Annotated in this window: 55 protein-coding genes (2 of these 55 cut by a window edge); 26 read left to right on the top strand and 29 right to left on the bottom strand. The window is 71.5% G+C overall.

Annotated elements, in window-relative coordinates:
• Together FDA94_RS40285 and FDA94_RS02425 are read left to right on the top strand one after the other, a co-directional pair.
• Positions 1-34, top strand: partial view of a glycosyl hydrolase gene (locus FDA94_RS40285; protein ID WP_137245338.1) — the final stretch only. The gene continues 3,329 nt to the left of window position 1, outside the view; 34 of the gene's 3,363 nt are visible here — the last part of the coding sequence; its start codon lies off the left edge, out of view; the stop codon is at positions 32-34.
• Positions 35-242: 208 nt separating this feature from the next.
• Positions 243-791: a superoxide dismutase family protein gene (locus tag FDA94_RS02425; protein ID WP_170990746.1), complete on the top strand. Its 549-nt coding sequence runs from the start codon at positions 243-245 to the stop codon at positions 789-791.
• On the opposite strand, the gene FDA94_RS02420 is transcribed toward FDA94_RS02425, so the two are convergent.
• The 6 genes from FDA94_RS02420 to FDA94_RS40985 all read right to left on the bottom strand — a co-directional run bounded on the left by FDA94_RS02420 (position 788) and on the right by FDA94_RS40985 (position 3,953).
• Complete coding sequence (locus FDA94_RS02420) at positions 788-1,369, bottom strand: GNAT family N-acetyltransferase (RefSeq protein WP_212735133.1); 582 nt, start codon at positions 1,367-1,369, stop codon at positions 788-790. The genes FDA94_RS02425 and FDA94_RS02420 overlap by 4 nt on opposite strands.
• 10 nt (positions 1,370-1,379) lie before the next feature.
• Positions 1,380-1,688: an ArsR/SmtB family transcription factor gene (locus FDA94_RS02415; RefSeq protein WP_137245336.1), complete on the bottom strand. Its 309-nt coding sequence runs from the start codon at positions 1,686-1,688 to the stop codon at positions 1,380-1,382.
• A 2-nt stretch (positions 1,689-1,690) separates the two neighbouring features.
• Positions 1,691-2,107, bottom strand: a complete 417-nt coding sequence (locus tag FDA94_RS02410) for an arsenate reductase ArsC (RefSeq protein ID WP_137245335.1) — start codon at positions 2,105-2,107, stop codon at positions 1,691-1,693.
• On the bottom strand, positions 2,104-2,793 hold the full coding sequence (locus tag FDA94_RS02405) for an aquaporin (protein WP_212735132.1): 690 nt from the start codon (positions 2,791-2,793) through the stop codon (positions 2,104-2,106). Before FDA94_RS02405 ends, FDA94_RS02410 begins: the two co-directional genes overlap by 4 nt.
• Positions 2,790-3,134, bottom strand: a complete 345-nt coding sequence (locus FDA94_RS02400; protein WP_137245333.1) for an ArsR/SmtB family transcription factor — start codon at positions 3,132-3,134, stop codon at positions 2,790-2,792. The genes FDA94_RS02405 and FDA94_RS02400 overlap by 4 nt, the downstream gene beginning before the upstream one ends.
• Positions 3,135-3,287: 153 nt before the next feature.
• Positions 3,288-3,953, bottom strand: a complete 666-nt coding sequence (locus FDA94_RS40985; protein WP_281286519.1) for a collagen-like domain-containing protein — start codon at positions 3,951-3,953, stop codon at positions 3,288-3,290.
• Between the two features lie 298 nt (positions 3,954-4,251).
• On the opposite strand from FDA94_RS40985, the gene FDA94_RS02390 reads away from it, so the two are divergent.
• The 3 genes from FDA94_RS02390 (at position 4,252) to FDA94_RS02380 (ending at position 7,016) form a co-directional block, all read left to right on the top strand.
• Positions 4,252-4,890, top strand: a complete 639-nt coding sequence (locus FDA94_RS02390; RefSeq protein ID WP_137245331.1) for a helix-turn-helix transcriptional regulator — start codon at positions 4,252-4,254, stop codon at positions 4,888-4,890.
• Positions 4,887-6,020 (top strand): aminotransferase class I/II-fold pyridoxal phosphate-dependent enzyme, encoded by a 1,134-nt coding sequence (locus tag FDA94_RS02385; protein ID WP_137245330.1) that lies wholly within the window; start codon positions 4,887-4,889, stop codon positions 6,018-6,020. Before FDA94_RS02390 ends, FDA94_RS02385 begins: the two co-directional genes overlap by 4 nt.
• A gap of 63 nt (positions 6,021-6,083) precedes the next feature.
• Entirely contained in the window at positions 6,084-7,016 is a 933-nt protein-coding gene (locus FDA94_RS02380) for an AraC family transcriptional regulator (protein ID WP_137245329.1), read from the top strand.
• 60 nt (positions 7,017-7,076) lie between these two features.
• On the opposite strand, the gene FDA94_RS02375 is transcribed toward FDA94_RS02380, so the two are convergent.
• Positions 7,077-8,132 carry a LacI family DNA-binding transcriptional regulator gene (locus tag FDA94_RS02375; RefSeq protein WP_137245328.1) on the bottom strand — a complete coding sequence of 352 codons (1,056 nt, stop codon included), beginning with the start codon at positions 8,130-8,132 and terminating at the stop codon, positions 7,077-7,079.
• A gap of 164 nt (positions 8,133-8,296) precedes the next feature.
• On the opposite strand from FDA94_RS02375, the gene FDA94_RS02370 reads away from it, so the two are divergent.
• On the top strand, positions 8,297-10,576 hold the full coding sequence (locus FDA94_RS02370; protein WP_212735131.1) for a glycoside hydrolase family 9 protein: 2,280 nt from the start codon (positions 8,297-8,299) through the stop codon (positions 10,574-10,576).
• A gap of 106 nt (positions 10,577-10,682) precedes the next feature.
• Here FDA94_RS02370 and FDA94_RS02365 read toward each other — a convergent pair whose 3' ends face one another.
• The 4 genes from FDA94_RS02365 to FDA94_RS02350 form a co-directional block, all read right to left on the bottom strand.
• Entirely contained in the window at positions 10,683-10,988 is a 306-nt protein-coding gene (locus tag FDA94_RS02365; protein WP_137245327.1) for a hypothetical protein, read from the bottom strand.
• 129 nt (positions 10,989-11,117) lie between these two features.
• Complete coding sequence (locus tag FDA94_RS02360; protein WP_137245326.1) at positions 11,118-12,029, bottom strand: alpha/beta fold hydrolase; 912 nt, start codon at positions 12,027-12,029, stop codon at positions 11,118-11,120.
• A 549-nt stretch (positions 12,030-12,578) separates the two neighbouring features.
• Complete coding sequence (locus FDA94_RS02355; RefSeq protein ID WP_212735130.1) at positions 12,579-14,033, bottom strand: RICIN domain-containing protein; 1,455 nt, start codon at positions 14,031-14,033, stop codon at positions 12,579-12,581.
• Between the two features lie 393 nt (positions 14,034-14,426).
• Complete coding sequence (locus tag FDA94_RS02350; RefSeq protein WP_137245325.1) at positions 14,427-15,356, bottom strand: AraC family transcriptional regulator; 930 nt, start codon at positions 15,354-15,356, stop codon at positions 14,427-14,429.
• Positions 15,357-15,470: 114 nt separating this feature from the next.
• On the opposite strand from FDA94_RS02350, the gene FDA94_RS02345 reads away from it, so the two are divergent.
• The 3 genes from FDA94_RS02345 (at position 15,471) to FDA94_RS02335 (ending at position 18,614) form a co-directional block, all read left to right on the top strand.
• Complete coding sequence (locus tag FDA94_RS02345; protein ID WP_137245324.1) at positions 15,471-16,022, top strand: NADPH-dependent FMN reductase; 552 nt, start codon at positions 15,471-15,473, stop codon at positions 16,020-16,022.
• 126 nt (positions 16,023-16,148) lie between these two features.
• Entirely contained in the window at positions 16,149-17,756 is a 1,608-nt protein-coding gene (locus FDA94_RS02340; protein ID WP_212735129.1) for a carboxylesterase/lipase family protein, read from the top strand.
• 144 nt (positions 17,757-17,900) lie between these two features.
• Positions 17,901-18,614, top strand: a complete 714-nt coding sequence (locus tag FDA94_RS02335; RefSeq protein ID WP_137245323.1) for a calcium-binding protein — start codon at positions 17,901-17,903, stop codon at positions 18,612-18,614.
• A gap of 435 nt (positions 18,615-19,049) precedes the next feature.
• Here the strand turns inward: FDA94_RS02335 and FDA94_RS02330 are convergent, their stop codons facing one another.
• Positions 19,050-19,418: a VOC family protein gene (locus FDA94_RS02330; protein ID WP_137245322.1), complete on the bottom strand. Its 369-nt coding sequence runs from the start codon at positions 19,416-19,418 to the stop codon at positions 19,050-19,052.
• 62 nt (positions 19,419-19,480) lie between these two features.
• On the opposite strand from FDA94_RS02330, the gene FDA94_RS02325 reads away from it, so the two are divergent.
• On the top strand, positions 19,481-19,939 hold the full coding sequence (locus FDA94_RS02325) for a MarR family winged helix-turn-helix transcriptional regulator (RefSeq protein WP_137245321.1): 459 nt from the start codon (positions 19,481-19,483) through the stop codon (positions 19,937-19,939).
• Between the two features lie 257 nt (positions 19,940-20,196).
• Here FDA94_RS02325 and FDA94_RS40275 read toward each other — a convergent pair whose 3' ends face one another.
• Positions 20,197-20,550 carry a winged helix-turn-helix transcriptional regulator gene (locus tag FDA94_RS40275; protein ID WP_246059466.1) on the bottom strand — a complete coding sequence of 118 codons (354 nt, stop codon included), beginning with the start codon at positions 20,548-20,550 and terminating at the stop codon, positions 20,197-20,199.
• Between the two features lie 218 nt (positions 20,551-20,768).
• Here FDA94_RS40275 and FDA94_RS02315 point away from each other — a divergent pair, with 218 nt between their 5' ends.
• Both FDA94_RS02315 and FDA94_RS02310 read left to right on the top strand, forming a co-directional pair.
• The gene (locus tag FDA94_RS02315) at positions 20,769-21,890 is read left to right on the top strand and encodes a HupE/UreJ family protein (protein WP_137245319.1); all 1,122 of its coding nucleotides are present in this window, start codon (positions 20,769-20,771) and stop codon (positions 21,888-21,890) included.
• 77 nt (positions 21,891-21,967) lie between these two features.
• Positions 21,968-26,572, top strand: a complete 4,605-nt coding sequence (locus FDA94_RS02310; RefSeq protein ID WP_170990745.1) for an outer membrane protein assembly factor BamB family protein — start codon at positions 21,968-21,970, stop codon at positions 26,570-26,572.
• A 53-nt stretch (positions 26,573-26,625) separates the two neighbouring features.
• On the opposite strand, the gene FDA94_RS02305 is transcribed toward FDA94_RS02310, so the two are convergent.
• Positions 26,626-27,315, bottom strand: coding sequence for a haloacid dehalogenase type II (locus FDA94_RS02305; protein WP_137245317.1), 690 nt, complete (start codon positions 27,313-27,315; stop codon positions 26,626-26,628).
• A gap of 52 nt (positions 27,316-27,367) precedes the next feature.
• Positions 27,368-28,279: an alpha/beta hydrolase gene (locus FDA94_RS02300; RefSeq protein WP_170990744.1), complete on the bottom strand. Its 912-nt coding sequence runs from the start codon at positions 28,277-28,279 to the stop codon at positions 27,368-27,370.
• Between the two features lie 107 nt (positions 28,280-28,386).
• Between FDA94_RS02300 and FDA94_RS02295 the strand changes: the two genes are divergently transcribed.
• On the top strand, positions 28,387-29,403 hold the full coding sequence (locus tag FDA94_RS02295; protein WP_137245315.1) for a PucR family transcriptional regulator: 1,017 nt from the start codon (positions 28,387-28,389) through the stop codon (positions 29,401-29,403).
• Here the strand turns inward: FDA94_RS02295 and FDA94_RS02290 are convergent.
• On the bottom strand, positions 29,389-30,084 hold the full coding sequence (locus FDA94_RS02290; RefSeq protein WP_137245314.1) for a MerR family transcriptional regulator: 696 nt from the start codon (positions 30,082-30,084) through the stop codon (positions 29,389-29,391). The genes FDA94_RS02295 and FDA94_RS02290 overlap by 15 nt on opposite strands.
• A gap of 40 nt (positions 30,085-30,124) precedes the next feature.
• Between FDA94_RS02290 and FDA94_RS02285 the strand changes: the two genes are divergently transcribed.
• From FDA94_RS02285 to FDA94_RS40980, 6 genes are all read left to right on the top strand, one after another.
• Positions 30,125-30,727, top strand: a complete 603-nt coding sequence (locus FDA94_RS02285; protein ID WP_137245313.1) for a hypothetical protein — start codon at positions 30,125-30,127, stop codon at positions 30,725-30,727.
• Between the two features lie 172 nt (positions 30,728-30,899).
• Positions 30,900-33,323: an NPCBM/NEW2 domain-containing protein gene (locus FDA94_RS02280; protein WP_170990743.1), complete on the top strand. Its 2,424-nt coding sequence runs from the start codon at positions 30,900-30,902 to the stop codon at positions 33,321-33,323.
• 11 nt (positions 33,324-33,334) lie between these two features.
• Entirely contained in the window at positions 33,335-34,591 is a 1,257-nt protein-coding gene (locus tag FDA94_RS02275; protein WP_212735128.1) for an ABC transporter substrate-binding protein, read from the top strand.
• Positions 34,588-35,484 (top strand): carbohydrate ABC transporter permease, encoded by an 897-nt coding sequence (locus FDA94_RS02270; RefSeq protein WP_137245310.1) that lies wholly within the window; start codon positions 34,588-34,590, stop codon positions 35,482-35,484. Before FDA94_RS02275 ends, FDA94_RS02270 begins: the two co-directional genes overlap by 4 nt.
• Positions 35,477-36,295: a carbohydrate ABC transporter permease gene (locus FDA94_RS02265; protein ID WP_137245309.1), complete on the top strand. Its 819-nt coding sequence runs from the start codon at positions 35,477-35,479 to the stop codon at positions 36,293-36,295. The genes FDA94_RS02270 and FDA94_RS02265 overlap by 8 nt, the downstream gene beginning before the upstream one ends.
• A gap of 5 nt (positions 36,296-36,300) precedes the next feature.
• On the top strand, positions 36,301-38,382 hold the full coding sequence (locus FDA94_RS40980; protein WP_137245308.1) for an alpha-galactosidase: 2,082 nt from the start codon (positions 36,301-36,303) through the stop codon (positions 38,380-38,382).
• Here the strand turns inward: FDA94_RS40980 and FDA94_RS02255 are convergent.
• Positions 38,379-39,242 (bottom strand): AraC family transcriptional regulator, encoded by an 864-nt coding sequence (locus FDA94_RS02255; protein ID WP_137245307.1) that lies wholly within the window; start codon positions 39,240-39,242, stop codon positions 38,379-38,381. The two genes, FDA94_RS40980 and FDA94_RS02255, sit on opposite strands and share 4 nt — an antisense overlap.
• Positions 39,243-39,322: 80 nt before the next feature.
• Here FDA94_RS02255 and FDA94_RS02250 point away from each other — a divergent pair, with 80 nt between their 5' ends.
• Genes FDA94_RS02250 through FDA94_RS02225 form a run of 6 tightly spaced genes read left to right on the top strand, consistent with a single transcriptional unit; the run spans position 39,323 to position 44,402 of the window.
• On the top strand, positions 39,323-40,051 hold the full coding sequence (locus FDA94_RS02250) for an SDR family NAD(P)-dependent oxidoreductase (RefSeq protein ID WP_137245306.1): 729 nt from the start codon (positions 39,323-39,325) through the stop codon (positions 40,049-40,051).
• Complete coding sequence (dgoD, locus tag FDA94_RS02245) at positions 40,048-41,193, top strand: galactonate dehydratase (protein WP_137245305.1); 1,146 nt, start codon at positions 40,048-40,050, stop codon at positions 41,191-41,193. The genes FDA94_RS02250 and dgoD overlap by 4 nt, the downstream gene beginning before the upstream one ends.
• Positions 41,187-42,002: a hypothetical protein gene (locus FDA94_RS02240; protein ID WP_137245304.1), complete on the top strand. Its 816-nt coding sequence runs from the start codon at positions 41,187-41,189 to the stop codon at positions 42,000-42,002. The genes dgoD and FDA94_RS02240 overlap by 7 nt, the downstream gene beginning before the upstream one ends.
• A gap of 2 nt (positions 42,003-42,004) precedes the next feature.
• On the top strand, positions 42,005-42,622 hold the full coding sequence (locus FDA94_RS02235) for a bifunctional 4-hydroxy-2-oxoglutarate aldolase/2-dehydro-3-deoxy-phosphogluconate aldolase (RefSeq protein WP_137245303.1): 618 nt from the start codon (positions 42,005-42,007) through the stop codon (positions 42,620-42,622).
• Positions 42,619-43,551: a sugar kinase gene (locus FDA94_RS02230; protein ID WP_137245302.1), complete on the top strand. Its 933-nt coding sequence runs from the start codon at positions 42,619-42,621 to the stop codon at positions 43,549-43,551. Before FDA94_RS02235 ends, FDA94_RS02230 begins: the two co-directional genes overlap by 4 nt.
• An 8-nt stretch (positions 43,552-43,559) precedes the next feature.
• The gene (locus FDA94_RS02225; protein WP_137245301.1) at positions 43,560-44,402 is read left to right on the top strand and encodes an SMP-30/gluconolactonase/LRE family protein; all 843 of its coding nucleotides are present in this window, start codon (positions 43,560-43,562) and stop codon (positions 44,400-44,402) included.
• A gap of 52 nt (positions 44,403-44,454) precedes the next feature.
• On the opposite strand, the gene FDA94_RS02220 is transcribed toward FDA94_RS02225, so the two are convergent.
• On the bottom strand, positions 44,455-45,219 hold the full coding sequence (locus FDA94_RS02220; RefSeq protein WP_137245300.1) for an SDR family NAD(P)-dependent oxidoreductase: 765 nt from the start codon (positions 45,217-45,219) through the stop codon (positions 44,455-44,457).
• Between the two features lie 28 nt (positions 45,220-45,247).
• Complete coding sequence (locus FDA94_RS02215; protein WP_137245299.1) at positions 45,248-46,195, bottom strand: NADP-dependent oxidoreductase; 948 nt, start codon at positions 46,193-46,195, stop codon at positions 45,248-45,250.
• Between the two features lie 157 nt (positions 46,196-46,352).
• Here FDA94_RS02215 and FDA94_RS02210 point away from each other — a divergent pair, with 157 nt between their 5' ends.
• Positions 46,353-46,718: a winged helix-turn-helix transcriptional regulator gene (locus tag FDA94_RS02210; protein WP_137245298.1), complete on the top strand. Its 366-nt coding sequence runs from the start codon at positions 46,353-46,355 to the stop codon at positions 46,716-46,718.
• A gap of 102 nt (positions 46,719-46,820) precedes the next feature.
• Here the strand turns inward: FDA94_RS02210 and FDA94_RS02205 are convergent, their stop codons facing one another.
• The 10 genes from FDA94_RS02205 to FDA94_RS02160 all read right to left on the bottom strand — a co-directional run.
• Positions 46,821-47,675: a hypothetical protein gene (locus FDA94_RS02205; RefSeq protein ID WP_137245297.1), complete on the bottom strand. Its 855-nt coding sequence runs from the start codon at positions 47,673-47,675 to the stop codon at positions 46,821-46,823.
• A 160-nt stretch (positions 47,676-47,835) separates the two neighbouring features.
• Entirely contained in the window at positions 47,836-48,192 is a 357-nt protein-coding gene (locus tag FDA94_RS02200; protein ID WP_212735126.1) for a GNAT family N-acetyltransferase, read from the bottom strand.
• Positions 48,193-48,333: 141 nt separating this feature from the next.
• Entirely contained in the window at positions 48,334-49,974 is a 1,641-nt protein-coding gene (ilvD, locus tag FDA94_RS02195; RefSeq protein WP_137245296.1) for a dihydroxy-acid dehydratase, read from the bottom strand.
• Positions 49,971-50,921, bottom strand: a complete 951-nt coding sequence (locus FDA94_RS02190; RefSeq protein ID WP_137245295.1) for an amidohydrolase family protein — start codon at positions 50,919-50,921, stop codon at positions 49,971-49,973. Before FDA94_RS02190 ends, ilvD begins: the two co-directional genes overlap by 4 nt.
• Positions 50,918-51,724: a fumarylacetoacetate hydrolase family protein gene (locus FDA94_RS02185; protein WP_137245294.1), complete on the bottom strand. Its 807-nt coding sequence runs from the start codon at positions 51,722-51,724 to the stop codon at positions 50,918-50,920. Before FDA94_RS02185 ends, FDA94_RS02190 begins: the two co-directional genes overlap by 4 nt.
• A 130-nt stretch (positions 51,725-51,854) precedes the next feature.
• The gene (locus FDA94_RS02180; protein ID WP_137245293.1) at positions 51,855-53,246 is read right to left on the bottom strand and encodes a family 4 glycosyl hydrolase; all 1,392 of its coding nucleotides are present in this window, start codon (positions 53,244-53,246) and stop codon (positions 51,855-51,857) included.
• Positions 53,247-53,260: 14 nt separating this feature from the next.
• A complete protein-coding gene (locus FDA94_RS02175) occupies positions 53,261-54,031 on the bottom strand; it encodes a DeoR/GlpR family DNA-binding transcription regulator (RefSeq protein ID WP_137245292.1) in 771 nt (256 codons plus the stop codon).
• A complete protein-coding gene (locus tag FDA94_RS02170) occupies positions 54,031-55,011 on the bottom strand; it encodes a D-2-hydroxyacid dehydrogenase (RefSeq protein WP_137245291.1) in 981 nt (326 codons plus the stop codon). Before FDA94_RS02170 ends, FDA94_RS02175 begins: the two co-directional genes overlap by 1 nt.
• Positions 55,012-55,022: 11 nt before the next feature.
• Positions 55,023-55,826, bottom strand: a complete 804-nt coding sequence (locus tag FDA94_RS02165; protein ID WP_137245290.1) for a carbohydrate ABC transporter permease — start codon at positions 55,824-55,826, stop codon at positions 55,023-55,025.
• A protein-coding gene (locus tag FDA94_RS02160; RefSeq protein ID WP_137245289.1) for a carbohydrate ABC transporter permease crosses the window boundary here: on the bottom strand, positions 55,823-55,946 show its end. Its footprint extends 761 nt past the window's final position; 124 of the gene's 885 nt are visible here — the last part of the coding sequence; its start codon lies beyond the right edge, outside the window; its stop codon occupies positions 55,823-55,825. Before FDA94_RS02160 ends, FDA94_RS02165 begins: the two co-directional genes overlap by 4 nt.

The raw sequence follows: 55,946 nt of genomic DNA, 5'->3' as shown, positions 1-55,946 counted from the left end.
CAACCAGAGCGTCATCCGCCTGCCCTTCGCGTAACCGAAGAAGGCAGGACCGAGGGCCGCCTCTCCGGGGGGAGAGGCGGCCCTCGCGTCGTCAAGATCGGAATCTTTGCCTTCGGCATCGGGAAAGCGGACATATCGGTGGGAATCTCTGTTTTTGTCCGGAGAAACACCACATCGGGAGACCGCTGATGCTGAGTAAGGGCCGTTTGCCGCTGGTTGTCCCGCTGGGTGTGGGAGTCGTCATGCTCGGCGTGACCGCGCTGGGAGCGCTGAGGCCGGGACAGAGCGGCGCGCCGGCCGGCGCCGTGATCAAGAACCCCCAGGGCCAGACGGTCGGCTCACTCCAGATCGAGGACGCCGGGAACGGCAAGTCCAAGGTCACGGTGGCGGTGACGAGCCTGCCTGCGGGCTACCACGGCTTCCACGTCCACGCCAAGGGCGTCTGCGACCCGCAGTCGAAGGACCCGGCGACGGGCAGCCCCTTCTTCAGCGCGGGGGGCCACTTCGACCTCGGGACCCACGTGCACGACCACCACACCGGAGACCTGCCCAACCTGCTGGTCGGCGCCGACGGCACCGGCACCGCGTCGGCGGTGACCGACCGGTTCCAGGTGCCGCAGCTGTTCGACGACGACGGCAGCTCCATCATGATCCACGCGCTGGCCGACAACCACTCGAACATCCCCGACCGCTACCAGAACGAGACGGGCCAGAAGGGCCCCGACGCCGAGACCCTGAAGGCTGGCGACTCGGGCGGCCGCATCGCCTGCGGCGTGATCGCCAAGAGCTAGTCGGCGCGGCGGCGCTCGACGAAGACCACGTCGCGCCAGCGGCCGTGGTGCCGGCCGACGCGCTCGCGGACGCCCACCCGGCGGAACCCGGCCTTCTCGTGGACGCGCAGGCTCGCGGCGTTCTCGGGGAAGATCCCCGACTGGATGGTCCAGATCCCGGCGGCCTCGGTCGAGGCGATGAGGGCGTCCAGGAGCAGGGCTCCGACGCCGCGTCCCCGGTGGGCGGGGGAGACGTACAGGGAGTGCTCGACCACGCCCGCGTACACGCACCGGTCGGAGACGGACGAGGCGGCGATCCACCCGGCGACCTCTCCGGTCACCGGGTCGACGGCGACGTGCCGGTGGTCGGGGAGCCTGGCCTTGGTGAAGTCGTCCCAGGTGGGAGCGGTGGTCTCGAAACTGGCGTCGCCGGTGTCGAGCCCGGCCTGATAGACGGCCAGCACGGCGTCGGCGTCGCCGTCGCGCATGGCGCGGACGGCGAACCCGGGCCTGCGGGCGGGCAGGTCGAGCACGCAGTCGGAGATCACCGCGTCGACGGCATGGTCGGGGAGCGGATCGTCGTGGATCTCGTCGGTCATGCCGGTCTCCTCAGGAGATGGGGCGTCCCATGACCACGTCGGCGGCGGTCGGGAAGTAGTCGACGCAGGCCTCGTTGATCCGGTAGAAGCGCGAGACCCCGCGCCGGTCGGCCAGGACGAACCGCACGTCGGAGAGGATCTTCAGGTGCGCCGAGACGGTCGACTGGCCGACGTCGACGGCCTCGACGATCTCCTTCACCGACATCGGCCGTCCGGCACGGGCGAGCAGGGTCACGATCTGCACGCGGGTGGCGTCGGCCAGGGCGCGGAAACAGGCGGCGTACTTCTCGGCGGTGTCGCGGTCGAGCGGTCCATTCATCGTCAATCGACGATAGGCGATGAAAGCTCCTGGAGCAAGGTCAGGACCCGGCGCTCGATCTCGTCACGGATCGGGCGCACGTCGTCGACGCCCTTCCCGGCGGGGTCGGGGAGCTCCCAATCGAGGTAGCGCTTGCCCGGGTAGAACGGGCAGGCGTCGCCGCAGCCCATGGTGATCACCACGTCGGATGCCTGCACGGCCTCGTCGGTCAGCGGCTTGGGGAACGCCTTCGACAGGTCGAGCCCGATCTCGTCCATGACGGCGATGACGGCGGGATTGACGCTCGCGGCGGGCGCCGACCCGGCCGACCGCACCACGACGGAGCCTTTGGCGTGGTGGTCGAGCAGGGCGGCGGCCATCTGGGAGCGCCCGGCGTTGTGGACGCAGACGAACAGTACTTCGGGCACGGCGGCGGTCATACGGACTCCTTGGACGCGGGGTGAAGGACGAGGGCCAGGCCGGCGCCGGCGACCGCGCCGGCGAACTGGGCCGCGACGAACGGCGCGACGGAGCCGGGCGCGATCCCGGCGAAGGTGTCGCTGAAGACGCGCCCGACGGTCACGGCCGGGTTGGCGAAGGACGTGGACGAGGTGAACCAGTAGGCCGACCCGATGTAGGCCCCGACCGCCGGGGCGGCCAGATGGGCGCGGCCGGTGCGGACCAGGCTGAGGATCAGGGCGATGAGCCCGGCGGTGGCGACCGCCTCGGCCAGCCACAGCGAGGGGCCGGACCGGACGGTGGTGGAGACGGTGACGGCGGGCAGATCGAACATCAGGTTGGCCAGCACCGCCCCGCCGACCGCGCCCGTGGTCTGGGCCAGCGCGTACACCCCGAGGGTCACCGACGACAGGCCGGTCCCGTCGCGTCGGCCCAGCGCCCAGTCGACGAGGGAGACGACGGGGTTGAGGTGCGCGCCCGAGACCGGTCCGACCATCAGGATGATCACGGCCAGGCCGGCGGCGGTCGCGGCGGCGTTCTCGGCCAGTTGCAGGCCGACGTCGCCGGGGGACAGGCGGGCGGCGGCGATGCCCGACCCGACCACCACGGTGACGAGCAGGCCGGTCCCGGCGAACTCGGCCGTGGCGCGTCGGGCCAGGGGGCTCAACGCGCGCCCGTTTCCGCCGGAGCCGTGGTGAACAGGGCCGACAGCCGGTCGAGGGCCTGCGGGATCACCCACGAGTAGACCCATGTGCCCCGGCGCTCCGACTCGATCAGCCCCGCCTCGCGGAGGATCTTCAGGTGGTGGGAGATGGTCGGCTGGGACAGGTCGAACTCGGGGAGCAGGTCGCAGACGCAGGTGTCCTCGTCGCGGGCGGCGATGAGCGACAGCAGGCGCAGCCGGACGGGGTCGGCGACCGCTTTGAGGACCTTCGCCAGCTCGGCCGCGTCGTCCTTGCCGATGGGTTCGCGGGCCAGCGGAGCGCAGCATGAGGTCTGCTTCGACATGGGTCGATATTGACACTCATCGATGCATGTGCGCAAACTGGGCCTACTTCGACGTTCATCGATGCAGGGAGACAATCCCATGTCCCGACAAGGAGAACTGCTGCTCATGGAAAAGCCCTTTCGGTCGACCCGGAAGAGCTTTCACACGATGAGTCAGACGCAGATGGCGTAGACCTTGAGCTTGGCGCTCCTGTTGTGGTCGAGCGTGACACGAACCGCCCAGCCGGTGCTGTTGCCGTTCTGGGTCGGCTTGTTCATGGACACGTTCTTGACGAAGTCGGCGCCGTAGGTGATCTCGTAGCCGCCGCCGACGACCTTCTTGCCCGGGTCGCAGGCGGTCGGGACGATGTCCGAGCTGCTGTCGACCACGGTCTCGGCGCCGGTCTTCACGATCGGCGTGACGCTGCCGGGGGCGCCGTCCTTGCCGTCCTTGCCGTCGGTGCCGTTGGCGCCCTTCGGTCCGGTGGGACCCGCGGGGCCGGCCTCACCCTTGGGGCCCTGGGGGCCGGTCGCGCCCGTCTCGCCCTTCGGGCCCTGGGGGCCGGCGGGGCCGGTCTCGCCCTTCGCGCCCTGCGGTCCGGCGACGCCGGTCTGACCCTTGGGACCCTGTGGGCCGGTCTGACCCTTCGGGCCCTGGGGGCCGGTCGCGCCGGTCATGCCCTGGAGACCCGCCGGGCCCTGCGGGCCCTGGCCGCCCCAGGTGACCTTCGTCTCGGTCGCGCGGCACTTCGTGGTCGCGTTGACGATGCGCGCGTAACGGGTCTTCTTGTTGACACAGGCGTAGATGACGGTGTCGGCAGCCGAAGAGGCGGTCGCCATCCCCCCGACGGCGAAAATCGAACCCGCGAGCGCGCCGACGGTCAAAATCCCGACAGTGCGTCCGCCCGGCAACCTGATAGCCACTGAAATTCCTTCCATGAAAACCGCGTGTCCTCTGTTTCTGAAGAGGATCCTGTGGTTGACGGTCCACCGGCCCGCGCGGTTCACCGGTCGAATATCACAGCTCGATATCGACCTTTCTGTAGGTGTTCACTTACGAAAAACTCAGACGAATTGTCAGCCGCCCGATAAAGTATGCGACTGGACGTTCCATCCAGATTGGACATAGAGTCCAGCCATGGACGACGATCCCCGGGTGCGGACGTGGGCGCCGGTGTGCCAGGCCGTGGCGGCGCTGCTCGGCCCGTACGCCGAAGTGGTCCTGCACGATCCCGGCACCGACCGGATCATGGCCGTCTGGAACCCGATGAGCGCCCGCGGCCCGGGAGATCCGTCGCTGCTGGGGGAGCTGGACGCCCTGGACCCCTCGGCCCCCGACGTGTTCGGCCCCTACGAGAAGCTGCTCGCCGACGGCCGGCGCTTGTCGTCGGTCAGCGCGATCCTGCGCGACCCCGACGGCAGGGCGTCGGTCGTGCTGTGCGTCAACCTCGACCGCACCCCGCTGGAACAGGCCGCGGCCGTGCTGTCGGCCTTCGGCGCACCGACCGTCTCCCGGCCCGAGCCGCTGTTCGAGCACGACTGGAGCGAGCGCGTCCAGCACGTCGTCGGCTCTTATGTACGCGAGTGCGGCCGTCCGGTCGAGCGGCTGACCCGGGCCGACCGCCTCGCCGTCCTGGCCCGGCTCGACGAGGCCAAGGTGTTCGCCGTGCGCCGCGCCACCCCGGTCGTCGCGGGCGCGCTGCGGGTCTCCCGATCGACCCTTTACGGCCTGCTGGCCGAACTCAGAGCACCGAACGCGAAGGACCACGCACGATGACCCGGCTGCCCGACTTCCGCCTTGAAACGTACTTCTCCCGGTGGGAGTTCACCGCACGTCACCACCTGACCGCCTCCGACGCCCAGAGCATGTCGCTCGGCGACCTGCTGGCGCTGGCCGACGACGACGACCGGGCCGCGTTCGAGAACCTGTCTCTCGGCTACACCACCACCTACGGCGACCCAGCCCTGCGTGAGGCCGTCGCCCAGACCTACGACAAGGTGGACGCCGCCGACGTCCTGTGCTTCGCGGGCGCCGAAGAAGCCCTCTACCTGGCGATGAACGTATTGCTCGACGCCGGCGACCACGCGGTCGTGGTGACCCCGAACTACCAGGCGGCCGAGACCGTCCCGCTCGCGCTGTGCGAGGTCACCGGCGTCGCCCTCGACCCCGGCGACGACTGGGCCCTGGACCTCGACCAGATCAGGGCGGCGATCCGGCCGAACACCCGGGTCGTGTCGGTGAACTTCCCCAACAACCCCACCGGCAAGGTCGTCGACGCCGCCGACTTCGCCGAACTGGCCCGGATCTGCGACGAGCACGGCGTCCACCTGTTCAGCGACGAGGTCTACCGGGGCCTCGAACGCGATCCCGCCCGCACCCTGCCGCAGGCCGCCGACCTGTCAGAACGGGCCCTGTCGCTGAACGTGACCTCGAAGGCGCTGGGCCTGCCCGGCCTGCGGATCGGCTGGCTCGCCTGCCGCGACCGCGCCCTGCTCGCCCGGCTGGAGCGGGCCAAGCACTACACGACCATCTGCAACTCCGCCCCGAGCGAGGTGCTGGCGAGGATCGCGCTCAAGGCCCGCACCCCGATCCTGGCCCGCAACCGCGCCCTGATCGCCCGCAACGTGCCGGTCTTCGACGCGTTCTTCGCGGAGTTCCCCGATCTCTTCGAATGGCGCGCACCCGACGGCGGCTGCGTCGCCTACCCCCGCTACCTGGGCCCCGACGGCGTCGAGGAGTTCTGCACCCGCCTCGTGGACGAGGCCGGCGTCCTGCTGCTGCCCGCGAGCATCTACCGATCGGAGCTCACCCCCACCCCCGCCGACCGCTTCCGCATCGGCGTCGGCCGCGCCGCCCCCGAAGAGGGCCTCGCGGCCTTCCGGACCTGGCTCAGGCGAGAGAGGTGACCAGGTAAGACGATCCATGTGCGTCACAGCTGATTCCATGTCTGTACGTCTACGCTGTGAGACATGGACCCCTTGGCCGACCTCCTCGACGGCGTACGCGCCCGCAGCGCGGCCTTCTGCCAGGCGATCCTGCAGCCGCCGTGGGCGCTGCGCATCGCCGACGAGGCCCGGCTCGCCCTGGCCACCACGCTGCGCGGGCACGCGTGGATCGTCCCCGACGACGGGGAACCGGTGCTGCTGCGCACCGGCGACGTGGCCATCGTGAAAGGCCCGAACCACTACACCGTCGGCGACGACCCGGCCACCCCGCCCGACATCGTCGTCAACCCGGGCAACCGGCTGACCACCCTCGACGGCACCGACGTCACCGACCAGCTGCGCCTCGGTCCGCGTACGAGCGGACGCTCCGCCGAAGGATCGGCGGTCGTGGCCAGCGGCACCTACCAGGTCAGCGGCGAGGTCAGCGACCGGCTGCTGAACGCGCTGCCGGACATCGTGCTGGTGCCGAGGTCGAGCACGCCCTCGCCGGTCATGGAACTGCTGGCCCACGAGGTCGACAACGAAGGGCCCGGACAGGGGGTCGTCCTCGACCGGCTCCTGGACCTGGCGCTGATCGCGACCCTGCGCGCCTGGTTCGCCCGCCCCGAGGCGCGGGCCCCCGGCTGGTACGCCGCCCAGAGCGACCCGCTGATCGGCCCGGCGCTGCGGCTGATCCACGACGACCCCGCCCATCCGTGGACGGTGGCGTCCATGGCCGAGAAGGTGGGCGCCTCACGGGCCGCTTTCGCCCGCCGGTTCGCCGGCCTGGTGGGGGAGCCGCCGCTGACGTACCTGACCGGCTGGCGGATCGCCCTCGCGGCCGACCTGCTGCGGTCGTCCGACACGACGATCGACTCGGTGGCCCGCCGGGTCGGGTACGCGAACGCGTTCGCGTTGAGCGTGGCGTTCAAACGGGTCCGCGGCGTGTCTCCCAGCAGCCACCGTGCCGGCGGGTGACACGGGCAGATGGCCGGGGGGACCGCCCGCTCCGCGCCCGCCGGTCAGCTGATCGGTGACTCAGCGACGGCGAGGCGGGGCCGGAGGGGCGGTGCTGGCGCGTACTTCCAGCCGGGTGGCCAGCTCCACCCGGTCCTCGGCCGGCGCCGCGCCGGAGGCCAGGGTCAGCACCATCTGGGCGGCGGCGGTGCCCATCTTCTTCAACGGCTGGTGGACGGTGGTCATCGGAGGGTCGGCCCACTGCGCCAGCGGCAGATCGTCGAACCCCACGACGCTCACGTCCTCCGGTACGCGCAGCCCCGCCCGATGGGCCGCCTGATAGACCCCCAGCGCCTGCAGGTCGTTGGCGGCGAAGACGGCCGTCGGCGGATCAGGCGACTCCAGCAGCGCCGCGCCCTGAATCCGGCCGCCCTCCACGTAGAGCGGGGCGGTGCGGACCAGGCCGGGATCGGCGGGAACACCGGCCGTGTCGAGGGCCGCGCGGTATCCGTCCAGGCGAGCCCGGCAGCACATCAGCGTGTCGGGGCCGTTGACCATGGCGATCCGGCGGTGTCCCAGCTCCAGCAGGTGCCGGGTGGCCGACAGGCCGCCGTTCCAGTTCGTCGCCCCCACTGACGGAACGCCGTGCTCGGGCTCGCCGCGCGGGTCCAGGGCGATCAGCGGGATGTTACGGCTGGCCAGGCGCTCGTGGTGGCGTTCGGCGATGTCGGCCGAGACCGCGATGACCCCAAGCGGGCGGCGGGCGAGCACCTGGTCGATCCAGCTCGCGTGCGGGGAGCGCCGTCCGCGCATGTCGGTCAGCCCCAGAACCATCCCGTACGCCTGGGTGACCTCGTCCATGCCCCGGATCAGTTCCAGCGCCCACAGGCTGTCCAAGGACTCGAAGACGACCTCGACGACCGCGCTTGATTCGCCGGTGTCCGGTCGGCGCCGCCAGCCGTGCTCCTTGACCAGGTCCTCGATCCGGCGGCGGGTGCTGCTGGACACCCCCGGATGACCGTTGATCACCTTGGAGACGGTCGGGGCGGACACGCCGGCCAGCTTGGCGATGTGCGCGAGCGTGACCTCCTGGCGGGGACGAGGCGCCGGATGCGGGTCGCGGGGGATGGCGGTCACGCTGTGATTCTAAGGATCGTCAGGAAAATGTCGTGAAATTTACAGAATCATTCGCCGCAGAAATCGCCGTGAGCTGCACGAAATGCTTTCCCTCGTCCTGGTAACTGTCTTCTTCCGGCCCGGCGGTCGCAAGATGCGAAGCCCATGGGTTGAGAGGACTCCACGTGAACACCTCAGGCCGGATGCGGCTTTCGGCGGCGGCACTGGCCGTCGCCCTGGCCGCGGCATCGATCACCGCGATCGTCACCACCGACACCGCCAACGCGCTCGTCCGCCCGGCGCTCGGCCAGAACATCAAGGTCAACCAGGTCGCCTACGCGCCCGGCGTCGCGAAACAGGCGACCGTGATCAGCAACTCAAGCTCGCCGCTGGCCTGGAGCCTGCTGAACAGCTCCGACCAGGTGGTGGCCACCGGCAGCACCACCGTCTTCGGCTCGGACTCGCCCTCGGGAGACTCCGTCCACAAAATCGACTTCTCCTCGTACACGGGGACCGGCACCGATTTCGTGCTCACCGTGAACAACGAGTCCAGCCACCCCTTCGACATCGGTACGGCCGCCTGGAAGAAGCTGCCCTACGACGCGCTGGCCTTCTTCTACCACCAGCGCAGCGGCATCGCGATCACCTCCCAGTACGCCGGCGGCAGCCAGTACGCCCGCGCCGCCGGCCACCTGAACGTCGCCCCCAACCAGGGCGACGCCAACGTGCCGTGCCGCAACGACTGCGGCTACCGGCTGGACGTGCGCGGCGGCTGGTACGACGCCGGCGACCACGGCAAGTACGTCGTCAACGGCGGCATGTCGGCCTGGCAGCTGGTCAACGCCTACGAGCGGGCCAGGAACATCCCCGGCGCCGACCCCTCGGCCTTCGGCGACGCCACCATGTCCATCCCCGAACGCGGCAACGGGGTCCCCGACATCCTCGACGAGGCCCGCTGGGAGATCGACTTCCTGCTGAAGATGCAGGTCCCCGACGGTCGGCCGCTGGCCGGCATGGCCCACCACAAGATGCACGACGCGAACTGGACCGGACTGCCCCTGCTGCCCGCCCAGGACCCGCAGCCCCGCGTGCTGTCGGCCCCCTCCACCGCGGCCACCCTGAACCTGGCGGCGGCCGCCGCCCAGTGCGCCCGGGTGTGGGCCTCCATCGACTCCGCCTTCTCCGCCCGCTGCCTGACCGCAGCCGAGAAGGCCTACACCGCCGCCAAGGCCAACCCGTCGAGGATCGCCCCCTCCTCCGACGACGTCGGCGGCGGCTCGTACGTCGACGGCAAGGTGACCGACGAGTTCTACTGGGCCGCCGCCGAGCTGTACACCACGACCGGCAAGCAGTCCTATCGCAACGACCTGACCTCCTCCTCGCTGTACTACGGGCGCAGCTTCACCAACGAGGGCGCCCAGTGGTCGGAGGTCGGCAGCCTGGGTGACATCACCCTGGCGCTGGTGCCCAACGGGCTGACCTCCTCCATCGGCTCGCAACTGCGCGCCTCCTTCGTCTCGGCGGCCGACGGCCTGCTGAACGTGATGCGCGGCCAGGGTTACCCGGTGCCCTTCCAGCCCAACGGAGGCGGCTACATCTGGGGGTCCAACAACCTGATCCTCAACAACGCGGTCCTGCTGGCCCTGGCCCACGACTTCACCGGCGCGGAGCGGTTCCGCACCGGCGTGTTCGAGACGATGGCGTACGAGTTCGGCCGCAACCCGATGGGCTACTCCTACGTCACCGGCTACGGCGACAAGCCCTCCCGCAACGTGCACCACCGTTTCTGGGCCAACCAGATCGACGGCTCGCTGCCGATCGCACCTCCCGGCTCCCTGGCCGGCGGTCCCAACAGCGGACTGCAGGACCCCGTCGCCCAGCAGCGCCTCAGCGGCTGCCGGCCGCAGAAGTGCTACCTGGACGACATCGACGCCTGGTCGGTGAACGAGGTCGCCATCAACTGGAACGCCGTCCTGGCCTGGATGGGCGCCTGGACCGCGGAGAAGGCCGGCACCAACGGCCCCAGCCCGTCACCGAGCCCCAGCCCCTCCCCGAGCCCGAGTCCTTCCCCGAGCCCCAGCCCGTCTCCGAGCCCCAGCCCGTCTCCGTCGCCCAGCCCCTCACCGAGTCCGAGCCCGTCGCCGTCTCCCAGCGGTGGGAGGGCCTGCGCCGCGACCTACACCGTCGTCAACCAGTGGCCCACGGGCTTCGGCGCCTCCGTCGAGGTGCGGAACACCGGCACCACCGCGCTGACCGGCTGGACCGTCGCCTGGACCTTCCCCAGCGGCCAGACCATCACGCAGCTGTGGGGCGGCGCGCACACCACCAGCGGTTCGGCCGTCACCGTGACGAACCTGTCCTGGAACGGCTCGCTGACGCCCGGCGGCACGACGTCCTTCGGCTTCAACGGCGGCTGGAACGGCGCCAACACGACCCCCACCGCAGTGACCTGCACCGCTCGGTAGGGAACGCACCGGCGCCCTCCCCGTTCCGCGACGCCTCGCCTCATGCCTCGGGCGGCACGAACAGTGCCGCCCGAGCCACCACCAGACCCCCGCGGAGCCGACGCGATCAGTCGATGCCGTGCGCCTGATCGTCCTCGCTCAGCCGCTCAAGGTTGTGCATGATCGCGGCGGCCTCCCTGCCCCACGTCTTCTCGGGGTCCTCGCCGCAGGCGGTCGCCAACGCCTCCACCAGATGCCGGATGACCAGCGTCGAGGCGACGAACAGGGCCGGCGGCCCCATCCCCAGCGTCGGCCCGGCGATGTCCCGCGTCACGAGCTCGAGGTCCCCGGAAAGCCGCTTCAGGTCCTCAGGCGTCTTGATCTGCACCTCCAAACTGATCACGCTCAACACGGCAGGCACCTTCTCGGCCACCAGGCCATCGAATCGCCGTCCTTCCTCGGGAGTGAAACCCCTCCAGCCGCTCATCACGGCCGGGTGCCCCCATCACCGCAGTTCACGCCCGACTCGGCTGCCGAGATCAGTTCGATACGTCCTGCGGGGTCAGTGCTGTGCGGCGAACATGTCCTCGATCTCCTGGAGCACGAGGTCGGGACGTTCCGCCGGCACATCGTGGGAGGTGCCCTCGGCGGTGACGAGCTTTCGATTGGGCGCCGCCTGGACGAACGAAGCGGCGGCGTCACGCCAGCGCCGGGCGTCCACGGGAGAGCCATCGAACGGAGTCTTCTCCGAGACGATGACCGTCACCGGCACCGAGCCCGGCCACGTCACCTCGTGGAACGCCCGGTGCGCCGCGGCGAACCCCTCGGCGGTGGCGATGAGCTGGCGGTTCTCCGGTTTCGCCGGGTCTTTCTTCGCCGCGTCCACCGCCGGCCGGCCCGCGGCCACGAGACGGGGGATCTGCTCGTCGGTGAAGAACTGCGGGAGGTTGGCGTCGACCAGGACCGCACCGGAGAGCATCTCCGGATTGTCCTGGGCAAGGTGGTTCGCGATCTCGCCACCCTGGGAGTGGGACACCAGGATCACGTCCTTGGTGACGCCCAACTGCTTGAGTCCCGCCTTGAGGTCGCCGACCGCGCTCTCGACCTTCCACGGCCCGGGCACCACGTCGCTCTTGCCGAGACCGGCCCGGTCGTAGGTGATGACGGTGGCCCTGGTGGCTGCGTGAAGTCGGGGAACGATGTCCTTCCACTGCGAGGACGACTCGCCGCCGCCCGAATCCAGGACGATGGTGGAGCTGTCGCCCCGCATGACGTAGAAGGCCAGCCGGTGACCGTCATTCTCGATCATGTGCAGCTCCGCTCCAGCGTTCTCGGCCGAGGCGGCTGGGGTGGCGGCCGGAGGCGCGGAAGGGGAGTCCTGGCCGCTGCAGGCCGTGACGGCGCAGACGGCCAGCAGGGCGAGAACCGGCAGAGCGCGGGGGACGGACCGGCGGCTGGGCGTGGTGGGGGACATGACTGATCCTCTGGGGACGGGTGCTGTGGGGATGGCGTCACCCATCATTCGGTGGTCCGGTTGATCACAGAATGCGGCGAGCAGGCGTATCGGCACTGCGGCTGAGGCTCCCGTACGCGGTAGGGACAGCCCCCGCAAAGCGCGCATCTCCGTCAGAACGCAGCCCCGGCGGCCCGCCTCGCCAGGCGAAGCGGTCGGCGATCGGAAGATGACCGTCGACACCACGCTCCACGATCAGGGCAAGGTCGAGGGGGTCAGGTCAAGATCGACTACACCGAGCCGACCTCGATCTCCCTCGCGCCGGGCGGCTGACCCTCGACGAGCTGCACCCCCTGGTGCGGCAGGCGGTCCTTCCCGCCCTCCCGCCGGCTGGGCGCCGGACCGCGCGGGCCCGAGCACCCCGCTGCACCACGCGGTCGCGATCGGGCCGCCCGCGCTGGTCCGTGCCCTGCGTGCGGCCGGGGCACGCGTCGACGTGGCCGACGCGCAGGGCCGGTCCCCGGCCGATCTGATCCACGTGCACCGGCGCACGGACCTACCCGGACAGCTCTAGACGCCCGTACGCGACCACTGCTGGTTGGCGCCGGTGTTGCACGTGTACTGCTTGAGGATCACGCCGTCCGCGGTCGAAGCGGCCGGCACGTCCACGCACTTGCCGCTGTGCCGCGCCCGGAGCTGGAAGTAACCGCCGTTGGTGACCATCTGGAACTGCTGGTTGGCGCCGGTGCCGCAGGTGTACTGGACGAGCTCGGCGCCGTCGGCGGTCGAGGCGCTCACCACGTCGAGGCACTTCCCGCTGTGACGGCTGACGATGCGCCAGTAGCCGCTGCCGGCGTCCTGGAACTGCCACTGCTGCCACGCGTTGCCGCCGTAGGTGTACTGGCCGACCCGCGCGCCGTTGCTGGTGTTCGGCTGCCGGACTTCCATGGCCTTGCCGCTGTGGCGCGCGTCGATCCGATATGCCGAGGGAGAGGGGGAGTCGTTGACGGCGTCGCCCCAGGCGTACCGGACCCGGTTGGCGCCGTAGCCGTTGCGGGTGGACAGGTTGAGGTTGGTGCCGCTGCCGCCGAGGGCGAACATCGAGTAGTGGTCGTAGCCGAGGCCCGCCGTCACCTTGCCGCCGAGGGCGGGCCAGTAGGTGCCGCCCATCTGGTTGTCCCGCATGACCTGGGCCATGGCGCGGAGGTAGCGCACGAAGTTGTCGGTGCTGTTCGGGTCGCCGTAGTTGAGGCCGGTGGCCATCGGCGCGCCGAACTCGGTCGCGACCGCGCGGGAGGCGCAGTTGCCCAGACGCGTCTGGATGTGGCTCCGGAATTCGTCGTAGGTCATCGCGCCGTAGAAGAAGGTGTAGTAGTGGAAGGACAGCAGCGTCGAGTTGAAGCGGCTGTCGTTGCAGATGTCCCGCAGGTCCTGGCTGAAGCCGGTGCCGCCGATGAGCACCCGGCCGGGCACCGCCGACGTGTGGTAGCTGAGCCAGTTGGCCGCGACGTTGCGCCACTCCGCCGAGCTGTAGCCGTGCGGTTCGTTCATCGGCTCGAAGTAGACGTTGCCGTTCGAGCCGTACGTGCTGGTCACGCTGGACCACATCGTGTTCCACGCGGCGAGGTTGGTGATCCGGCCGCCGGAGGCGGCGCCGTCCTCCCAGTAGGCCAGGATGACCTTGAATCCCCGCTCGGTGGCGGCGTCGATGGCGCCGCGGTAGGAGTTCCACCAGTTCGTGTTGGCCACGGTGTGCGTGTTGATGGGCAGCCGGACGGTGTTGACGCCCATGAGGTATTCCATGCTGTCGTAGATCGCGTTGGCCTTGGCGCGAACCGTCGCATTGCTGTCGGACTGACTCAGGCCCTGCACGACGAGTGTGCCGGTGGTGAAGTTGTCACCCAGCACGGCCCAGTTCATGCCCCGGAAGTGGCTGGTGGCGGCATGGGCCGATGGCGCGGAGACGACGAGGCTCACCGCTGCGGTGAGCACGGTCACCACGGCGGCGACCAGTAACCGGCGCAACGATGGTCCTGATGAGTGACCATCAGACGCCATGTTCAGTGCCATGAGATGTCCCATCACTAGATCTGCACTGCGGGGAGCGGAACACGGCAGATCAGTGAGGAGCTGTTAGCGCTAACATCTGTCTCGTGTTTCTGCCGTGTTTCCGAAAGTGTTGGGGCTCACAAATGGGCTGTCAACATCTCCCTGACGCGAGTCATCTCCGGGCGGTCGACATCCGGCGGCAGTGGCGATCCCGTGGGGCCGATCTCCGGCGGCAGCCGGTGATAACGCCTGGTCAACCCGTCTTCGGGGGCTGGGTCGTCGCACCGGTCCCGCGGGCGAGTGCAGAGCAGTCGACACAGTCGATTCTGAACGCATTCATTTCAACGCGCAGACCCGCAGCAGCGCGGTTCAAGCGGCTCCGCGGCCGGCTCGTTGCCGGAAGCGGCCCGGCGCGACGCCGAACTCGCGCTTGAAGGCGTTGCCGAAGGCGAACTCCGATCCGTAACCCACGCGTTCGGCCACCTCCGCCACCGACGCCTCGGACTCGTGCAGCATGCGGGCCGCGCTCGCCAGGCGCCACCAGGTCAGGTACGCCAGCGGCGGCTGCCCGACCAGTCCCGTGAACCGGCGCGCGAAGCCGGCCCGCGACATGCCCGCGTGGACGGCGAGCGACTCGACCGTCCAGCGGTGGGCCGGGGTGCGGTGGATGGCGTCGAGTGCCCGGCCGATACCCGGGTCGGCGAGTGCGGCGGCCCACCCGGACATCGTGCAGGGCTCCTCCTGGGTCTCGAAGTAGGCCCGCAGGACGTAGAGCTGCAGCATGTCGAGCAGGGACGTCACGACGGTGTCGGTGCCGGGGCGCGGGTTGTCGATCTCGGCGGCCAGCAGTTCGACGGCGGCGCGCAGTTCCGGATGGGTGCCGAGCGTCTTGGGCAGGTGGATCACGCCGGGCAGCGCATTGAGGATCGGGTGGGTGCGGTCGGGGTCGAGCTGGTAGCTGCAGGCCAGGGTCACCGTCTCGGTTCCCTCACCCCCCAGGCCGGCCGAGGCGAACAGTTCCGAGTGCGGGGCGCAGTCGGACTCGACCAGCGGCCTCGCGGGATCGTCGGCCAGCCCGAACGGGCCGCTGTGCGGCAGGAACACCACGTCGCCCACGCTCAGCGGAACGGGTTGGCCATCGGCGGGAATGAGCCAGCAGGACCCGCGCAGCACCACGTGGAACCCCGCGGACCCGGGCGCCACGCGGAACGACACTCCCCAGGGCGCCCTCCACGAGACACGGAGGGAGGTGGGGCGGCCGCATCGCATGAAGGCCACCACGTCGCTGAGCATGTCCATGCGCAGAGTCTAGCCCCTGAGACGATCGCTTAAAAATATTGGATAATCACGCATTCACCATCTCAGCCGCTCTCCCTACGGTGGTTCTCGTAACCGAGCGAGGAGGCATTCCGCATGCTGAAGGTGGGCATCATCCTGGGTAGCACGCGTCCCGGCCGCAACGGCGAGGCGGTGGCGCACTGGGTCCGCGATCTGGCGATCAAGCGAGGCGACGCCGAGTACGAACTCATCGATCTGAAGGACTACGGCCTGGGCAACGTGGACGAACCCGAGCACCCCGCCACGGGCCGCTATCAGCACGAGCACACCAGGCGCTGGTCGGCCACGATCTCGCCCCTGGACGCGTTCGTCATCGTGACCCCCGAGTACAACAACTCCTACCCCGGCGCGCTCAAGAACGCCCTCGACTTCCTGTACGCCGAATGGAGCAACAAGGCGGCCGGGTTCGTCGGCTACGGCGTCGACGGAGCGCCCCGGGCGATCGCGCACCTGCGCCACGTCCTGGGCCTGCTCAGCGTGGCCACCGTGTCGAACCAGGTGGGGCTGTCGATCCACACCGACTTCGCCGACGGCTTCAAGCCGGCCGCCCTCCACGAAGACCGGCTGAACCTCGTCCTCGACCAGGTCCTGGCCTGGGGCTCGGCCTTGCGTCCGCTCAGAGGCTGAGCATCCGGTGCGGGCCGATGCCGAGCCGCGCACCCGCACATCGGCCGGCGAGCGGCGACACGTCTATTCGCGCCAGGTTCCGGACGGAACGGCGTCCGGACAGTGTCGATCTTGTACCTTCGGGCGATGATCCCCTTATGGCGAAGAGTCACCGCCCTCGTGGCCGCGGCCACCCTCATGACAACGGCGTCACCCGCCGCCGCGACCGCGACCCCGTCCGGCGGCCAGGCCGCCGCCACGGTCCGCACTGACTCCGGCTGGCTGCGTGGCGCGTTGGCGAAGGACCACCGGATCTTCCGGGGCATCCCCTACGCCGCTCCACCCGTCGGCGAGTTGCGGTGGCGGTCGCCGCAGCCGGTCGCGCCGTGGCAGGGGGTGCGCGCCGCGACGGTCTTCGGTGATCGATGCGCCCAGCTTCCCGGTGTCACGCGCCTCCCCGCCAGCGACAGCGAGGACTGTCTCTACCTGGATGTGGTCGCGCCGGCCGACGCTTCGTCCACGCGGCGGAAGCCGGTCGTGGTCTGGTTGCACGGTGGCGGCCTGATGACGGGGGCGGGCAGCGACAACGACGCCCGACGGCTCGCCGTCCGGGGTGACGTGGTCGTGGTGACCGTCAACTACCGGCTGGGAGTTTTCGGTTTCTACGGCTATCCGGGGCTGGAGAACAGCGGCGCCTTCGGCATCGAGGACCAGCAGGCCGCCCTGCGCTGGGTGGCCCGCAACGTCGCCGCCTTCGGCGGCGATCCGCGCAACGTGACGCTCGCGGGGGAGTCGGCCGGCTCGCACTCGGTGTGCGCGCAGCTCGCCTCGCCCTCCGCCGCCGGGCTGTTCCATCGGGCGATCATGCAGAGCAGCGCCTGCCGGATGGGCGACTTCGCCGCCGCCGGCGTCACCGCCTTCCTCGGCGCGCCGCTGTGGCTCCCGCGTGAGGCGCACGAGGGCTACGGCCAGGTGATCGCCGCCGAGCTCGGGTGCGTCGATCCGGCCACCGCGCTGGCCTGCCTGCGCGGCAAGTCGGTGCCCGAGCTGCTCGCCCGGACGCCGCTGCCGCTGCCGGGCTACGGCAACGCCGTCCTGCCGGAGGATCCCGCGAAGGTGTTCGCGGAGGGGCGGTTCCACCGGGTGCCCGTGGTGGCCGGGACCACCCGCGACGAGGGCACGCTGTTCGCCTCGCTGCTCTTCACCGACCCCGGGCAGGAGGCGTACGAGGCCGCCGTACGGAAGAACTTCGGGGACAAGGCCGCCGCCGTGCTGGCGAAGTATCCGTCGAGCGCGCACGGTTCGCCGCTGCAGGCCCTGGCGGCCGTCATGAGCGACTTCGAGTGGACGTGGGTGGCCCGCGACAGCAACCTGCTGTTCGCCGAGCACGTGCCCACCTACGCCTACGAGTTCACCGACCGGACCGCGCCCCCGCTCTTCCCCCTGTCCCACGGCATCCGGCCGCTCGCCTTCCACAGCTCGGAACTGTCGTACCTGTTCGACACCACCTCCCTCACCACCCCCCTGAACAGGCAGCAGCGCCGGCTGAGCGACACGATGATCGACTACTGGACGCGGTTCGCCGCCACCGGCGACCCCAACGGTCCCGGCCTGCCGCGCTGGCAGCCGGTACGGCCCGGCGACCCCACGCCCTACGTCCAGCGACTGGACCTCGGCCCCCACGGCGTCGGCCCCTGGGACCAGGCCGCCGCCCACAACCTGGCCTTCTGGGACACGCTGACCGCGCGATCCTGACCCGCTGAGCGCCGCCGGACTCCGACGCCGGTGTCCGGCGGCATGGGGGAAACCCCCCGAATCTCTAGGGGCGGCTCCGCTGATCCGGGACGGCCGCGGTTCCTAACGTGAGGTCTCAGCGGAGAACCACACACAGGAGGAACCATGGCGACTCTCAGAAGATCGGCGTTGCTGGCGGCGGGCACGCTGCTGGTCCTGCCCGCGTTAGCCGTCCCCGCCGCGGCCGCCCCGGTGATCGCCGGGACGTGCGCCGAGGGGACCGGCGGACAGCTCTTCTACACGGCCGAGCCCGGGGTCGCCAACGACCTCACCATCACCCAGGACGGTGACGTCATCCGGCTGGAGGACGAGGCCGGCTCGATCAAGGGCTGCGTCGCGGAGAGCCCGACCACGGTGGTGGTCAAGATCGCCACGAAGATCAAGGTCGTGGCGGGGGACGGGGACGACGTCGTCCAGGTGAACATCCTGCCGAAGGGACAGCGGGTCGTCGTCCTCGGCGGCGACGGCGACGACGAGCTGCGCGGCAGCGGTAACGCCGACGACCTGCGCGGCGGCAAGGGCGACGACAACCTCCGCGGCAACGGCGGCGACGACACGCTCCGCGGCGAGGCGGGCGACGACGAGCTGCGCGGCGGCATCGGGACCGACGAGCTCCTGGGCGGCACGGGGAGCGACGACCTGAGCGGCGGCGCCGGCACCGACGAACTGAACGGCGGCAGCGGCGACGACGAACTGCGCGGTGACGCCGACGCGGACGAACTGAACGGCGGCACCGGCGCCGACGCGCTGGACGGCGGTGTCGGCGTCGACTCCTGCAACGGCGGCCCCGGCGCCGACACCACGAAGCGCTGCGAGTGACGGCCGCCAGATCGCTGATGTGAGAATCGGTGATCGGCTGCGGGCATGGCGAAGGGCGCCCATGGTCGGTGTGTGAAGACAGACCGGGACGCCCTTCTGATCGCACTCGATTACGCGCGGCATGCGGGACGCCGGTCCGGCACCCGGCGCACGGCGTCCATGTCGGTGCCGGCCGCCAGCAGCTGCGTCGCATCAATGAGTGGGATGCGCCGAACCGGCTGCTCCAGGCGGCCGAAGGGCCAAGTCAGACCTGCTGCCGCTGCACGGGATTGGGCGTCAGGGGGCTCGATTCGGGAACCGATGCCGACGGCGGTCTCGGTCTTCTCAGGGTGATCTGCGCAGGGCGTTCGTAGGTGTCTTTCCTGGTGGCGCGCTTCACGGTTCTTGCCCGTGATGCCGTGGCTCCTGCCGCGGGACACCTCGGGGCACCGGCTGTCAGGCGCGGTCGTGGAGGGTGACCTGGTAGCCGTCGGGGTCGGCGAAGGTGAACGTCCGGCCGAAGGGGCCGTCGATCGGTGCGGAGACGATGGTGTGACCGTCTGCGGCGAGAGCGTCGTGAATGGCCTGGACGTCGGTGGCGTGGAGCCAGATCGCGGCGCCGATGCCGGGCTGGGTGACGGAGGCGAGATCGGTCCCGGGAACGACGTCGCGGAGGGCGAACGCGATCGGCTTCGTCTCGAAGACGACGGCGTGCGGAGGTCCGGCCTGGGAACGGACGAGACCGAGGTACCGCTCGTAGAACGCCTGCGAGGCGCCGAGGTCGCGCGCCTGGAGGGAGATGAAGTCGGGGCCGGTGACGGGCATGATGATGCTCCTCCATTCATGTCAGATTCCTGACACGAGGCAATCTATGTCAGAATACTGACATGAGTCAAAACGGTGCCGGCGTCAATCTGGAGACGTCACTGGGCTACCTGTTGAAAGAGGCGTCGAGCGCCCTCCGCGTGGCCATGGAAGAGGTGCTGCGGCCGCTCGGGATGAGCGTGACCCACTACTCCTGCCTCGAACTGCTGGCTCAACGACCCGGCCTGTCCAACTCCGAACTCGCGCGGGGCGCGTTCGTGACCCGACAGTCGATGAACGTGCTGCTCCAAGCCCTGGAACGAGATGGCTACGTGACCAGGCCCGACGAGGCCCCCGTCGGGAAGGCGCTTCCCGCGCGACTCACGCCCCGTGGCCGCCGGAGCCTCGAGAAGGCGACCGTGGCGGTCCGATCGGTCGAGCTGAGGATGCTGGCCGGCCTGACCGAGACCGAGCAGTCGGACGCCTTCCGGCTCTTGAAGAGCATGATCCACTCTCTGCGCGACAGCGACGACGCTACCTAGGGATCGTCCTACGGGTGCGTGGGTGTTCCCGTCGTGCCAGAGGGCGGCGTGGAGGGCCGGGATGCGCCGGCTGGTTCGCGTCCACAGGCCCTTGGAGTGTGGGCGTGGTGGTGTTCGTGGCCGAGCTGGGTCTTCGACGTCCAGATGATCGCTTCAAGTGCGCTGGCGCAGCCATGCGGGGTGGATCGGGGCCGGTCCGGGTTCGTCCCGGCGAGAGGGCCGGATCAGCCGACGGCCGAGATCGGCGGCGGCGCGATCTAGCGGGTGTCGTATCTCCCTCGGGCCGTCAGCACGTCGTCGATGTGGGTGTCGGCCCAGGCCGTGATCGTGTCGACCACGTTCTCAAGGCTGCGCCCGAGCCCGGTCAGCTCGTAGTCGACCCGGGGCGGCACCACGGGGAAGACGGTCCGGGTCACCAGGCCGTCGCGTTCGAGGCCGCGCAGCGTCTGGGTCAGCATCTTCGGCGTCACCCCCTCGATGCGCCGGTGCAGCTCGGTGAACCGCAGCGGCCCGTCGCGCAGCAGGGTCACGATCAGGACGCTCCAGGTGTCGCCGATCCGGTCGAGGATCTGGCGGCTGGGGCAGTCCTTCCGCGTCAGGTCGATGTTCACCCGCACACTCTCCACCAGGCGGGTACCGCACTTCAAGGCGCTCAGTACCGATTGGATAGTAATAATTCGGATTCGGGCCACCAAACGCCCACCTTTCGGCCAGGGGGTGACCGTCAGCCGAAGGGTCGGTGAATTGGCTCGGCGTGTGTTGCCGGGCGCGGAGCGATCACTCCAAGGTTGGGAAACGACCGCCATTCCCCCCATGACGGAAGTGCCCCGTGCGTCTGCTCGCCCTGCTCGCCGCCCTGCTTGTCACGTTCCTCACCGCGGCTCCGGCGCAGGCGCACGTCCGCGCCACCTCGGTCGCCGTCGACCTGCGGGGGCACGGCGGGGAGGTCGCGGCCGTCGTCGACGTCGAGTACGACGTCCTGGGCCGGCTGCTGAGTCTCGACGGGGTGGTGAGCCCGGACGCGGACGGCGGCGTCGCCGAGGTGCCGGCCGGGGTGCGGCGGGCGTCGCTCGACGCGCACGCGGGCGAGGTGGCCGCGTACGTCGGGGGAGCGTTGCGGCTGAGCCGCAGCTCGATCGGGTGCGCCGCCCAGGAGGGCGGCCGCGTCGAGCTCACCGACTCCGGGGCGGTGCGGGTCGCGCTCGCCTACGAGTGCGCGGCCTCCGGCGCGCTCACCGCGCGCAGCGACGTCTTCGGAGCCACCGACGGTCTCGTCGACGACGTCCGGACGACGGTCGCCTACGACGTCGACGGGATCCGCGGGTCGGCCCTGCTCGACGCGGCCCGCACCAGCGTCACCGTGGGGCACGCCGACCCGCTCGGGGAGATCCCGGGGTTCGTCCTGCTCGGCGCGGAGCACCTGCTCTTCGGCCTCGACCACGTGCTGTTCCTGCTGGCGCTGCTGCTCGGCGCGAAGCGGCTGCGCGACGTCGTCGAGGTCGCCACCGCGTTCACGGTCGCCCACTCGGTGACCCTGGTGCTGGCCGCGATCGGCTGGGTCGGCGTGCCCGGGTGGATCGTCGAGCCGCTCATCGCGCTGTCGATCGCGTTCGTGGCGCTCGACAACCTGCTCTCGCCCCGGACGAGCCACCGGCTGCCCGTGGTCTTCGCCTTCGGGCTGCTGCACGGGCTCGGCTTCGCGGGCGCCCTCAGCGTCGACGGGCCGGCGTCGGTGTCGATGCTGGTCAACCTGGTCTCCTTCAACGTCGGCATCGAGATCGCCCAGCTCGCGATCATCGCGGTCGCCTTCCCGGCGTTGCTGTTCCTGCGCAGGGCCGCCACCGGGCCGGTCGCCGCCCGCGCCCTCATGCTCGGCACCGTCGGGGCCGCTGTGGCCGTCGCCGGGGCCGGTCTCGTCTGGTTCGTCGAGCGGTCCCCGCTCCTCACCTGAAAGATTCTGATTTGTACGCGTTAAATAGGGCGCGCGTCGTCCTGTACACCGTCACGCTGGGGCTTGCCCTCAGTGTCGTGGCGGGTCCGCTCACCACATATGCCGCCAACGCCATCGACCCGCCGGAGGCGACCGTCCGAGGCGTCGTGTACGTCGACGCCAACGGCGACGGCCGCCGCGACGCCGGCGAGGCCGGCCTGGCCCGCGTCAGGGTCTCCGACGGCACGGTCTCCACCACGACCGCCGCCGACGGCTCCTACACCCTGGCGATCTCCACCGACCGTCGCAGGACGGACATCGTGTGGGCCACCCAGCCGCGCGGCTACCGCTTCGGCCTCGACCAGTACAAGGAGCCGAGGTTCTGGGCGAACCTCGGCGAGCTCGCCGACGACGCCACGCCGACCGCGGACTTCGCGCTCGTCCGTGACGAACTGTCCGACGGCGACACCTTCTCCTGGGCCAACATCGCCGACCCGCACGTCAACGCGCAGCTGCCCGACCAGATCCGCGAGATCAACTCCACCGGCACCGACCTGCGCTTCATCGCGGTCAGCGGCGACCTCACCAACGACGCCAGCCAGGGGCAGTTCGACACCTACCGTCGCGGCACCCAGCAGTCGGCCGTCGGCGTGTGGCCGGCCGTCGGCAACCACGAGTACGCCGGCGGTTCGGCGTACGCGGACCGGATCGAGAACTACCGCAAGAACGTCGGTCCGGAGTGGTATTCGTTCAACTACGGCAACCGGCACTTCGTCGTGCTGGAGAACAACGGTTCGGCGCCGTTCGACGAGGAGCTGAACTGGCTCAAGGACGACCTCGCCGCCAACGTGCACGACGGCATCGAGGTGGTCGTGCTGACCCACCAGCCGATGAACGTCCCGTTCGGCTCGCCGTCGACCTACGACGCCTTCGGCGACGTGCTGGAGCAGTACAAGGCGCAGCTGATCCTGGTCGGCCACGAGCACTCCAACCACGTCGAGAACAAGTCGGCGTTCGCCTCGACCGCCAAGCACATCCAGACCGTGTCGAGCTCGTACACGATCGACAACGCGCCCCGCGGCTTCCGCTACATCCACATGGCCGGCCCGGGCTTCGAGAACCCCTTCCGCATGTACGGGGAGAACGAGCGCATCACGATCGTCAACCCCGCCCCCGGCTCGGAGGTCCCGGCCGCCGGGATGCCCGACGTGCAGATCAACGCCTACGACACCGGCGACGAGGTCGTCTCGGCGCGCTTCCAGATCGCGGGCGACAAGAACTGGCGGCCGCTCTACCCCAGCGGCGAGTTCACCTGGCACGGCAACCTGCCCAACAGCCAGCAGACGCCCGGCGCGCACCGCATCGACGTGCAGGTGACCGACGCGGCGGGCAAGGTCTGGACCAAGTCGGCCGAGTTCACCCTCACCGACGAGCCGGAGCTGAAGACGGTCGCCGGTGACGACTGGACCCAGCACCACGGCGACCAGGGCCACACCGGCGTCGCCCCCGCCCAGGAGCCGGGCCGCCGCCTGGCCTGGAGCTTCCGCAGCGAGGGCACCTTCCTCACCGGCTCGCCGGTCATCCACGACGGCGTCGTGTACGCCGGCACCCGCGACGAGAACGGCGACGGCAACAGCCGCATCCACGCGATCCGGCTGCGGAACGGCCGGGAGCTGTGGAACGTCGAGGTGCCGCAGTCGATCCACGGCAGCCTCGCCTTCGGCGACGGCCTGGTCTTCGCGCCGACCCTCGGCTCGGAGCTCTACGCCGTCGACGCCGAGACCGGCGAGCTGCGCTGGAAGGCCGTGCCCGAGCAGGCCCCGGCCCCGAACAACCAGCGCACCTACGGCTACTACTCGCCGGCCGTCTCCGGCCACACGGTGCTCTGGCCCTACCAGACCCGCTTCGGCATCGGCAGCCAGGGCGTGCTGAAGGCGCTCGACACCCGTACCGGAAAGCAGATCTGGGCCTCCCCGATGTCCGGCGCGACCATGAGCGACGGCACGCCCGCCGTCATGGACGGCACCGTGTTCGTCGGCAACGAGACCGCCGACCGTGTGCTCGCCTACGACCTGGAGACCGGCGCCCGCAAGTGGACCGGCACCGAGGCGCTGGGCAGCTGGCAGGACGGCGTGCCGACGGCGGCCGAGGGCAAGGTCTTCATCGGCGCCAACAACGGCATGGTCGCGCGGGACGCCAAGACCGGCGCGACGCTGTGGACGTACAAGAGCCCGCGCTCCGCGCTCGTCTCCAGCGGCTCGACCCCGAGCGCCGCGGCCGTCAAGGACGGCGTGGTCTACATGGGCTTCCCGAGCGGCGCGGTCGTCGCCCTCGACGCCCAGACCGGCAACGTCTTCTGGGAGCGGGCGCTGCCCGGCGACGTCTACCACGGCGGCGTCATGTCCAGCCCGGTCGTGGCCGGTGACACGCTCTTCGTCGGCGCCAACAACGGCCGGTTCTACGCCCTGGCCACCGACACCGGCCAGATCCTGTGGAACCACGAGATCGGCACCTGGGTCGGCGCGGGCCCGGCCGTCAGCGGCAACACCGTCGTGGCGGGCGCCTGGGACGGCAACCTCTACGCCTACGTGCCGGGCGGCGAGTCCGCGCCGCGCTGGGCGACCGTGACCGGCACGGTCACCGACGAGGAGACCGGCGACCCGATCGCCGGCGCGAAGGTCACCGCCGTCGCCGCCGGTCAGGACACCGCCGTGACCAGCACCGACGCCAAGGGCCGCTACACGCTCGGCCTGGCGGCGGCGACCTGGGACGTCACCGCGGCCAAGCGCGGCCTGATCGCCGACGAGCGCTCGGCCGTCAGCGTCACGGTCGGCAGCAGCGGGAACGAGAAGGCCGACCTGAAGCTGATCAAGGTCACCCACCCGGTCGCCGGGAAGTCGGCGTACACGCCGGACTACGGCAACGGCAGCACCCGCACCGACTTCGTCGCGGGCAAGGAGTACTACTACCTGGCCAACGAGCAGGTCCGGGCGTCCATCACGCCGTACACCGCCGCCAACAACGGCGCGGGCGGCCTCGGCCAGGGCCACCTGTCGGACCTGCTGCTCAACGACGCCAACGGCGCCGAGACGCTCGACTGGGGCGAGATGCTGCTGCGTCCGAGCCTCACCCCGCCCGACTCGTGGGACCGGCCGAACGACCTGATCGACCTGCCCGACCTCGCGGTCGACGGCGCGGCCGTGGTCGGCAGCGGCCAGTACCGGGGCAACCAGGCGATCAAGGCCCAGGTCCGGTACGAGACCCTGCCCGGCGCCCCGATCGTGAAGATGACGGTCAAGCTGACCAACACCGGCACGACGGGCTACCAGGGCTACTTCAACTACATGATCGACCCCGACAGCTCGGTCGACAACGGCCGCATCCCCGGCTTCGCCGGCACCAACCCGGGCCTCAAGACCACGGGCTGGACCGGCAAGTACGTCTACGTCGGGGCCGACGCCGCCACCACCAACGGCCAGGCCGCCCACGGTCTGGCGTGGGCGCTCGACACCCCGGCCGCCGTCGGCGCGTACGGCTACGTCGAGGGCCTCTACTACGACGCCACGATGGCCCCCGGCGCGACGAAGCAGTTCAGCTTCTACCACCTGACCGACTACGCGACGAGCGGTGGCGACCCCACCCGCGACATCGCCAAGTGGGCGGGCGAGATCGACCTGCACGACTCCGGCGTCCCGGACGCCGCCCGCGCGGCCGGCACGGTCACCTCGGGCGGTGACCCCGTCGCGGGCGCCCGGGTCACCCTGGAGAAGGCCGGCGCGGTGGTCGCCACCACGGGCACCGACGCCGAGGGCGAGTACCGCGTGGAGGCCCCGGCCGGTCCGTACGACGTCCGGGTGACCAAGCTGGGCTACCAGTCCGCCACCGGCACGGTCACCGTCCCGGCGGAGGGCAACGGCGTGGCCGACGTCACGCTGAGCCCGGTCACGGTCGAGGCGGGCTATGGCAAGCAGATCGGCTCGGGCCTGGTCGAGGCGGGCGCCGGCGACGTCATGCTCGAGAACGACAAGCTCTCGATGGCCATCGCCGACGCCTACAACGACTCGCAGCTGTCCGGCGGCACCCGCGGCAAGCCGGTCGACCTCGCCGTCCGCGGCATGGCCGACCAGTTCGACTGGATCAACCTGCCCTACGTCTCGGCGACCCAGCCGACCGGCGGTAGCGCATGGGACATCCGGACGGTCGCGGCCACCGACGTCGAGATCGTCCAGGCGACCGGCGACAAGGCCGTCGTCCGGGTGTCCGGCCCGGTCAGCGGTATCGCCGGCCTGACGGCGACCACGACGTACACGCTGAAGCCGGGCGACGACTTCGCCACGGTGGCGACGGAGCTGACCAACTCCGGCCCGGCCCCGCTCAACGTGTGGACCGGTGACGCCATGGACCACGACGCGGCCGGCCAGGCCAGCGTGATCCCGGGCGCCGGGATCGTGGTGCCGGGCACGAACACGGCCTATGCGCCGACCAAGCCGTACATCGGCATGACCGGCACCGACCCGCAGGTCTTCGGCCTCGTCTACGGCACCCCGGCCAGCGCCTTCGACGTGTACGCCGCGGGCAACTGGATCATGAGCCGGTTCAACGCCGACGTCCCGGCGGGCGGCTCCTACACCCTCACCCGCAAGCTCGTCGTCACGCCGGGCACCGACGCGGTGAGCATCCTCGACGGGGTCTCCGCGCCGTAACGCGCGCCTGCCCCGGCAGTCGGCCGGCCCGGTTCAACACCGGGCCGGCCGTCTCACGTCCGGCGGCGCTCGATGAGCAGGCCGGCCAGCGCGGGCAGGTCCGGCGCGACCAGGTCGGGCCGCGGCAGCGCGGCCACCGGCAGCGGCGCGTTGCCCCGCCGGGTGATCAGCCCCGCCGAGAAGCCGGCGCTCTGGGCGCCCACGCTGTCCCAGACGTGGCAGGTGACCATGAAGCAGGACGACGGCGGCACGCCGAGGCTCTGATCCACCAGGTGGTAGACCTGCGGGGCGGGCTTGTAGGCGCGGGCCGCCTCGACGGTGAACCGCCGTTCGAAGTACCGCGCCAGCCCCGCGTGCTCCAGCGGGGTCCGCCCGCCGGGGTTGGACGGCGAATTGGTCAGCGTGACCAGCCGGAAGCCCGCCTCCGAGAGCGCGGCCAGGCCGGGCTCGACGTCGGGGTGGGCGGGCATGGTCAGCATCGCCTCCTTCACGTCGTCGACGTCCTCCGGGGTGATCTCGACGCCGTGGATGTCGCCGACCATCGTGAGCAGCCCCTGGCCGAGGGTGAAGAAGTCCGTCCACAGGCCGGACAGCGTGGCCGTCATCGAGTACGTGAACAGGTGGCCGAGCCATTCGCGCATGACCCGGGCGTCACCGAAGATCTTCTCGAAGAGCGGGCTCATCGACTCGACGTCGATCAGGGTCTCGTTGACGTCGAAGACGAGCACCTGGGGTTCACTCATCGTCACGCTCCTCCCCGTGGCCTCTTCCGGGACCTCCCCGCCCCGCCTGCCGCTAACCGGCTGAATCGGACATCTCCAGGGCGCGGCGCAGCGCCGCGCCGAGTTCGGCGTTCTGCCGCTGGGACACCTGGGCCGACAGGATCGCCTGGGACCCGTGGAAGGTGCCCGGCCACTGGTGCAGCTCGACCGAGACGCCCGACTGGAGAAGGCGCAGCGCGTAGGCGATGCCCTCGTCGCGCAGCGGGTCGAACTCGGCCGTGGCGATGTAGGCGGGCGGCAGGCCCGACAGGTCCGTGGCCCGGGACGGGGCGGCGTACGCCGTCGCGGGGGCGGAGCCGAGATTGGCCCGCCAGATGGCGACCAGGTTCTCCGCGTCCAGCCGGGGGGTGCGCGTGAAGGCGCGCGACGACCAGGTGTGCAGCCGGTCGTCCAGCATGGGCTGGTTGAGGAGCTGGAAGCGGATCGGCGGTCCGTCCTCGTCGCGGGCCCGCAAGGTCATGGCGGCCGCGAGGCCGGCGCCCGCGCTCATGCCGCCGACCGCGATCTTCCCGGGGTCGACGCCGAGGTCGGCGGCGTGGTCGGCCAGCCAGCGCAGCACGGCGTAGGCGTCGTCGAGGGCGGCCGGGAACACGTGCTCGGGGGCGAGGCGGAAGCCGACCGAGACCACCAGCGCGCCGGACGCCTCCGCGAGCCGGGCCGCCGACGGGTGCTCGGTGTCGAGGTCGCCCACGATGCCGCCGCCGCCGTGCAGCCAGACGACGGCGCCCCGGGCCTCCCTCGGCCGGTAGATCCGCACCGGCACGTCCGGGTCGGCGGGCACCACCTGGTCGGTCACCCGCATCGCCGAGGTGTCCGGCGCGGGCAGGGCGGCGACCAGGGTGGCGGTCATCGCCCGCTCGGTCACCGGGTCGGCGTAGTTCGGCCGGGGGATCAGGGGAACGAACGGGTCGAGTTCGGGATCCATGGCGGCCATCCTCCCGGCCGCCGCCGCCGGGATCATCCGCCATCCGTCGGGTGACCGCGCCCGGATGAGCGCCGTCCTGCGGGCGGTGCCCGATCTATCCTCGGGCCATGGAGGCACTCGCCGTACGGCTGTCGCACCTGGATTCGCGGGCCGAGGGCGCCATCCGGGTGGTCATGTTCTACGACACGCTGATGCGCCGGCGGGTGGACCTCCCGGCGCTCGCCCGCGCCTCGGCGGGCCTGGCCGAGTGCGTGGCCGGGATCCGGCTCCACGACGGCGGGCGGGTGATCCGCTTCGCGCCCGACGGCGGCCGGGCGGCCGACCCCGCGCCGCCGGCCTCCACCGAGACGCCCGTCGTGCTCGACGAGGAGGAGATCGGCTCGGTGTGGCTGGAACGCCCCGGCCCGGCCGGCCCGCTCGACGAGCTCCTGCTCGACCGGCTCGCCATCGCCGCCGCCTCGGTCCTGGAGCGGTACGGCCCGGCCCGCACCACCATGGCCGATCCCGCCCTCGTCGAACTCGTGATCAGCGACGGCGCCGACGAGGCGGCCCGCGCGAGGGCCCTCCGGCTGCTGGGGTTCGCCCCCGGCCAGCCGATCAGCGTCGTGGCCGTCCGGTCGCCGGTGCCGCTCGACCGGGTCGCGCACCTGGTCTGCCCGGCCCGGCTCGTGAAGGCCGCGCCGCTCCACGACGTGGGGGTGCTCCTGGCCGCCGCCGTCGACCCGGGCCGGTTCCCGCCCGGGGTGCGCGCCGGCATCGGCCGATCATGGCGGCACGCCCGCGTCGCCCTGCGCTTCACCACCCCGGAGGAGCCCGTCGTCGGCTACGACGACCTCGGCGCGCTGGCGCTGCTGGCCGAGATACCTCCGGAGACCGCCCGCGACGACGCCGACGTCGCCGCGCTCGACCGGCTGGCCGGCAACCCCGAGGACCTCAGGACCCTGGACGCCTACTGCGCCACCGGCTCCCTGCGCCGCGCCGCCGACCTCCTCCACCTGCACCACAGCAGCGTCGCCCGGCGGATCGACCACCTCGGCCGGGCCCTCGGCATCGACCTCGCCGACCCGCGCGGCCGGACCCGGGTCATGATCGCGCTGACCGTCAGGCGGCTACTCGACGGCTGACCGCTCGCCGACCGGGATGTCGAGCACCACGGCGTGGCCGCCCGATTCGTCCAGCAGGTGCTCCTCCAGCGCGGGCCCCGCCACCCTGAAACCGTGACGGTCGAGCCAGGTGAACAGGTCGTGGCCCGCCCGCACCACGCCCTCGGGCGTGGGCACCACCGCCCTGACCACCTGGCGGGCCGGAAGGGTGAGCGGTTCGCCGCCCTCGTCGGCCACGGCGGCGGCGAAGGGGCCGTCGAGCCAGGTCAGCAGGGTCGCCTGGCACAGGCCGGCCAGCTCGGAGGGGTGGGCCGCGTCGAGCCGGCGTACCTTCAGGCGGCGGGCCGCGGCGGTCGCGGGCCGGGGGACGACCGTCAGGGGCTCGGCGAGGTAGTGCTCCGCCTCGGCGGCCGTGGCGGTCAGGGCGGCGAGGTCGGCGCGGAGGCGTTCGAGGGTCTCGGCGACGGCCCGCCGGGTCTCGGTCTCGGGGGCGTCGAGCAGGTCGGCGATGTCGCGCAGCGGCAGGCCGAGGCGTTGCAGGGCGCGGATACGTTCGAGGCGGGACAGCTCGGCGACGCCGTACCAGCGGTAGCCGGTGAGGTGGTCGACGGCGGCGGGCCGTAGCAGACCCGTTCTGTCGTAGTGGCGCAGGGTGCGTTCTGACACCCCCGCCATGCGGGCCAGCCGCCCGATTCGCCACATGCTTGACCTTGTCCGTGCGTCAGGGTTCTACCGTCCCGGCATGACCGACCTGTCCAGGCTCGCCGGAGTCCTGCTGCTGTCCTCGTTCATCGCCATGGTCGCCGGAGTCGCGGTGGCCGCGCCATCGGGGTTGACCCTGAATCCCGCCGATCTCGACGCCACGCTCCGCGCCGTACACGACCAGACCGGCCTGCACCTCGCCTCGCTGGCCCTCGATCTGCTCGGCTGGCTGGCGCTGACCGCCGCCGGGCTCGCCCTGGCCGGGCTCCCGGGCGGCCTGCTGGCCGCCGCCGGGCTGGCCGGGCTGCTGCACGACGCGGGCAACCTCGCGGTCACCCAGCTCACCGACGATCCCGGCGCGGCGCTGCCCGTCCTGCTCACCGCCAAGTGGACGGTCAACCTCGCCGGGCTGCTGTGGACCGCCGCGACCGTCGCCGGTGCGGCCCTGCTGCCGCTGCCCCGGTGGCTGCGGTCGGCGGGCGCGCTCGCGGCCCTGTCGGGGCTGGCCGCCGTCGCCCTTCCCTGGACGACCGGGCTCGCGGGCCCCTCGCCGGCACTGGAGCAGGCGGGCTACGCCCTGCACCTGCCCGTCATGATCTGGTACGCCCTGCTCGGCCGCCGGATCGTCGGATCGTCCATCTGATCGCACGGTTCCACCATTCCGGCCACGCTCAGCGCACCCGTAGTTTCTTCCTCACCCACGTTCATATGTCTAGTGAGGCGGTCGGCCCCAACGGGCGGCTCTGGCGGCACACCGCTGCCGACCTGGACTTATGCTCGGCCGTGGTCTGAGGAGAAGCAGCGATGGAGAAGGTGTGAGCGACGAGACGAATGGCACCCGCGCCCTGATCGGGATCACCGGCGAGGGGGTGCGGCTGACCGTGGGCCGCGGCGCGGCGACGGTCGTGGACGGGGTCGCGCTCGGCTTCTCCCTCGGCGGCCTGCGGCTGGGCGTGGCCCCGGAGCAGGTGAACCTCACCCACCGCGTGGTCCGCGACCGGTTCACGCTCCGGTCGGGCAAGGCGACCGGCTCGCACGAGTACGAGCACCAGGAGACCGTCCACACCTTCCGGGAGGAAGGCGTGGTCTGGCAGGCGATCGTGCGCACCGGCCCCCACGGGGTCGCCGTCCGCTACGCGCTGCCCCTCCTCGACGGCGTCGCCGAGATCACCGCCGACCACACCACCGTGCCGCTGCCCGCCGGGTCGCGGAACTGGGTGCTCGACTACCAGACCTGGTACGAGACCCCTCGCTACGGCGTCGACACCGCCGATCTGGCCGAAGGCGCCTACGGCCTGCCGTTCCTCACCCGCCTCGACGCGGACGCCCACCTGCTGATCACCGAGTCGGGCATCGACGGCCGGTTCGCCGGGGCGCACCTGCGCTGGGACGGCGCCCTCCGCGTCACCCTCGCCGACGAGACCGTCGAAGTCACCCGGGGCGTCGTGACGCCGTGGCGGGTCCTCCTCGTCGGGAGCCTGGCCGAACTGGTCTCCTCGCTGTTCGTCGAGGAACTGGCCCCGGCCGCCGCGCCCGAGCTGGAGGCGGCCGAGTGGGTGCGGCCGGGCCGGGCGGCCTGGTCGTGGTGGTCGGACTTCTACTCCGGCGCGCAGCTCGCCAAGCAGCAGCATTTCGTGGACGTCGCCGCCGACCTGGGCTGGGAACACCTGCTCATCGACTGCGGCTGGGAGGAGACCTGGGTCCCGGAGATCGTCGCGTACGCGAGCCTGCGGGGTGTCCAGGTCCACCTCTGGACCATCTGGCGTGACCTCAACAGCCCCGAGGACCTGCGCAGACTCGCGCTGTGGCGGTCGTGGGGGGTGGCCGGGATCAAGGTCGACTTCATGGAGTCGGAGTCGAAGGACCGCTACCGCTGGTACGACACGATCCTCACCGAGTCGGCCCGGCTCGGCCTCATGGTCAACTTTCACGGCTCGGTCGTCCCGCGCGGCTGGGCCCGCACCTTCCCCCAGGTCATCGGCTACGAGGCCATCAGGGGCGCGGAATACTACGTGTTCTTCGAGAACCAGGCGCTCACCGCCTCCCACAACGTCATCCAGCCCTTCACCCGCAACATCGTCGGCGCGATGGACGCCACCCCGGTGGCCTTCGGGGCGGCCGGCCGGACCACCGGCGACGGCCACGAGCTGGGCCTCGCGGTGGTCTTCGAGTGCGGGATCACCCACTTCGCCGACCACGTCGACGCCTACGCCTCCCGCCCCGCCGCCGCCCGGTTCCTCGCGGAGCTGGCCCCCGCCTGGGACGAGACCGTCCTGCTGGCGGGCGACCCCGACACCCACGCCGTCGTCGCCCGCCGGGCCGGTGACCGCTGGTTCGTCGGCGGCATCGCCACCGGCGAGGCCCGCACGATCCACGTGCCCCTCGACACCATCGCGGGACCGGACGCCCAGGTGTGGATCGTCGGCGACGACCTCACCGACACCAAGGCCACGGGGAGCTTCGACGTCCCGGTCGCCCGTGACGGCGGGTTCGCCGCGATCGTCGCCCCGGCCGGGACGGAGCTCTTCCGCGCCCGGTCCCGGCCCCGGCTGACCCCGCCGGAGGCCGTCGCGATCGCCGAGTCGGCCGCCGACGGCACCACCACGCTCGTCACCGGCCCCGGCGACCGGTTGCGCCCGCCCCCGGGGTGGACCGCCGAGCGGCGTACCGACACGGAATGGCTGGTCCGCGCACGCGGCCTGCTTCCCGGGCGGCTCGGCGTGGTCACCGTCGAGCGCGACGGCGACGACGGCGTCCCGGTCGTCGCGCACACCCGCGTGATCAGCCCGCTGACCGAGGGCCAGCACGCCCTCTCCGACCTGCCGATGATCGCCTTCGTCAACGCCGACGGCCCGGTCGAGCGCGACCAGTCCAACGGCGGCGGCAACCCCCGCGACGGCGGCCCGCTGCGGGTGGCCGGGCGGGAGTTCGCCCGGGGCCTCGGCACCGCCCCTCCATCGGAGGCCCGCTTCCACCTGGGCGGCCGCGCCGCCCGCCTCACCGGCGCGGTCGGCGTCGACGACGAGTCGGCGGGCCGGGCCGTGGTCGCCGTGCTCGCCGACGGCAGGGAGATCTTCACCGCCGACGTCGCCGCCGGTCAGCCGGTCGTCCCCTTCGACCTGGACGTCTCGGGCGTCCGCACGCTCCTCCTGCGCGGCGGCCCCTCGGGATCGGAGTCCGCGCACGTCGACTGGGTCGACCTCATCGTCCACGTTCACCAACCCCCCTGCACCAAATGAAGAGGTACGACATGAGACACACCTGGACGGCCGTCCTGGCCGCGGCGGCGACCCTGCTCACCGCCTGCTCCAGCGGTTCATCGGACGCGGCCCCGTCGGACGGGAAGGTCACCCTCACGTACGCGAACTGGAGCGAGGACCAGGCCCCCGCGATGGAGCAGATCGCGGCCGAGTTCCACAAGGAGAACCCGAACATCACGGTCAAGGTGCAGACGCTGCCCTGGCCCGAGTACTGGTCGACCCTCCAGGTCGGCGCGGCGGGCGGCACCGCGCCGGACGCCTTCTGGATGCTCGCCGACCACTTCCGCGAGTACGCCAAGGGCGGCGCGCTGATCGACCTGTCCGACACGGTGAAGACCGCCGGGATCGACATGACCGCCTACCCCAAGGCCGTGTCCGACTCGTACACGTACGAGGGCAAGATCTTCGCCCTGCCGAAGGACTTCGACACCAACGGCATCTGGTACAACAAGGCGCTGTTCGACGCGGCGGGCGTCAAGTACCCCGACGACACGTGGGGCTGGCAGCAGGTGCAGGACGCCGCCAAGAAACTGACCGACCCGGCCAAGGGCGTGTGGGGCATCGCCGCCCCGATCGACGCGCAGGGCGGCTACTACAACACGATCCTCCAGGCGGGCGGCAGCATCATCAAGCCGGACGGCACCGCCTCCGACTTCGCCGGCCCCGAGGCCGTCGCCGGGCTGAAGTTCTGGACCGACCTCCAGAAGGCCGGCGCCTCGCCGACGCTGAAGCAGCTCTCCGACACCGAGGCGGTGTCGATGTTCGAGAGCCAGAAGGTCGCCATGTACTTCTCCGGCGCCTACTGGGCGCTGCGCTTCCACAAGAACGCCGACCTGAAGGGCAAGGTCGACGTCGCCCCGCTGCCGCAGGGCGTCAAGCGCGCCACCGTCACCAGCGGCATCGGCAACGCCGGCTACGCCGGCAGCAAGCACCCCGAGGAGCTGAAGAAGTTCCTGGCCTTCCTCGGCGGCACCAAGGCGGCGGAGATCCAGGCGGCCACCGGCACCGTGCTCCCGGCCTACAAGGGCACCCAGCAGCCGTGGCTCGACTCGATGCCGGAGTTCAAGCTCCAGGTCTTCATCGACGCCGTCGAATACAGCGTGCCGCTCCCGGTCGCCGGCAACACCGCCGAGTGGCAGGGCCTGGCGGCGCAGTACCTGGCCCCGGCCTGGGACGGCGCCAAGCCCGTCGAAGAGGCGGCCAAGGAGTACCAGACCGCCGTCGACCAGGTGCTCGCCAAGCAATGAGGTCGTCAGCGAGGAGCGCGAACAGGCCGGGCGTGTGGTGGGCGCTGCTGTTCATCGCGCCCGCGACCGTCGGCCTGGTCGCGCTCTACCTCTGGCCGTTCCTGTCGACGTTCGTCAAGAGCTTCCAGGACGTCCCGGCCTTCGGGCCCGCCACGTACACGGGCCTGGACAACTACGTCGAGCTCGTCGGCGACGGCGAGGTGTGGAAGGCGTTCGGCAACTCGGCGCTCTACACCGTGCTCGTGCTGCTCGGCATCCCGCTGGCGGTGGTGCTGGCCGCGCTGATCGAGCAGGTGAGCCGGGGGCGCTCGGTCTACCGGGTGCTGTTCTTCCTGCCGGTCGTGACGCTGCCGGTGGCCGTCGGCATGGTCTGGCGCTTCATCTACAACGGCGACTTCGGACTGCTCAACTACGTGCTGTCGTGGTTCGGGATCGACGGTCAGTTCTGGGTGGCCGACCCCCGGTTCACGATCTACGCCTTCGCCGCCGTCGGCATCTGGATGGGCCTGGGCATCAACCTGATCATCCTCGGCGCGGGCCTGCAGGCGATCCCGAAGGCCGTGTACGAGGCGTCGTCGCTCGACGGCGCGGGCCGGGTGCGGCAGTTCGTCCACATCACCGTGCCGCTGCTGAGCCCGAGCATCTTCTTCGTGACGATCCTCACCGTGATCGCCGCGCTCCAGATGTTCGACCTGATCTTCATCATGCTGCGCAGCGTGAACAACACCGCGCTGGCCGACTCCAAGACGATCGTCTACCTGTTCTACGAGAAGGCGTTCGTCCAGTTCCAGCAGGGCTACGGCGCGGCGATCGCGATCGTGCTGCTGATCGTGATCATGATCGCGACGGCGCTCCAGTTCCGGCTCCAGAGATCGTGGGTGTTCTATGGGTGAGCGCCGCACGTGGCCGATCCACCTGCTGCTGATCGTCGCCTCCGTGATCATGGTCGTGCCGTTCGTCTGGCAGCTCCTCACCGTCTTCAAGACGACCCCCGAGGTGGCCAGGATCCCGCCGGCGATCCTGCCGGAGGAGTTCAGCCTCCACGCGTTCGAGACGTTCTTCTCCACGGTGCCGTTCTGGTCGATGTTCGCGGTCTCCACCGGTTCGCTGGTGCTGCGCGTCGTGGGCCAGGTCGCGGTCGCCGCCCTGGCCGGATACGCCTTCGCGCGCCTGCCGTTCCCCGGCAGGAACGCGCTGTTCGGGCTGTTCCTGGCGATGCTGATGGTGCCGAGCCAGCTCTTCCTGATCGGCCAGTACGGCCTGATCCGCGACTTCGGCCTGCTCGACACCCTGCCGGCCCTCGCGATCCCCGGTATGTTCTCGGCGTTCGGGACCTTCCTGATGCGCCAGGCCTTCATGAACATGCCCCAGGACTTCGAGGAGGCGGCCCGCCTCGACGGCGCCAACCCCTTCCAGGTCTTCTGGTACGTCATGCTCCCGATGGCCAAGCCGACCCTCGCCGCCCTGACCGTGCTGACCGGCCTCTACTCCTGGAACGACCTGCTCTGGCCGCTGATCGTCTCGCCCTCGGGCGAGAACCGGCCGCTGCCGGTCGGCCTGGCCGGGCTGCAGGGCCAGTTCGGCACCGACTACCCGACGCTGATGGCGGGCGCGCTCGTCTGCTCGATCCCGCTCGTGCTCGTCTTCCTGCTGCTGCAGCGCCAGTTCTTCCGCGGCATCGCCAGCAGCGGACTCAAAGGATAGGAACCATGAACCCGATCCACCTGCGCGCGGGCGGCACCAGTGTGGTGGTCGCCGTCGACGGCGGGCGGCTGCCGCGCGTCCTGCACTGGGGTCCCGACCTCGGCGACCTCGGGCCCGGCGCGCTGGCCGACCTCCAGCGGGCCGCGCTGCCGGCCGTCGGCGACAGCGCCGTCACCTACCCGCAGCCCGTCCCGGTGCTGCCGCAGCTCCACGAGGGCTGGCTCGGCCGCCCGGGAATCGTCGGCGACAGCGACGGGCGGCGATGGGCGCCGTACTTCCGGGAGGCCGGGCACACGGTCGACGGATCGGTGCTGCGCTCCGCGGCCCGTGACCCCGAGTTCGGGCTCGCGATCGAGGTCGAGATCGAGGTGCTTCCCGGCAGCGGGCTGGTGCGGCAGCGGGCCCGGGTGGTGAACGAGGCGGCGGAGCCGTACCGGATCGGCTCTCTGGAGCTGGCGCTGCCGGTGCCGCCGGAGGCGACCGAGATCCTCGACCTGACCGGGCGCTGGGCGCTGGAGCGGGTGCCGCAGCGGCGCCCGTTCCAGGCCGGCGAGTGGGTGCGCGCCTCCCGCGGCGGCAAGCCGGGGCTGGAGCACACCCTGCTGCTGGCGGCAGGGGAGCGCGGCTTCGGGTTCCGGCGGGGGCTCGTGTGGGCCACCCACCTGGCGTGGAGCGGCAACCAGGTGCTCGCCGCCGAGCTGACCCCGGCGGGCACCCGCCACCTGGCGGCCGGTGAGGCGCTGCTGCCGGGGGAGGTCGTCCTCGGCCCGGGGGAGTCGTTCCAGAGCCGCTGGCAGTACGGATCGTGGGGCGACGGCCTCGACGAGATGGCCGGGCGGTTCCACCGGCATCTGCGGTCTCGCCCGAGGCCGCCCCGGCCCGTGGTGCTCAACACGTGGGAGGCCGTGTACTTCCGGCACGACCTCGACACCCTGGTCGCGCTCGCCGAACGCGGCGCGGAACTGGGCGCGGAACGGTTCGTGCTCGACGACGGCTGGTTCCTCGGCCGCCGCGACGACACCACCTCGCTGGGCGACTGGACGGTCGACCCCGACGTCTGGCCCGACGGGCTCGGGCCGCTGGCCGCCCGCGTGCGCGAGCTCGGCATGGACTTCGGGCTCTGGTTCGAGCCCGAGATGGTCAACCTCGACTCCGACCTGGCCCGGCGGCACCCCGACTGGGTCTTCGAGGCCGGCCACGGCCCCGGCCTGCCCTCCCGCCACCAGCACGTGCTCGACCTCGGGCACCCCGAGGCGTACGCGTACGTGTTCGAGCGGATCAGCGGGCTGGTGGCGGCGCTGGAGATCGCGTACATCAAGTGGGACCACAACCGCTACCTGCTCGACGCCGGACGGCGGCCGGGCGTGCGGCGGCAGGTCGAGCAGGTCTACCGGCTGATGGCCGGGCTCAAGGCCGCCCATCCCGGGCTGGAGATCGAGTCGTGCGCCAGCGGCGGCGGGCGGGTCGACCTCGGCGTGCTGGAGTTCGCCGACCGGATCTGGCCCAGCGACTGCAACGACCCGCACGAACGGCTGGAGATCCAGCGCTGGACCGGACTGCTGGTCCCGCCGGAGATGCAGGGCACCCACATCGGCGCGGCCGAGTCGCACACCACCCACCGCGTCCACCCCCTCGACTACCGCGCGGAGAAGGCGCTGTGGGGGCACCTGGGCGTCGAGGTCAACCTGCTCACCGCCGACGCGGAGACCCTGTCCGCGCTGGCCCGCTGGGTGGCCTTCCACAAGGAGCACCGCGAGCTGCTGCACTCGGGCGACGTCGTGCACGCCGACCTCCCCGACCCGGCCTTCCGGCTGGAGGGCGTGGTGGCGGCCGACCGCTCCGAGGCCCTCTACGCGTTCAGCGTGGTCGAGCGTCCCGCCGTCTGGCCGCCGGGCCGCATCGCTTTTCCCGGCCTGGACGACGACCGCACCTACCGGGTCGAAGCGGTCTATCCCGGCTCGGTGCCCGGCGGTGTGCTGCCGCCGTGGCAGCACACCGGCGTCACCCTGCCCGGCCGGGCGCTGCGGGTGGAGGCCCCGTCGCTCGACGTCGACCGGTCGGTGCTGTTCCGCGTGGTCGCCGTCTAGCCCTTCGCGCGGTTGCGGTATTCGGTCGGGCTCGTCTCGTGCAGGCGGCGGAAGTGCCGGGAGAAGTAGAACGGGTCGGTGTAGCCGACCTCGCGGGCGATGTCGGCGACGGTGGCGTCGGTGGTGTCGAGCAGGTTCCGGGCCTGGGCCATGCGCAGCGCGGTGTGGTGCGCGAGCACCCCGCCGCCGGTGGCCCGGCGGAACAGCGCCGACAGGTGGGAGGGCGAGACGCCCACCAGCGCGGCGAGCTCGGCCACCCGGACCGTGGTGTCGAGGCGTTCGGCCAGGTAGGCCATCGCGCGCTGGAGCGGGTCGCCCGGCACCGGCATCACCCGGTCGAGCACGATCTGGGTGAGCAGCTTCCAGGCGGCCCCGGCCGCGCCGGTCAGCGCGGCGGGGGAGTGGTCGCGTTCCATGATCGTGACGATCTCGTCGAGCAGGGCCACCGCCCGGTCGAGCCGCCTGATCGACACCACCGGCCGGGACGGCCCCGCGCCGATCTCCTCCAGCAGCTCGGCCAGGTCGGTGCCGCGTAGGTGGCACCACCAGATCGTCCAGGGTGCCTCTGTGGAGGCGCCGTAGGCGTGCGGCACGCCGCGTGGGATGACGAGGGCCGCGTTCGACCCGATCCGGTAGGTCACGCCGCCCACGGTGGCCCAGCCGAGGCCGCCCGTGCAGAGGATGAACACCGCCTCTTCGATGCCGCTCGGCCTCCTCATCAGGTGGTCTGTGGCGACGGGGTAGTAGCCGGTGTCGGTGACCATGAGCCGGCGGGTCACCGGCCGGGCGCTCGCCTCGGCCACCACCCGGCGCGGCACGACGGTCAGCCGCTGGTTGCGGAACCCCTCCTGGATCGGCATGCGCCCAGTATGGCGGATCGTCCAGGTGCAGACGTGAAACAGACATTCAATTTGAAAGGGAACACTTGTTGACTAAGGCCATGGGACGCGGATTGTTGTCGGAGAAGGTCGCCGTGGTGACCGGGGCGGCGTCGGGCATCGGCGCGGCGGTGGTGGAACGTTTCCTGGCCGAGGACGCCCGCGTGATCGCGGTGGACATGGCCGGGCAGTCCGCCCGGCCGGGGCTCGTGACGATCACCGGCGACGTGGCCGACGTCGCCACCTGGCGGCGCGTCGCCGACCTCGCCCGCACGGAGTTCGGCCGCCTGGACGTCCTGCACAGCAACGCCAGCACCTCGGTCGGCGCCCCCGCCCACGAGCTGGCCGAGGCCGATTGGGACCGCCAGCTCGCGGTCAACCTGAAGGCCGCCTATCTGGCCGTCCACACGTGCGCCGGGCTGCTGCGGGAGAGCGGGGGAGCCGTGGTGCTCACCTCCTCGGTGCACGCGCTGGTGGGCATGCCCGGCCACCCGGCCTACGCCGCCGCCAAGGGCGGCCTGATCTCGCTCGGCCGTCAGCTCGCCGTCGAGTACGGCCCGGCGGTCCGGGTCAACACCGTGCTGCCCGGCCCGATCCTCACCGCCGCCTGGGAGGGCATCGGCGAGGAGGACCGCCGGCGCAGCGTCGCCTCCACCGTCGCCGCCCGGTTCGGCCGCCCCGACGAGGTGGCCGCCGCCGTGACCTTCCTGGCCAGCGCGGAGAGCTCGTACATCACCGGGACCACGCTGGTCGTCGACGGCGGCTGGACCGCTGTGAAGGACTCCGCGTGAAGATCACCAGAATCGAGACCTTCCTGGTCCCGCCGCGCTGGTTGTTCTGCCGGGTGGAGACCAACGACGGCGTGGTCGGCTGGGGCGAGCCGGTCGTCGAGGGACGGGCCGAGGCGGTGCGCGCGGCCGTCCACGTGCTGGCCGAGTATCTGGTCGGCCGCGACCCGCTGCGCGTCGAGGACCACTGGCAGGTCATGTCCACCGGCGGCTTCTACCGGGGCGGACCGGTGCTCTCCAGCGCCCTGGCCGGCCTCGACCAGGCGCTGTGGGACATCGCGGGCAAGACCTACGGCGTCCCCGTGCACGCCCTGCTCGGCGGCCACGTCCGCGACCGCGCCCGCGTCTACGCCTGGACCGGCGGCGACGAGCCCGCCGAACTCGCCGACGGCATCGCCGCCCGCGTCGAGGCGGGGTTCACCGCCGTCAAGATCAACGCTTCTGGACGCATGCCCGCGCTCGCCGGCCCCGCCGCCGTGAAGGGCGTCGTCGACCGCATCGCGCTGGCGCGCGACGCGCTCGGCCCGGACCGCGACCTGGCGGTGGACTTCCACGGCCGGATCGGCGCGGCCGACGCCCGCCGGATCCTGCCGCTCATCGCCGAGTTCCACCCGCTGTTCGCCGAGGAGCCCGTGCTGCCCGACCGCCCGCATCTGCTACCGGGCGTGGTGGCGGCTTCGGGCGTCCCCGTGGCGGTCGGGGAGCGGCTCTACTCGCGCTGGGACTTCCGCCCGGTGCTGGAGGCCGGGGTCGCCGTGGTGCAGCCCGACCTGTCGCACGCGGGCGGCATCTCCGAGACCCGGCGCATCGCCGCGCTCGCCGAGGTGTGGGACGCCCGGCTCGCCCCCCATTGCCCGCTCGGCCCGCTCGCCCTGGCCGCGAGCCTCCAGGTCGCCTTCGCCACCCCCAACTTCCTCATCCAGGAGCAGTCCATCGGCATCCACTACAACGAGGGCGCCGACCTGCTCGACTACGTCACCGACCCCGAGGTGTTCCGCTTCACCGACGGGTACGTCGCCCGGCCCCTCAGGCCCGGCCTCGGCGTGGAGATCGACGAGGCCGAGGTCAGGCGGGTCGACGCGGTCGGCCACGCCTGGCGCAACCCGGTCTGGCGGCACGAGGACGGCGCGGTGGCCGAATGGTGATCCCGCTGACGGCCCGCTTCGACCTCACGCTGGGCGGCCGGTGGACGTCGCTGTCCGGCGGCGGCCGGGAATGGCTGTGGTCCCGCCCTGATCCTGCGCGTGCGGTGGTCTCGCCGGGGTCGGCGTTCGTGGACGTGGGAGGCCTGGAGGAGTGCGTGCCGACGGTCCGGGGCCTGCCCGACCACGGCGACGCCTGGAGCCGCCCCTGGACGGGCGCCCCCGCCCGCGCGACGGTGAGCTGCGACGGGTTCGAGCTGACCCGCGTGATCGGCGAGGAGGCCGGGGCGGTGGTGGCGACCTACCGGTTGTCGGCCGACCCGGGCTTCCGCTTCGTCTGGTCGGCGCACGCCCTGCTGGACCTGGGCGAGAAGGCCCGGCTGGTGGCTCCCGACGGCACTCCGGTGCGGATCTACCCCGAGGCCGCACCGTTGCTCGACGTCCCGTGGCCGGCCGGCGCGCCCTTTCTGGACGGACACTGGCCGGCCCCGTTCGGCGCGGAGCTCGACCGGCTCGGCCCGGACGACGGATCGGCCGCAGGGGCGGTGCTGCGCTGCGCCTCGGTGCGCGTCGAGGACGAGACCGACGTGCTCGACCTGCGCGTCGAGGCGCCGCCGGAGGTGCCGGTGGGCACCGCGTTGTGGCGCAACCTCGGGGGATTCCCCGAGGACGCGCCCTACCGGAGCATCGGCGTCGAACCCATGCTGGGCACGGTCTTCGACGTGGCCGAAGCCGGTCCGGGCGACGCCGCGCAAGTGCCCGCCTCGGGGGAACTGAACTGGCGACTCGTCGTCGCCGCGGAACGGATGTGATGATGACCGGTTTTCTCCCCGACCTGACCGAGCACCGCCTGCTGGCGATCGTGCGCGGACCCGATCGCAGGGCGGCGCTGGACACGGTGCTCACCCTCGCCGGTGAAGGCGTGCGGCTGATCGAGGTCTCGCTGGTCACCGCAGAGGCGCTGGAGGTGATCCGCGACGCGCGGGCCGCCCTCGGGCCCGACGCCCATCTCGGCGCGGGCACCGTCGTCACCGCCGACGACGCCCGGCGGGCTGCCGACGCGGGGGCGTCCTTCCTGGTCACCCCGGCGGTGAGCGAGGCGGTCGGGGCGGGGGCCGCCGTGGGGTTGCCGGTGCTCGCGGGGGCGCTCACGCCGACCGAGGTCGTCGCCGCGCGCGTCGCCGGGGCGGCCGCGATCAAGTTGTTCCCCGCCTCGCTCGGCGGGGTGCGGCACCTGCGGGCGTTGCGGGACCCCTTCCCGGACCTCCCCTTCGTCCCGGTCGGCGGGGTCGGACCGGCGGAGGCGGTCGAGTATCTGGCGGCCGGGGCGGTCGCGGTCGGCGTCGGCTCCCCGCTCGTGGGGGACGCGGCGGCGGGTGGCGATCTCGACGCGTTGAAGGCGCGGGCCCGCGAGTTCAGGGAGATCCTGTGAGCGTGCTCACCTTCGGCGAGACGATGGCCGCCCTGCGGGCCGACGGCCCGATCAGGCTCGGCGGCGGCATGCGGTTGTCGGTCGCCGGGGCGGAGTCCAACGTCGCGATCGGCCTGGCCCGGCTGGGCCACCGTGTCCGCTGGGCCGGGCTGGTGGGCGACGACGAGACGGGCGAACTCGTGCTGCGCACCCTGCGGGCCGAGGGCGTCGACCTGACGCACGCCCGCGCCGACCGGCGCGGGCCCACCGGCCTGGTGCTGTTCGAGCGCAGGGTCGGCGAGCTGACCCGGGTCATCTACCACCGGGCGGGCTCGGCCGCGTCGTTCCTGTCACCCGGCGACGTGCTGCCCGCGCTCGACCCGGCGCCCGCGTTGCTGCACGTCACCGGCGTCACCCCGGCCCTCGGCCCGGGTCCCGCCGAGGCGGTCCGCGCCGCCGTCGCCTCCGGCGTGCCGGTCTGCCTGGACGTCAACCACCGCGCCCGCCTGTGGGACCGCGCGACGGCCGCCGCGACGCTCCGCCCGCTGGCGTCCGCGCTGACCGTCGTCGTCGCCTCCGACGACGAACTCGACCTCGTCGCCCCCGCCGCCGCGACCACCGAACGCGACCGGGTGGCCGCGCTGCTCGACGCCGGGGTGCGCGAGGTCGTCGTCAAACGCGGCGCCGACGGCGCGACCGGCCACACCGCGACAGAGACCGTGGACGTCCCGGCCCGGCGGGTGCGGGTCGCCGATGTGGTCGGCGCGGGTGACGCGTTCGTCGCGGGGTACCTGTCGGGGATGCTCGACGATCTCGACCTGTCCGGCCGTCTCGAACGGGCGGTCACCGTCGGCGCGTTCGCCGTCGCCTCGACCGGCGACTGGGAGGGCCTGCCCACCCGCTCCGAACTGGGCCTGCTCGACAGCCTGCCCGGATCCGTCATCCGATGAGGAGAGCCATGGACGTCTGGTCTGCGATCGACTGCGAACTGGGCGAGGGCGCCCGCTGGGTCGACGGCCGCCTGGTCTTCGTCGACATCCTCGCGGGCAGGCTGCTCACCGTCTCACCCGACGAGCCGGGCCCCGCCGAGGAGCTGTTCCGGCTCGACGTGCCGCTCGGGGCCGTCGCCCCGGTCCGCGACCGCCCCGGCCAGTGGCTGGCCGCCGCAGGGCAGGGCTTCGCCCTGCTCGACGAGAAGGACGGCTCGGTGACGTGGCTCGACCGCCCCGCGCCGCCGACCTCCCGGATGAACGACGCGGTCTGCGACCCGGCCGGCCGCATGTGGGCGGGCGCGATGCCCTACGACTCCACGCCCGGCGCGGGCGTCCTCTACCGGGTCGGCCACGACCTGACGGTCACCCCCGTGCGCACCGGCCTGACCATCCCGAACGGCCCCGCCTTCACCGCCGACGGCCGCACGATGTACCTGGCCGACAGCGCCGAGGGCCGCATCGACCGGCACGACGTCGACCCGGGGACCGGCGACCTGGGCGCACCCGCCGTCTTCGCCACGATCGACCAGGGCGGCCCCGACGGCATGACCGTCGACGCCGACGACCACCTGTGGGTGGCGGTCTGGGGCGGCTCCCAGGTACGCCGCTACACCCCGGCCGGACGGCTCGACCGGGTCGTGGACGTGCCGACGCCCCAGCCCACGAGCGTCTGCCTCACCGACGGCCGCCTGTTCGTCACCTCCGCGGCCCTGGGCCTGACCGATGCACCGCCTCACGCGGGAGCGCTCTTCGCCGCTGAGGGCATGCCCCCCGGCCGCCCGGCGGCCCCGTTCGTGCGAGCTCAGTAGACGCACTGCACCACGACGTCGTCGAAGTGGAAGACGGCGTCGTGGGGCCCCGTCAGGCGGCCGTCATGCCGCCGTCGATGGCGAGGGCGGCTCCGGTGATGAAGGGGGACTCGTCGCTCAGCAGGAACGCCGTGAACGCGGCGATCTCCTCCGGCCGGCCGATCCGGCCGATCGGGTGCATCGCCCCGGCCGCCCGCAGCGCCTCCTCAGGCGTGGGGCCCATGCCCGACCGCAGCAGTGGGGTGTCGACGCCGCCTGTCACCAGGGCGTTGATCCGGATGCCCGCCGCGGCCGTCTCCAGTGCGGCCGATTTGGTGAGCCCGATGACTCCGTGCTTGGCGGCGCTGTAGGCGGCCATGCCCGGCTGGCCGCTGACGCCGCTGATGGAGGCGTTGTTCACGATCGCGCCGCCGCCGCTCGCCTTCAGGGCCGGGATCTGGTGCTTGAGGCCGTAGAAGACGCTGCTGAGGTTGAGGATCAGTTCGGCGTGCCAGGCGTCGGCGTCGAGGTCGGTCACGGGGCCGGGCGCGGTGGCGGCGCCGACGTTGTTGAACGCGCCGTCGAGGCGGCCGTACCGGCTCACCGCCTGCCTGACCAGCTCGGCCGTCTCGCTTTCCACTGTCACGTCGGCGGGGATGAAGGTGGCCTCGCCTCCGGAGGCGCGGATGGCGGCCGCCAGGGTGTCGCCGGCCTCTTTGCCGCGTGCGGCCAAGACGACCTTCGCGCCCTCGGCGGCGAGCCGTTCGGCGGTGGCGCGGCCCATGCCGGAGGTGGCGCCGGTGATCAGGATGACTTTGCCGGTGAGACGTGTGGACACGGTGACTCCTGTGTCGGATAGGTGGTGATCAGAAGGTGAGTACGAGCCGGCCGCGCACGCCGCCGGCTTCGAGCCGCCGGTGGGCGGTGGCCGCCTCGGCGGCGGGGATGGTCGCCGCGACGCGCGGCGTGAGCACGCCCGACTCGACGAGCTCGCGGATCCGGTGCAGCTTGTCCGTCCGTCCCGCGTAGTCGGGGACGAACACCGTGCGCACCGCGACCCGGCCGTTCTCGCCGAAGTCGTGGCCGCCAGGCTCGTCGCCGGTGCGGAAGCGGGCGTACGCGCCGCCGTCGCGGACGGCGTCGAGCAGGCTCGGCCCGACCAGTGCGGTGTCGGCGACGGCGTCCACGCCGCCGGGACGGCGGGCCCGGATGCGTTCGGCGACGCCGGGCCCCCTGGCCACGATCTCGGCCGCGCCCAGGCCGCGGACCAGCGACTCGTCGGCGGGCGCGGCGTCGGCGACCACGGTCAGGCCCGCGTGGGCGGCCAGCTCGACGAGGTAACCGCCGAGGGTCCCGGCGGCGCCGACCACGGCGAGCACCGATCCGGGGGTGAGCGCCAGCAGGTCGAGCGCCAGGAGGGCGGTGAGCCCGTTCATCGGGAGCGTCGCGGCGGCCGCGTGATCGGTGTCGGCCGGCGCCGGGACGACCCACCCGGCCGGCAGGACCGCGTAATCGGCGTAGCCGCCCTGCGGCGTCACCATCGCCATCACCGATTGGCCGATCGACAGCCCGGTCGCGGTTCCCGGGCCGATCTCGTCGACCACCCCGGCGATGTCCAGGCCGGGTACGTACGGGCCCGGCACGTCGGCGAACGCCCAGGCGCTGGCGCCGGAGCGCAGCAGCGTGTCGGCCGGGTTGACCGCCGCGGCGTGCACCCGCACCCGGACCTCACCGGGGCCGGCGTGGGGGGCGGGCAGGTCGAGAACACGGAGCGCTTCGGGTCCTCCGAACTCGTGGACCCCGATTACTTGCATCGTCCCAGCTCCCGAATGGTTCTTGATGTATACCAGGTCTGACGTTGATACCTTCCACCCGAGTGCGGCCAGGCCGCAAGAAGGCACTTCGTCATGACCAGGTATCGCCGGGGGAACCGTCTGGGAAGGAACCTGGTATCGGCTGTATACTGTGCTCATGTCGCAACCGGCCGAGCTGTGTGAGGAGGGGCGCCTCGCCCTGATCCGCGACGTGCTCGAACGGATCGGCGACAAGTGGTCGGTGGTGGTCATCTGCCAGCTCGACGACACCACCCGCAGGTTCAACGAGCTCAGCCGGATGAGCAGGCCCATCACCAAGCGCATGCTCAGCGCGACGCTGCAGGGGCTGGAGCGAGACGGCCTGGTCACCAGGACCGTCTACGACACCAAGCCCCCGCGCGTCGACTACGCGCTGACCCCGCGCGGGATGAGCCTGCTCAAGGTGGTGCGGGCGCTGGCCGGCTGGGCGGAGGACAACGCCACCGGCATCCTGGAGTCGAGATCGGGCTTCGACGCCCGCTGAGGGTCAGATCGCGACCGCCCCGTCGGAGGCCGAGCCGACGGTCGCGACCTTCGAGCGGGTCGAAGCCGTGGGGCACCCCCGCTCGGAAGGGCGCCCCCGGTCTCATTCGGTCGCGCAAGTCGCATACGCGATGACGCTCCACTCCCTGCTGGTGGAGCTCAGTTCGTTCGCGGTGGCGGTGACGGCGCGGGTGGTGGGGACGAACTCGGTGAGAGCGGTTTCACCGGCCGCGCCGGGAATGGAGAATCCGGCGCCGAGCGCCTGCTTTCCTTCGGGACAGGACACGAGCGTGCCCTTGTTGCTCGAGTTCTCGTCGGTCTCGTCCTGGACGACCTGGAGACCCACAGGTCGTTCCTCGGCGCAGATCGCGAAAGCCCGGAGGTAGTAGTTGCCGTCGTAGCCTCGGTGGTTCTCCGTGGTGTGAACCGAGACGGAGTCGAGTGTGGGGATCAGGTCGGTGACGCTCACGTTGCCGCGCGCACCCTCCATCTGGTAGCCGGAGCCGAGCAGCCATTCGCCGTCCCGGCAGTCGAGTTCCACGTCCTTCGGATTGGGATGCGAGCTGGTGGTCGCGTAGCGGACCGTGGTGGCCCCGTGCGGATACCCGCACACGGCCCACACCCGGATCCTCCACGGGGAACTCGTTCCAGACAGGGTTTCGACACCGTAAGCGCTGACGCTCGTGCCGGTCGGGATCACCTCGTCGATGACGACGTCACCGCCGACGCCTCCGGCCACGTCTCCGATGATCTCAGCGCCGGTGCCGATCACGCGCTTGGCGTCGGGGCAACTGATCTCGGCGCCCTTGTCGTTGGAATTGCTGTCGCTGGTGTCGCTGACCACCACTCGTCCGGGGACGTCCGCCGACGCGGAGGTGGACGTCGTCACGAAGCCGGTGACCAGTGCGACGATGAGCGGCACGGCCGCCGCCCGGGTGCGTATCGCGGGGATGTTCACTGAACCCTCCTGGGCAGGGGACGAGACCGGTTCCCCGCTTGTCGGAGAAGGCGTCCCCATTCCCGCACTGTGCTGCTCGGCGGCTTCGGGCACCGCGCCCTTTTACCTGTTGACGCATGGTTCTCCAGGACCGGGTGAACGCGCGGGCCTGGCCTCGAAGTCACCTGACGCCGGCTACCACGGTGGCGACTGCGTCGACCCGGCCCGCCGCGCGGAAGCCGATCCGCTCGTAGACCCGCGACGAGTCGTCACCCGACGCTTCGAGCCAGGCCAGGTCGGCGCCCGACTCGAAGATCAGCCGGCTGAGCGCGGCCGTGATGGCCCCGCCGAGACCGCGACGCCGGTAGGGCGCCCGCACCGCGATGCCCGCGATCTCGCTCACCCCCGCCGCCGGGTGGGACTGCCTGACCCGCACCGGCACAGGTGCCGTCCGAGGCGAACGCCGCCATCTCGAAGCCGCCCCGTCGCCGCCCCGCTGCCGCAGCGTTTCGAGGCGGTCGACGTCGGCGTCGCTCACCTCGGACGCGTCGCCGAACGGCCCGGTTCTCCGGTTGCCCGTACTCCAAGCGGGGCTGCCGTGACGCGGAGCGGAACACGCTCACCAAGCTTTCGACGTCGGAGGCGGTGATCTCCCGGCCCGCTGAGGACGGGCCTGCGGTCAGATTGTGACCGCCCCGTCGGAGGCCGAGCCGACCGTCGCGACGTACTTCGCGAACACCCCCCGCTCGACCGGCCGGTCCGGGCGGACCCACGCCGTGGCGCGGGCCTCCAGTTCGGCCGCGTCCACGCGCAGGTCCAGCACCCGGGCGGCCGAGTCGATCACCACCGTGTCGCCGTCCTGGACGAGGGCCAGCGGGCCTCCCCGGTAGGCCTCCGGGGCCACGTGCCCGATGACCAGGCCGTGGGAGACGCCGGAGAACCGGCCGTCGGTCACCAAAGCCACGTTCAGGCCCTGGCCGACCAGCGCGCCCGTGATCGAGAGCATCTCGCGCATCCCCGGGCCGCCGGCCGGGCCCTCGTACCGGACGATGACCACCTCGCCGTCGACGATGCGGCGTTCCTGGATGGCGGCGAAGCAGGCCTCCTCGCCGTCGAAGACGCGGGCCGGGCCGGTGAACACGAAGTCGGGCTTGCCGCCGAGCTTGAGCACGCAGCCGTCGGGGGCCAGCGAGCCGCGCAGGACGGCCAGCGCGCCGGGGCCCTTCACCGGGTCGGCCACGGTCTTCACGACCTGCTGGCCCGGCGCCTCCTGGGCCGACTCGGCCACCTCGGCGAGGGTGCGGCCGTCGACCAGGGTGACGTCCTCGCGGAGCAGGCCCGCGTCCAGCAGGCGGCGGACGACCAGCGACGTGCCGCCCGCGCGCCACAGGTCGGCGGCGCTGTGCGGGCCGGCCGGCTTCACGCCGGCGACGATCGGGATCTGGTGGCAGATGCGGTCGATGTCGTCGATCTCCAGCGCGATCCCGGCCTCGCGGGCGATGGCCAGCAGGTGCAGGACCGAGTTGGTGGAGCCGCCCATCGCGGCGACCGAGACGATCGCGTTGTGCAGCGACGCCTCGGTGATCACCCGGGACGGGCGGGCGTCGCGGGCCAGGGCGTCCATGACGACCTCGCCGATCCGCACGGCCGCCTCGTTCTTCGAGGGGGCCACGGCCGGGATGTCGCTCACCCCGAAGGGCGACAGGCCCAGGAAGTCGCAGATGGCGCCCATCGTGTTGGCGGTGTACTGGGCGGCGCAGGTCCCGGCCCCCGGGCAGGCGTGCCGGGCCAGGTCGTCGACGTCGTCCTGGGTGAGCTTGCCGACGCTGCGCTCGCCGAGCGCCTCCCACATGTCCTGGATCGTCACGTCGCGGTCGCGCCAGCGGCCGGGCATCATGCTGCCGCTGTAGAGGATCACCGACGGCACGTCGAGGCGGCTCAGGGCCATGATCGCGGCGGGCGCGGTCTTGTCGCAGCCGACGATCGCCACGATCGCGTCGAACTGGTGGGCGCGGCCCATCAGCTCGATGGAGTCGGCGATGACCTCGCGGCTGACCAGCGAGGCTCGCATGCCGGGGGTGCCCATCGTGAGGTTGTCGGAGACGGCGATGGTGTTGAACTCCATCGGGGTGCCGCCCGCCCGGCGCACCCCGTCGGCGACGTGGGCGGCCAGCTCGCGGTGGGTGAGGTTGCACGGCATGGTGCCGGTCCACGTCGAGGCGATGCCGACCTTCGGGCGGCGCATGTCCTCGTCGGTCCAGCCCATCGCGTACAGGTGGGAGCGCGCCGGGGCGCGGTCGGGGTCGGTCGCGATGCTCATGCGGTCTCCCTGGTGGTGGCGACGGGCAGGTCGAGGCCCAGCAGCCGCGCGGCGTTGCCCGCGAAGATCAGTTCGCGGTCGCGAGGCGACAGGTTGAGTTCGTCGACGATCCTGACCTGCTCTTCTGCGTACTTCCTGATGTATCCCCACGGGAAGTCGCACGAGTCGGTGCCGAACAGGACGCGCTCGGGGCCGAAGGTCTCGTGGAACTTCCGGAACAGGGCCTTCTGGTCGAGGTCGTAGGGGACCCAGCGGGTCCACTCGTGGTTGCTGGAGCTGTCGACGTGGACGTTGGCGTTCGACCAGCCCAGGCGCAGCAGCTCGGCCGGGTAGCCGCAGCCGAAGTGGGCGACCACGAAGTTGACGGTGGGGAAGGCCTTGGCGACGTCGTGCAGGGCCAGCGGGTCCATGTTGGGGGCCCAGCCGAGCCCGCCGCCGCCGTTGACCGGGCCGAAGTGGAGCACGACGGGCAGCGCGTGCTCCTCGACGACCTCCCACACCGGCCACAGCGACCGGTCGGCCAGCGGCACGGTCACCCAGGGCGCGATGACCTTGTAGCCGCGCAGCCCGATCTCCACGGCCCGGCGCAGTTCGGCGGCGGCACCGGGGGAGCAGGGCTGGTGGTTGGCGAAGCCGGTGAACCGGTCGGGGTGGGCCGCGACGACCGAGGCCAGGCGGTCGTTGCCGCCGCCGGACATGAAGACCACCCGCTCCAGGCCGAAGTCGTCGGCCTCCGCCCGCCAGGCGGTCGCGAGGTCTTCGGCGGTGCGCGTCTCGGGCGCGGTGGGCGGCAGGCTGCGCGCCCTGCGGACGCGTTCGGCGTACCGGGCGGAGTTGGCGCGCAGCACCTCCAGCTTGGCGGGGCCGCAGACGTGCTCGTACTCGGCGTCGAGGCGGTCCTGGGTGGGCTCGGCGCCGGGGAAGTGGCAGTGGAAGTCGATGATCATTTGATCCGCACCGTGTTCCGCAGCAGGCCGACGCCCTCGACCTCGCACTCGACCACGTCCCCGTCCTGCAGCCAGAGCTGCGGGGTGCGGCCCATGCCGACGCCGTGCGGGGTGCCGGTGGCGATGACGTCGCCGGGGTTCAGGGTCATGTACGTCGACAGGTAGGCGATGATCTGCGGGATCTGGAAGATCATCTCGCTGGTACGGCCGTCCTGGACGACCTCCCCGTTGACCCTGGCCGAGATGGCCAGGTCGTGCGGGTCGGCGATCTCGTCGGCGGTGACGATCCACGGGCCGAGTGGGCAGAACCCGTCGAAGTTCTTGCCCCGGAACCACTGCCCGTCGGCGAACTGGGCGTCGCGGGCCGAGACGTCGTCGGCGACGGTGTAGCCGAACACGCCGTCGGGCCCGATGACCACGGCGAGCTCGGCCTCCCAGTCGAGCTGTTCCGTGCTTCCGGCAGGGACCACGACGTCGGAGTGGGGGCCGGTCAGGGTGTGGGCGGTCTTCACGAAGGCCAGCACCTTGGACGGGGTGTCCAGGCCGGTCTCCCGGATGTGGTCGGCGTAGTTGAGGCCGATGCAGATGATCTTCTCCGGGTGGGCCAGCGGGCTGAGCAGCTCCACGTCGGCCAGCGGGACCGCCGGTCCGTTCGCGGCGATGTTTTCACCGGAGGCGATCAGGTCACGGACGGCGTCGGCCATGTAGGCCGTGGACTCCTCGGCCACGGGGGCGACGGCGTCCCCTTCGACGAGCCCGGCGAAGATCCGGCCGTCGGACGTGCGGTAGCGGGCGATGCGCATAAAGACAGAACTCCAATCCCGAAATTTCGGGATAAAACGGGCGAATGAAGAGCTGGGGGTGCCGAAACGACGGCAACCCAAGCGCTCGGATGCCGGCGAGACGGGTGCGGTAATTGCTCAGGCGACGTGCTCAGGCGAAGGCCGGCAGGAAACGCTTCTGCTCGGCGATCAGGGCGTCCGTGAGCGCGGCGGCGGCGTCGGGGTCGGTCACCGCGCCGTCGGCGATCATCGCCTCCACCGCGAGGTCGCGGGAGCCGGTCATGGCCGCCTCGACGGCCAGGTAGACCGAGGTCAGGCGGCGGGCCAGGATCGCGGTCAGCGGAGCCGACAGGTCGGGGACGGACACCGGGCGCAGGCCGCGCGCGGTGGCCACGCCGGGGATCTCCAGCGCCGCGTCGTCGGGCAGGCCCGGCACCGCGCCCCGGTTGGGGACGTTGACCGAGAACATCTGGCGCCGGTCCAGCTCGATCGAGCGGATGATGGCGATGAGCTGCTCCTGCTCGCCCGTCGAGCGGTCGAAGACGGTCTCGTCGAGCGGGGCCTCGCCGAGCGCCTGGGCGCGCATGCCCTGGTAGCGGTTCTCGCCCCACTCCAGGATCTCCGGCACGGAGAAGGCGTCCACGCCGAGGGTCTTGCCGTAGTAGGAGCCGCCGGCCCAGCGCTCGGGGAAGAACTCCAGCACGTGGCGGTCGTTGGCGGCCGGGTAGGCGCCGTACCGCTGGAAGATCTCCCAGGAGAACGGGTTGTGCCAGGCCTTGCCGTTCTCCCAGATGGAGCCGATGTCCTGCGGCTCGGGCGCGACGGCCAGTTCGCGGGCGACCTTCTCGCGCACGCCCGGCCAGGCGTCGGCGCCGTTGTGGCGGAAGTCGTAGATGAAGGTCAAATGGTTGATGCCGGCGTACAGGGTGGAGGTCTCCTCGAAGGGGAGACCGGCGAAGGCGGCCAGTTCGCGCTGCACGTGGTGCATGCCGTGGCACAGGCCGACGACCTCGACGCCGGCGTAGCGGGTCATCGCGTACACGTTGGCGGTCATCGGGTTGCTGTAGTTGAAGAAGAACGCGTCCGGCGCGAGCGCCTTGACGTCATGGGCGACCTCGACCATGACCGGGACGGTGCGCAGCAGGCGGGAGATGCCGCCGGGCATCACCGAGTCGCCGACCGGCTGGTAGATCCCGTGCCGGATGCAGACGTCGTGGTCGGCCTGCCAGGCGGGGCGGCCGCCGACGCCGACGCAGGTCACGACGTAGTCGGCCCCCGGCAGCATCTCGCGGCGGTCCGTGGCGGAACGGACCGTGATGCGGTCGCCCGCGTTCCTGGCCTCGACCATCAGCTCGGCCAGCCGGGTGGCCACGCCGAGCGCCTCCTCGTTGACGTCCACGAGGCGGATCTCCCACGCCCCGAGGTCGTCGGCCGAGATCAGGTCCGCCAGCAGGCCCCTGGTGAAGACGGCCGAGCCCGCTCCTATGAGGACCAGTTTGCGGATCGCAGAAGTCGGCATGCGATTCGCGGGCAACGTGGTCATGGTGCTCCTTTGGTTCAGGTGGAGACGACGGTGATGCCCGCGCCTTCGAGCGCGGTCACCGCCTCGACCGGCGCGGCCGTGTCGGTCACGACCGTGTCGATCCGCGACAGCGGCGCTATGCGCACGGCGCTGCGCTGGGTGAACTTGCTGTGGTCGGCGAGCACGACGAGCCGCGTCGCCGCCGCGATCATGTTGCGGTCGGTCTCGGCCTCGGCCAGGTGGGCGCCGAGCATCCCGTACGCCGGATCGATGCCGTAGGCGCTGAAGAAGCCGACGTCGATGTGCACGTCGTTGAGTGCCTGCGTGGTCAGGTGGCCGAGCAGCGACAATTCGGCGTTGCGCATCAGGCCGCCCAGCACGAGCACCTGCGTGGTCTCCGAGGCGATGCCGATCGCGTACGCGATGGCGACCGAGTTGGTCACCACGGTGACGTCCGGCACCGCGACGAGGTGGGGCACCATCTGGGCCGTGGTCGAGCCGCCGGTCAGCAGCACCGCGCTGCCGGGGGTGATCATCCGGGCCGCCGCGGCGGCGATGCGGCGTTTCTCGTCGAGGTTGCGGATCGAGCGTTCGATCATCGGCGTCTCGGCGACCTCCGGGCCGCCCTCCACGGAGACCGCGCCGCCGTGGACGCGGCGCAGCAGGCCGCGTTCGTCCATCTCGTCGAGGTCGCGGCGCACGGTGGAGACGCTCACGTTCAGCAGCGCCGCGAGGTCGTCCACGCTCACCGACCCTCGGCTGCGCACGTGGGAGAGCAGTTCGCTCCGGCGCCTCTCGCTCAGCATCAGTAGCCGGCCTTTCTGTCCACAAGATTCAGCAGGGGGCGGCCCTCGACCAGCCGCCGCAGGTTCTCGGTGAACAGCACGCGGACATGATCGTGGTAGCCGGGCGCGAATCCTGCCACGTGCGGAGTGATCAGGACATTGCTTTCCGACCAGAAAGGACTGTTTTCCGGCAGCGGTTCCTCGGCGAACACGTCGGAGATGAGATAGCCGACCTGCCCGCTCCTGAGGGCGGCCAGCAGCGAGTCTTCGTCGACGACCCCGCCCCGGGCCCCGTTGATGACCACGGCGCCCGGCTTGAGCTGCGCGAACGCCTCGGCGTCGAGCAGGTGGTGGGTCTCGTCGGTGTGCGGGACGGTCAGCACGAGGTAGTCGGAGCGGGCCAGCAGGCCGGGCAGGCCGTCGGGCCCGACGACCTCGGCCGGGGTCTCGTCGGCGACCTCGCTGAAACGTTCGCCGGCCCGGGTCCCGCCCCGGCGCATGCCGATGACGTTCATGCCGAAGGCGTGCGCGAGCCGGCCGATCTCCTGGCCGATGCGGCCGTACCCGACGATGCCGACGGTCGAGCCGGGGATCATGCGGGGCATGAGGCGGTTCCACCGGTAGTCCAGGTCGGGCCAGTGGTCCAGGCCGATGATGTGGGGGAGATGGTGGGCGTGGGCGAGGATCATCATCAGCACCCACTCGGCCAGCGGCTTCGGGGAGACGCCGCCGATGGTGGTGACGTCGACCTCCGAATCCCACAGGTCGGTGTTCTTCACGTGGTCGCAGCCGCTCGTGTCGAGCTGCACCCAGCGCAGCCGGGGGGCCGCGCCGGCCTTCGGGAACGCGGTGTTGGTGTAGAGCACGTCGGTCTCGGCCAGCAGGTCCGCCGGGATCTCGTCGGCGCTGCGGGCCAGGTGCCTGCGCACCCGGACGCCGGGCACCGTCACGGCGGCCAGCCAGTCGTCGTCGAAGTCGAGGGTCACCAGCACGTTGATCATCGGGGGAGTCCTCACTTGATGCCCGATCGGGCCATGCCTTCGACGAAGTGCCGCTGGAACAGGGCGAACACGATGATCATCGGGATCATCGACAGCAGTGACATCGCCATCAGCGAGCCGTAGTCCTGGCCGTACTGGTTCTTCAGGAACAGCAGGCCGACCTGGAGGGTGTAGCTCTCGGGGTCTTTCAGCACGATGAGCGGCCAGGCGAACTCGTTCCACCGCCACATGAACGTGAAGATCACCAGCACCGCGATCAGCGGACGGCACAGCGGCAGCACGACCGTGCGGAAGATGCGCCACTGGCTCGACCCGTCGCACTGCGCGGCCTCGATCAGCTCGTCGGGGATCGCCATCATGAACTGCCGGGCCATGAACAGCCCGAACGCCTCGGCCAGGCGCGGCACGATGACGCCCCAGTCGCTGCCGATCAGCCCGAAGTCCACCACCAGGTGGAACTGCGGCACCATCACGACCTGCACGGGCACCATCAGCGTGCTGATGATGAGGATGAACAGCACGTTCCGGCCGGGGAAGCGCAGCTTGGCGAAGGCGTAGCCGGCCATCAGGTTGATGACCACGGTCAGCACGACGGCGACGACGGCGATGAACACCGAGTTCACCGCCCACATGCCGTAGGGGAACTTGCTCAGCGGATCGGTCAGGTTCTCCCACCGCACGCTCGTCGGCCACAGGTGCAGTCCGGGGCCGCGCATGTCGGCCGAGGAGGAGATCGCGGTGACGATCATCCAGTAGACCGGGAACAGCATCGCGACCGCCCCGGTGATCGCGAACGCCAGGCGATAGCGCGTCATGCGACGTCCCTCCGCTTGTTCACACGCCACTGGACGATCGTCATGACCAGGACGATGAGGTAGAGCACGACGCCGATGGCCGAGGCGTAACCCTGCTGCCGCTGCTCGAAGCCGGCCGAG

It is taken from the genome of Herbidospora galbida, from assembly GCF_005233835.1.
Lineage (GTDB): Bacteria > Actinomycetota > Actinomycetes > Streptosporangiales > Streptosporangiaceae > Herbidospora > Herbidospora galbida.
Note: the sequence above shows the minus strand (reverse complement) of the source record. Positions and strands in the feature narration are given on the sequence as shown.

Bases quoted from the DNA above. Each gene is read 5' to 3' on its own strand.
- FDA94_RS02425 (WP_170990746.1), top strand. From the start codon at position 243: ATGCTCGGCGTGACCGCGCTGGGAGCGCTGAGGCCGGGACAGAGCGGC.
- FDA94_RS02420 (WP_212735133.1), bottom strand. From the start codon at position 1,369: ATGACCGACGAGATCCACGACGATCCGCTCCCCGACCATGCCGTCGAC.
- FDA94_RS02415 (WP_137245336.1), bottom strand. From the start codon at position 1,688: ATGAATGGACCGCTCGACCGCGACACCGCCGAGAAGTACGCCGCCTGT.
- FDA94_RS02410 (WP_137245335.1), bottom strand. From the start codon at position 2,107: ATGACCGCCGCCGTGCCCGAAGTACTGTTCGTCTGCGTCCACAACGCC.
- FDA94_RS02400 (WP_137245333.1), bottom strand. From the start codon at position 3,134: ATGTCGAAGCAGACCTCATGCTGCGCTCCGCTGGCCCGCGAACCCATC.
- FDA94_RS40985 (WP_281286519.1), bottom strand. From the start codon at position 3,953: ATGGCGACCGCCTCTTCGGCTGCCGACACCGTCATCTACGCCTGTGTC.
- FDA94_RS02390 (WP_137245331.1), top strand. From the start codon at position 4,252: ATGGACGACGATCCCCGGGTGCGGACGTGGGCGCCGGTGTGCCAGGCC.
- FDA94_RS02385 (WP_137245330.1), top strand. From the start codon at position 4,887: ATGACCCGGCTGCCCGACTTCCGCCTTGAAACGTACTTCTCCCGGTGG.
- FDA94_RS02380 (WP_137245329.1), top strand. From the start codon at position 6,084: ATGGACCCCTTGGCCGACCTCCTCGACGGCGTACGCGCCCGCAGCGCG.
- FDA94_RS02360 (WP_137245326.1), bottom strand. From the start codon at position 12,029: ATGTCCCCCACCACGCCCAGCCGCCGGTCCGTCCCCCGCGCTCTGCCG.
- FDA94_RS02350 (WP_137245325.1), bottom strand. From the start codon at position 15,356: ATGGACATGCTCAGCGACGTGGTGGCCTTCATGCGATGCGGCCGCCCC.
- FDA94_RS02345 (WP_137245324.1), top strand. From the start codon at position 15,471: ATGCTGAAGGTGGGCATCATCCTGGGTAGCACGCGTCCCGGCCGCAAC.
- FDA94_RS02340 (WP_212735129.1), top strand. From the start codon at position 16,149: ATGATCCCCTTATGGCGAAGAGTCACCGCCCTCGTGGCCGCGGCCACC.
- FDA94_RS02335 (WP_137245323.1), top strand. From the start codon at position 17,901: ATGGCGACTCTCAGAAGATCGGCGTTGCTGGCGGCGGGCACGCTGCTG.
- FDA94_RS02330 (WP_137245322.1), bottom strand. From the start codon at position 19,418: ATGCCCGTCACCGGCCCCGACTTCATCTCCCTCCAGGCGCGCGACCTC.
- FDA94_RS02325 (WP_137245321.1), top strand. From the start codon at position 19,481: ATGAGTCAAAACGGTGCCGGCGTCAATCTGGAGACGTCACTGGGCTAC.
- FDA94_RS02305 (WP_137245317.1), bottom strand. From the start codon at position 27,315: ATGAGTGAACCCCAGGTGCTCGTCTTCGACGTCAACGAGACCCTGATC.
- FDA94_RS02300 (WP_170990744.1), bottom strand. From the start codon at position 28,279: ATGGATCCCGAACTCGACCCGTTCGTTCCCCTGATCCCCCGGCCGAAC.
- FDA94_RS02295 (WP_137245315.1), top strand. From the start codon at position 28,387: ATGGAGGCACTCGCCGTACGGCTGTCGCACCTGGATTCGCGGGCCGAG.
- FDA94_RS02290 (WP_137245314.1), bottom strand. From the start codon at position 30,084: ATGTGGCGAATCGGGCGGCTGGCCCGCATGGCGGGGGTGTCAGAACGC.
- FDA94_RS02285 (WP_137245313.1), top strand. From the start codon at position 30,125: ATGACCGACCTGTCCAGGCTCGCCGGAGTCCTGCTGCTGTCCTCGTTC.
- FDA94_RS02275 (WP_212735128.1), top strand. From the start codon at position 33,335: ATGAGACACACCTGGACGGCCGTCCTGGCCGCGGCGGCGACCCTGCTC.
- FDA94_RS02270 (WP_137245310.1), top strand. From the start codon at position 34,588: ATGAGGTCGTCAGCGAGGAGCGCGAACAGGCCGGGCGTGTGGTGGGCG.
- FDA94_RS02265 (WP_137245309.1), top strand. From the start codon at position 35,477: ATGGGTGAGCGCCGCACGTGGCCGATCCACCTGCTGCTGATCGTCGCC.
- FDA94_RS40980 (WP_137245308.1), top strand. From the start codon at position 36,301: ATGAACCCGATCCACCTGCGCGCGGGCGGCACCAGTGTGGTGGTCGCC.
- FDA94_RS02255 (WP_137245307.1), bottom strand. From the start codon at position 39,242: ATGCCGATCCAGGAGGGGTTCCGCAACCAGCGGCTGACCGTCGTGCCG.
- FDA94_RS02250 (WP_137245306.1), top strand. From the start codon at position 39,323: ATGGGACGCGGATTGTTGTCGGAGAAGGTCGCCGTGGTGACCGGGGCG.
- FDA94_RS02240 (WP_137245304.1), top strand. From the start codon at position 41,187: ATGGTGATCCCGCTGACGGCCCGCTTCGACCTCACGCTGGGCGGCCGG.
- FDA94_RS02235 (WP_137245303.1), top strand. From the start codon at position 42,005: ATGACCGGTTTTCTCCCCGACCTGACCGAGCACCGCCTGCTGGCGATC.
- FDA94_RS02225 (WP_137245301.1), top strand. From the start codon at position 43,560: ATGGACGTCTGGTCTGCGATCGACTGCGAACTGGGCGAGGGCGCCCGC.
- FDA94_RS02215 (WP_137245299.1), bottom strand. From the start codon at position 46,195: ATGCAAGTAATCGGGGTCCACGAGTTCGGAGGACCCGAAGCGCTCCGT.
- FDA94_RS02210 (WP_137245298.1), top strand. From the start codon at position 46,353: ATGTCGCAACCGGCCGAGCTGTGTGAGGAGGGGCGCCTCGCCCTGATC.
- ilvD (WP_137245296.1), bottom strand. From the start codon at position 49,974: ATGAGCATCGCGACCGACCCCGACCGCGCCCCGGCGCGCTCCCACCTG.
- FDA94_RS02190 (WP_137245295.1), bottom strand. From the start codon at position 50,921: ATGATCATCGACTTCCACTGCCACTTCCCCGGCGCCGAGCCCACCCAG.
- FDA94_RS02185 (WP_137245294.1), bottom strand. From the start codon at position 51,724: ATGCGCATCGCCCGCTACCGCACGTCCGACGGCCGGATCTTCGCCGGG.
- FDA94_RS02180 (WP_137245293.1), bottom strand. From the start codon at position 53,246: ATGACCACGTTGCCCGCGAATCGCATGCCGACTTCTGCGATCCGCAAA.
- FDA94_RS02175 (WP_137245292.1), bottom strand. From the start codon at position 54,031: ATGCTGAGCGAGAGGCGCCGGAGCGAACTGCTCTCCCACGTGCGCAGC.
- FDA94_RS02170 (WP_137245291.1), bottom strand. From the start codon at position 55,011: ATGATCAACGTGCTGGTGACCCTCGACTTCGACGACGACTGGCTGGCC.
- FDA94_RS02165 (WP_137245290.1), bottom strand. From the start codon at position 55,826: ATGACGCGCTATCGCCTGGCGTTCGCGATCACCGGGGCGGTCGCGATG.